The sequence below is a fragment of the Asaia sp. W19 genome (assembly GCF_003994335.1).
GTDB lineage: Bacteria > Pseudomonadota > Alphaproteobacteria > Acetobacterales > Acetobacteraceae > Asaia.
On record NZ_PNQZ01000025.1, the window covers coordinates 1 to 57,671 of the forward strand.

Genomic DNA, 57,671 nt, shown 5'->3' on the forward strand with positions numbered 1-57,671 from the left:
TWSTGACGGAGATCGACCGTCATCTTGCCGGACAAGGTGCCGCCATCGCGGCTACCTTGCTCGCTGGCCATGGTGAGGGGATCAGCAAGGTCACGCGTACGGCCTATGCGGCATCGGGACTGGCCCATATCCTTGCGGTAGCCGGGCTGCATCTGGGGCTTGTCATGGGCGTGGCTTTCATTGCCACCCGTCAGGCTCTTGTGCTCTGGCCATGGCTCGGTCTGAGGGTGCCCTGCCGGGAAATCGCGGCTCTGGTCGCCTTGCTTATCGGGATGGCCTATGTTGCGCTTACCGGATTTCATCTGCCAGCTTTGCGCAGCCTCGGCATGGCTGGCCTCGCCAGTCTGGCTTTGCTGGCCGGACGGCGGGTGCTGTCCATGCGCTCCCTCGCCGTTGTGGCGCTGATCCTGCTCATCGCGTCTCCTGTTCTGGTCCTCGATCTGTCGTTCCAGATGTCCTTTGCGGCTGTCATGGCACTTGTTGCAGGATATGAGGCGCTCCGCCCCTGGTTCATCAGTCGTGCCGAGCGAGGGATAAAAGGGGGGATCGGTCATCATCTGATCCTACTCTCCCTGACCAGCGCCCTCGCAGGCGGGGCGACATTGCCGTTGGTCATGGCTGGGTTCGGGAGTTTTCAGCCCTGGTTCATCATCGCCAATCTGGTGGCGGTACCTGTTGCAGCGTTCTGCGTCATGCCAGCCGGGCTGGTGGCGCTTTTGCTCATGCCTTTCGGTCTGGCCGCCATACCACTCTGGGTCATGGGGCAGGGGATCGGCCTGATCTCCTTGATTGCTGACTGGGTGGCGGCCCTGCCTCTGGCCCATGTCGCAGTCCCGGTCATAGGAGGTAAAGGGCTTGCACTCTATGTGCTTGGGCTGACCGGATTGTGTCTATGGCGAGGGAGGGCGCGTTTCGGCTTTCTTGTGCCGGTCGTGGCCGGGCTCGTTTCTCCGTTTCTGAGCCCCTGGCCTCTGGTGCTGATTTCACCCGATGCCGGTCTGATCGCCTTTTCCGAGAATCGTCGCTGGGTGGTCGGTGCCCATGGCGGGCTGGAAAACAGGGTGCTCGACGCCTGGATGCAGGCATGGCCCGGCCCGATGCGCGGGATAAATGACGCAGCCTCGTGCACGGGAGCGCGCTGCACTCTCTCCTATCCTGGTCAGCGACTATGGATCTGGCTTGCGCCCCTGTCGCCTGAAGAATGGGGCGCGGCCTGTCAGCATGACGGGTTCGTCATCACTGCGCAGCCCCTGCCCGCAGGATGTCAGCCGGGTCGGTTCATCGATCGGTTTACCGTCTGGCGGGATGGGGCTGTCCTGATCATTCCCCGCCAGGGGAAACTGGAGATCCGTTCGGACCGCTCATGGCGCGGGGAACGGCTCTGGGTGCCACGAGTAGGGTTTCGGGGCGTACCCAACCTGCCCCAGGCCCTGTCGGAATAGGTCAGGAGTTCTTGGGATAGAAGCGCAACGCGACACGCTCCATTGTCAGGCCCTGCACCAAAATAGTGAACACCACGATTCCATAGCAGATTGGCGCGAGGATATCCTTCATCGGCCCCGGCGGCAGGGTGAGAGCGAGGGAGAGCGAAATTCCCCCGCGCAGGCCGCCCCAGGTCAGTACCGCCAGCATGCGCCCGCGATCCTCGCCATAGAGATGGATCGGCAGGATGGCCAGAAACACGCTGAGCGCGCGCGCCGCGATGGAAAGCGGAATCCCGAGAAGAAGCGCCCAGAAGGCGCGCAGGCTGGGAATGGCGGCCAGAACCTCGAAACCGATCATCAGGAACAAAAGCGCATTCAGGATCTCGTCGACGAGTGTCCAGAAGCTGTTGAGCTCCTCACGTGCATGGTCGTCCATGCTGCTCTTGGCGCGTTCGCTCCCGAGGCACAGCCCGGCCACCACCACGGCAATTGGACCGGACATTCCAAGTGCATGAGCAAGGCTGAACGTGCCTGCGGCCAGACTGAGCGAGACGAGCAATTGCAGATGGCTGTCCCTTGCTGCACGGAAACACAGCAAGCCGATCAGCCCTGCCACAAAGCCCAGCCCCGCTCCGCCCACCGCTTCGACCCCGAAGGCTTCGGCGGCGTCCATGAGGGTAAGGTGATGCGCTTCGCCCGTGACCAGTGTCATGGCGAGACCGAAGATGACGATGCTCACCCCGTCATTGAACAGGCTCTCTCCGGCAAAGATCGCCTGGATGGGGCCGGGCAGTCCGAGGCGGCGCAGCATGCCCACCACCGAAACCGGATCGGTTGGCGCGAGGATCGCGCCGAGCACCACGCACCACAGGAAAGGCACCGGCAGCCCCACCTGCGCCATCACCCAGTACATGGCCCCACCCAGCATGAAGACGGCAAGAATGGTGCCGACGATGGCGAGAAAGAAGACCGAGAATTTCCGCTCCATCAGATGACGCGTATCGACCTGAAGCGCCCCGGCGAAAAGCAGAAATGACAGCGCCCCATCCAGCAGATTGCCTGGCAGATCGGCCGAAGCGAGGATCGTCATGGGCAAGGTGTGCAGATCCACGCTCGGCAGGGCGATATCCAGCCCCTTGACGATCAGAGACATCACCAGCGCGATTAGAAGAATGCCGATCGTCATGGGCAGTTTGAGCAGCTTGTAGTTCAGGATGCCGCAAATCGTGCAGAGCGTCAGCAGGATCGCGAAAAGGCTGAGTGATGACATGGAATCTCTTCGTCGCTGGTGCCGGGGAGGGTCGTTTTACCGCAAGGAAACGTGAACGCACGCCCTTCGTCCAGCTTCTCACATTATGTCATCCGAGCGACCAGGCTTTGCCCTGCTGAGCATCCTCTCCCATTCCGTCCATTGCGATGACCTGTCCTATGGGCCTAGCCTCGAAACAGGACACAAAGTGTCGGTTGGTTTCGCATCAACGGAGGACATCTGTATGGGCAAGACGGGAAAGATCGCAAAAACAATCTGCATCACCCTCCTTATGACGGCACTACCTCATGCTGTATCGCGTGCTCAGGCCGCACCCTCAGATAAAAGCGCGCTTGCCGCCTATCAGCGGGAATTGCGATCCATGGGTCTGCCGCCGGGACTAGGGGATCTGGCCAAGCCTTCCGATCCGATACGTGAGGTCACGCTCGCCCCTCTTTTCCACGAGCCTTTTGCTTGTGGCGAGCATCCGCTGGGCCAGTTACCGGGAGCAGGCGATGCCTTGGGAACGGATTGCATGATTGTGGGGGGCGCCACGGATGAGACGCACGGCTACAACAGGTTCTACCGGGGACTGGGTGAGAAAAACGAAGACTGGTATGGCTGGCATAAGGAAGTTCACGCGCCGTTCGACTCAGTCGTGACCTTCGTTCACGTGAATCCGGTCACCAATCTGCCCGGCAGCATGGGCAAGCCACCCGCAAGTATCATCCTGTTCCAACGCGCTGACGGCCTGAACGTCGTCTACGCTCATATCACCGATATCCGCGTCAAACCGGGCGATCATGTTAGAGCCGGGGATGTCGTAGCCCTCGACGGTAACAATGGATTTGCGCGCAACCCACATGTGCATGTCGGTGCCTATAAGGGCACGGAGCCGTTCCAGATCCGCTGGGACCTCAAGGCCATGGGGGCCGTCCCGGCACTTCGCGCCAATTAGGCTTGTTTGAGCCGCCCCCGGACGGCTCAAACAACGATCCCAACCGGATTATACGCCTTCGACGATTGTCGCGCGATATTTCGCACCGGCAAAGCGATGCTCGCGCACCTTGCGATAGGCCTCACCGTCATACCAGGCCAGAGCCGACTCACGATCGGGGAACTCGACAATCACCACGCCATCGGGACCGGTGCCTTCAAGGGTCTCCTGGTCGCCATAGGCAGCCAGAATCTTGACCGGGTGGCCCTTGAACGTTTCGCCGACGAGACGCGAATAGGTCGCCATCTCCTCAGGATCGAGAATTTCTTCACGCGTAAAGACGATATAGGTGCTCATCCAGCTTCTCCTTTGCTGCTGCTGATCTGGGCCTTGAGCGGGAAAAGGCAAGGCGTGAAGGCAACGCAGCGTCCGCATTCAGGACTGCGTGCCTTGCACACGTAACGGCCATGCAGGATCAGCCAGTGATGTGAGGGGCGGAGCATGTCAGGCGGGATACGCTTGATCAGCCCCTCTTCGACAGCGCGCGTCGTCTTGCCCGGCGCCAGCCCGGTGCGGTTTCCAAGCCGGAAAATATGCGTGTCCACCGCCATGGCACTCTCGCCGAACATCACGTTCAGCACGACGCTCGCCGTCTTGCGTCCAACCCCGGCCAGAGCCTCCAGCGCGGCGCGGTCTGAGGGAACCTCGCCACCATGCAGGGCCAGAAGCTGCTCCGAGAGCCTGAGTACGTTTTTCGCCTTTGCGCGCCACAGTCCGATCGTCCGGATATGCGCGGCAATACCCTCTTCCCCCAGAGCCACCATGGCACGGGCATCGGGCGCGTCGCGAAAGAGCCCGATCGTGACCTTGTTGACCGATTTATCCGTTGCCTGCGCCGAGAGGACAACGGCCACCAGAAGCGAAAAGGCGTCGGTGTAAACCAGCTCGCTCTCGGCATCGGGCATGGACTCGGCAAGGGCGGTGATGAACTGGCGGGCCTGCGCGCGGGTCATGGCCCGCCTGGCCGAAGGAAGAGACATCAGAACCATTTCATCATGTTGCATAAGGGCGTTCGACACCCCACAATAAGCGCTTCCCGCCCGAGACTTCCAGTATGCCCGCCCGGTCGATCGTCAGGCGGAGGAGCTTTCTTTCGTGTCCGACATTGACCAGACTACCCGCCACAAGCGCGACATCGCGTTTGTCGATATCGTGCGCTTCGTCATGCGTCGCTGGCTGGAGCATCCGGCTTTTCTGACACGTACCGTGCTCGGGATCGGGCTCGCGACCATTGCCGATGTCGCGACACCTGTGCTGTCGGGTCGCCTCGTTACCGATATTTCCAGTCATGCGGGCGGCGTGCCGCATGATGCGGCTCAGACCGCGCTCCGCAACGACGCGCTTCTGATGGTGGGCGGGCTGATTGCGCTCGGGCTGGTCGGACTGCTCGGGCGGCGCTCCTCCTATCTGGGGATCACTCATCTCAGCCTTGCCATCATGCAGCGCGCCCTGTCGCAGGGCTTTGCACGCGTTCAGCGCTTCTCGACCGACTGGCATGCCAATAATTTCGCCGGCTCCACCGTGCGCAAGCTCACACGCGGCATGTGGGCCATCGACACCCTGGATGACACGCTGCTCCTGCTGATCGCACCGGAAGTGCTGGTCCTGACCGGCACCACGCTCGTTCTGGCCTGGCATTCCCCTTTCATGGGGGCGGTGCTTGCGCTCTCGGTAGTGCTCTTTACCTGGCTCTCCGTGGTGCTGACGCTGCGCTATGTCGCGCCCTCCGCCCGCTCGGCCAATCGTTGGGACACGAAAGTAGGGGCAGCCATTGCCGATGCCGTAACCTGCAACGCCGTGGTCAAGGCATTCGGTGCCGAGCATCGCGAGGAGCGCCGTCTCGGGCGTGTTCTGCGTGCATGGAGCGCGCGCACCGCACGTACCTGGATCAGGGGAACGAACAGCGCCAATCTGCAGGGCTTTGCCTCGCTGGTCATGCGCATGTCACTCGTCGCGCTTATCGTCTGGCAGTGGTGGCAGGGCAAGGCGGGGCCGGGCGATGTGGCCTATGTGCTGACCATGGTGTTTCTCGTGCAGGGCTATCTGCGCGATCTCGGCCAGCAGGTGAGCCAGGTGCAGCGCTCGGTCAATGAGATGGAAGAGCTTGTTGCGATTTTCGACGAGGCGCCCGGTGTCCAGGACCGTAAAGGCGCCTGCAAGGCCGCCTTTACCGAGGGGCGCGTCCGCTTCGAGAACGTGACCTTCCAGTATCCCGGACAGGACACGCCGCTATACGAACATCTTGATGTCTCGATCGAGCCGGGTTCACGTGTGGCGCTGGTCGGGCCGAGCGGTTCGGGCAAGACCACCTTCACCAAGCTCATCCAGCGCCTGTACGATACGAGCGACGGGCGCGTGCTGATCGATGATGTGAATATCCGCGACGTCACGCAGGAATCGCTGCGCGCACGTATCGCCATCGTGCCGCAGGAGCCCATGCTCTTTCACCGTTCCCTCGCCGAGAACATCGCTTATGCGCGCCCCGGTGCGACCCAGGCCGAAATCGAGCGGGCGGCGCGTCTGGCCAATGCCAGCACGTTCATCGAGCGCCTGCCGGAAGGCTATGCCACGCTCGTCGGGGAGCGCGGCGTCAAGCTGTCGGGCGGCGAGCGCCAGCGCGTGGCCATCGCCCGTGCCTTTCTGGCCGATGCGCCTTTGCTCATCTTCGACGAGGCGACGTCCAGTCTCGACTCCGAGTCCGAAGCTCTGGTGCAGGACGCCATGCACCGCCTGATGGCCGGACGTACCGTCATCGTAGTGGCCCATCGTCTTTCCACGGTCATGGAACTCGATCGTATTCTGGTCTTCAGCAAGGGCAAGCTGATGGAAGACGGAACCCATGGCGCGCTCGTGCAGCGCGAGGGCGGGATCTATCGCCGTCTGTTCGAACTCCAGTCTCTCGAGGGCTAGGCCGTAACATGCATCCTGCACTGCCCTGCGGGGCGAGCAGACACTCCTGTCAGAGCATGATCAGGAGGGGGCGATCAGGGCGCGTCCGCTACGGCCCTGAGGCCGAGTGAGACGATTGGGTTCGCACGGGCGCTTCATCGTCCGGATCTTCATCGAGGGGACTTCGAAAGCCTCCGCGCATTTTATGGGCTTTCAGGCGCGGTGGGCTGTGGCAGGGTTCGTGTGCACATTTTTCCCTCCTGCAAGACTAAGGGACGTCAATCATGACCCTGCAAACCTGGTGGCTCTTTGTCGTCACCGTGTTCTTCATCTCGGCTACACCGGGGCCGAACATGATGCACGTGCTGAGCCGAAGCGTTCAGGTGGGGTTCAGGCGCAGTATCGCTGCCATGGCGGGCTGTATCAGCGCGTTGCTCCTGGCTCTCGTGCTTTCGGTGGTCGGGATCGGGGCGGTGCTGGTGGCCATGCCGCATCTATTCGCGATCATCCGGTACGCAGGGGCAGGATATCTGGTCTATCTGGGTATCAAGGCCTGGCGGGCAAGCGATGATCCCGAGCAGCCCGAGGCGCTGGTGGAAGGGCGTGCGGTCATGACCCCTTTCATGCTGTATCGCACCGGATTTCTGGTCGGGATCAGCAATCCGAAATTGCTGCTTTTCGCGGCGGCGTTTTTTCCGCAGTTCATCGATCATCATCAGCCTGTCCTGCCGCAATTCGGCATTCTGGTCGTGACCTATCTGTTTTCGGATGGGTTGTGGCTGACGGTTTACGGGTTGGGTGGCCGTTCGCTCTCGCGCTTTCTGGCGCGCCGACCGGTCAGACGGGCATTCAACCGTCTGACCGCCATCGTGTTCGTGGCGTTCGGGATCGTGATCTTACGAGCGAAGGCGTGATGAGGCGACACCGTGGCGGGCGCTCAGCCCGGTGAGCGTGACCACCACCTGGTCGGGCGTCGTGCCGATGTCATCCACGACGTGAGCCCCGGTGCGGAACATGACCGGAATGGCGAGCGCCTTGGGCGCAAGGTGGAACTGGCTCTGCGTCCCGTTGATCTCGGTGCCTACCAACCCGTCCGGACGGGTCTGGAGCACGATATGCGCGCTATGGGTCGAGTCCAGTGTGCCGAGCGTCATGCCATTGGCAGTCGCCTCGTTGATCTGACCGTGCAGGACGATGCGATCGCCATCAACCAGAATGCGCATGACGGGCGCGTTATCGTCATCAGGCCCAAGCTCTGCCAGAATGACCGAGCCGCGCTTGGGAAAGCGGTCGATATGGATCGTGGTATCGAGCGACGCGCTTGCATCCTGTACCCGCCAGGGGCGGATTTCTGACAATTCGGTGCGCGGCTGGCGGGCATGATAGGCTGTTGGCTTGCGTGCCTCGCTGCTCAGCACGATGCCGCCCGGCACCAGACGATACGGAGCCGTCCCCTGAGCGAGGTTCTGCTTCTCGCCGAGTGAGGCGGCAGGCTCCACGGCAATGCTGAACGCCTTGGTCTCGCGCAGCTCGAAGCCGGCAGGGTCGAACGAGGGAACTGCAGGGGCAGCAAAAGCGACCATCTGCGACGCCGCCATGAAGGGAGCGAGCGCACAGGCAGCGAGAAGGAAGGGGCTCTTCATGGGGATGACTCCTGCAGGGGCTTCAGCATGTCTATGGCGCGACACAGCTTTCCAGAAACCGCGCCAACGCGCGACCCCGATGGCTGGTCGCATTCTTCTCATCCGCCGAGAGTTCGGCAAAACTGCGGCGCTCGCCCTCCGGGACGAAAATCGGGTCATATCCGTGACCCTTGTCGCCCCGCGGGGGCCAGCAGACCTGACCCGAGCAGCGTCCTTCGACAAAGCGCGTCACGCCATCGGGCCATGCCAGACAGAGCACAGCCACGAAAGCCGCCGAGCGGTCTTCATGTGCGCCCATTTCGTCATGAACACGCTGCATGGCATGCATCATGTCCCCGTCCGGACCGGCCCAGCGTGCGGAATACACGCCAGGTCGGCCATTCAGAGCCGAAACGCAGAAACCGGAATCATCCGAGAGCGCAGGCAGGCCTGTGGCTTCTGACGCGGCAAGCGCCTTGATGGCGGCGTTGCCCTCAAAGCTGTCAGCCGTTTCCTCAGGCTCAGGCAAAGCGAGTTCGGCAGCAGAGACGATTTCGATACCGCTCCCGGCCAGAAGGGCCTGGAATTCGACCAGCTTGCCCTTGTTATGACTGGCCAGCACAATGCGCTGGCCAGGATGCAGGCGACGGGGCGCTTCTGCCTCGCTCATGCAACGCCCTTAAGTGCAGCGCGCTGCGCGTCGAACAGACGTGCCGTGCCGGTCTTGGCGAGCGCCATGAGGGCATTGAACTCAGTCTCGGAGAAGGGGGCGTCTTCGGCCGTGCCCTGAATCTCGACGATGCCGCCCTCACTGGTCAGGACGAAATTCGTATCGGCCTGGGCAGAGCTGTCCTCGATATAATCGAGATCGAGCACCGCGCCGGCTTCGGTCAGACCGCAAGAGACGGCGGCCACCTGAGCACGCAAAGGCGAACGCTTGAGCACACCCGCCTTCACCTGCTTGTCCAGCGCAATGGCCAGAGCCACCCAGGCACCGGTAATGGCAGCACAACGCGTGCCGCCATCGGCGTTCAGCACGTCGCAATCAAGCGTGATGGTCATTTCACCCAAAGCGCGCAGATCGACACAGGCGCGCAGGGCACGGCCAATAAGGCGCTGAATTTCCTGCGTGCGGCCCGATTGCTTGCCCTTAGCGGCCTCGCGGTTGCCACGCGTATGGGTGGCGCGCGGCAGCATGCCGTATTCTGCGGTGATCCAGCCCTGGCCCTGCCCACGCAGGAAGGGCGGCACGCGATTTTCGATGGAGGCCGCGCAGAGCACCTCCGTACCGCCCACGCGGATCAGAACCGAGCCCTCGGCATGGCGGGCGAAGCCCGGCTCGATCGAGACAGGACGGTTTTCATCGGCCTTGCGGCCTGAAGGGCGGGGGCTGGACATCGGATTTTTCCTCACTCAGTGGCGCAGGCGCGCATGCTCGGTGCAGCCTTAGCGCGTCAGACCCGGATTGACAAAGCCGACGGCCCTGGGCGCGTCTCTGCTCAGCCCAGGATTTCCACGACATCGCCCAGCCCGATCGACCCGCTCCGGCCGATCACGGCATTCTCCCCGAACATCACACCACCAGGGCGGAAGCGAAACCCGGTCAGGGTCTTGAGCGGCTCTCTCGGTACGGGGATCACGCCGGTTTCCTGATCGATGGTCGTCACGATGCAGCGGCTGCAAGGCTTGACGAGTTCCAGCTCGACCGCTCCGATACGCAGCCGGGTCCAGTCATCTTCCCCCCAGGGCGTTTCGCTCTCGATCACGATATTGGGCCGAAAGCGTTCCATCGGAACAGGCTCCCCAAGTCGCGTATTCAGATCGTCCAGCGAGGCCGTATTGGTGACGAGCAGGGGAAAGCCATCGGCAAAACTCACACTGCCGAAATCCGTCGGTCGGGCTCGGTCCGGCTCAGCCATATGCACCAGACGGCACGGGGTATCGAGCTGCGCACTCAGCCAGTCTGCCGCCTCATCTCCGGCATCACGTGCCGCAATGGCGTGATCCTTCCAGACGCTGACAGTGCGCGCGTGGGCGTCGGGGGCAGGGGGCGCTACGCTGAGGGTAAGGCCAGGGTCCTGTGCCGCGCTCAGGGTCAGGATCTCGCCATCGAGCCGCGTCAGGATCAGCGCCATCGCCGGAAACTGACGCTGCGTCATGAACCGCCCGTCGGGTGTGATGACCAGCCAGCGCCTGTCCCCTCTGGGGCCCCAGGGGTCGAGATCCATCCGCTCGACATCGATCCGATGCAGGCTTTTGACAGGATGAATATATAAGGCTGCAATACGGGTCACGGTCACGACTCCAGATCCGGAATTTGAGGCAGGCAGACCATGGCCTTTCTCGTCGGGCGGGTCACGCGAAAGGGCAGGGCATGATCGATCTCTCCAACCTGCCGGGCGGCATGGATGCGCGGTCAGCCAGCGTGCTGCGCGAGATTGTCGAACAGTATATGGAAACGGGTGATCCTGTCGCCAGCAAGACCCTGGCCCAACGCCTTACACCTTCTCTTTCCCCGGCGACCATACGCAATGTGATGGCAGAGCTGACCCAGGCAGGGCTCTTGTTCAGCCCGCATGTTTCGGCAGGGCGCCTCCCGACCGAGAAGGGGGTAAGGCTGTTTGTCGATGGCCTCCTGCAATTCGGCGCGCTGGACGAAACGGAAAGGGCCCAGATTGCGGGGCGTCTCGCATTGAGGGGGCGCTCGATGCAGGAGACCCTTGCCGAGGCCTCAACCATGCTGTCAGGCCTCTCGGCAGCCGCCGGTCTGGTGCTGGCACCAAAGGGTGATGGTGCGCTCAAGCATATTGAATTCGTGGCCCTTGGGCCGGGCAAGGCGCTGGTCATTCTGGTGGCGGCCGATGGCCAGGTCGAGAATCGGGTGATCGAAACGCCGCCTGGATTACCGCCTTCGGCTCTGGTCGAGGCTGGGAATTACCTGAATTCCCTTTTGGGCGATGTGACGCTCACGGCGCTACGCCAACGTGTGTCGGAGCATCTGCAGCAGAATCGCTCCGATCTCGATGCGCTTGCCACGAGTGTGATCGAGAGCGGTCTGGCCATGTGGGACGAGCAGCATGGCACGCTCTATCTGCGCGGTCAGGGCAACCTCCTGACCGATATCACCGAGATCGAAAAGCTCACCACGATACAAATGCTGTTCGAGCGTCTCGAGGCGCAGGAAACGATGTTGCGTTTGCTGCAACTCGCGCAGGAATCCGATGGTGTGCGGATCTATATCGGGGCGGAAAGCGGTTTTTTCGGCATGTCGGGCGTGTCGATGGTGGTGGCTCCGGCGCGTAACGAACAGAATCGTATTGTCGGTGCGATCGGGGTGATCGGGCCGACGCGCCTCAATTACGGGCGTATCGTACCCGTCGTGGATTACACGGCGCGCGTGATCGGACGCTTGCTGAGCTGATTTCGGATGCTCCGGTCCAGAAAAGGGGTTTCCTGACGACGGGCTCTGCCATCAGGGGCGCCATACGGGTAATAGCTCCAGCGCGAATGCCGATCCCGTGCGTGAGAGCTGGATGAGCAAGGTCCTGCCCCGCGATTCACAGGCGGTGGATGGATAGGGAGAAGAGGGCCGTAGATCGACGAGCAGCTGAACTCCGTCTGCCGCTCTTCCTCAGAGAGGTGAGGGCGGGCTGACATGTTTTTTAAGAATCGCTCGCAATTTATATATTGAGAATTATTCTCATATGCTGTTAGGGTCGTGCCGTTCTGGAGTGGAATGGCTGATGATCGTCTGTTCGTGTAACGCCCTGACCAATCATGATATCGCCGACGCCGTTCGTCGGGGCGCCTCACGACCCAAGGAGGTTTATGCCTCCAAGGGCTGCAAGGCGCAGTGCGGCAATTGCGTACCGGGCGTCGTGTGCGCTTTGCGCAGCCTCATTCGTGAACGCAAGGAGGCCGCAATGGCCTTCGCCCCTGTTGATCAGGGTGTGGGTAGTGTCGCCTACGCCTGAATGGGGGCGGACCTAAAAGAAAACCCGCCAGCCTCTCGGCTGACGGGTTCTCCATCTCATCTTCGCAACCTGGATCCTCGAGGGACACAGCTGACCCAGCGTTGAGTGCCGAAACGCTTACTCTGCCGTCTGTTCGGGAGCCGGCGAGGAGTTCAGCGTGATGTAGCGCTGGATACCGACCTGCTTGATCAGGTCGAACTGGCGATCAATGAAGTCCTCATGCTCTTCCTCGTTGGCGAGGATGCGGATCAGCAGATCACGCGACACGTAGTCACGCACGCTTTCGCAATAAGCGATGCCTTCGCGCAGATCAGCCAGAGCCTTCTCTTCAAGCTTGAGATCGCAGGCCAGGATTTCCTCGACGCTCTCGCCGATCAGGATCTGGTTCAGGCGCTGCACGTTCGGCAGGCCGCCCAGATACAGGATGCGCTCGATCAGCCAGTCGGCATGACGCATCTCTTCGATGGACTCGTCATATTCCTTCTTGCCGAGCTTGGTCACGCCCCAGTGGTTCAGCGTGCGCGCATGCAGGAAGTACTGGTTGATGGCGGTCAGTTCGTTCGTCAGCTGAATGTTCAGATGCTCGACGACTTTCGGGTCCTTCAGCATGGAATGCTCCTTTCTCTGTCCTGTGGCGATGGGGCAGCACAAGGCTGTCCCTGACAGGCTGTGTGCAGTCCTTCAAGCATGGAAAAGATATCGGTGCAACAGAAATAACTTTGATGATAATAAAAGTATCGGTGTTGAGAATGACTCTCTTTATTTCTACAGAATCAATAAACGAAGTTGATTTTCAGTCGCAACAACATCCCATATTCTGACTCTGCCTCTCAAACGCAAAACGCCCCGCACGAGGCGGGGCGTTTTAAGGAGCACATGCGAGGCGCGCCCACTATTGGGCCTGACAGGGCAGGCTTGTATCAAGGGGAGGGCGGAAAGATCAGTAGCGCTTGCGCGAAGAGCCCTTGCCGTTGCCGACATTGCTGCCCTTGCGGAAGGACGGACGATCCCCGCCCCGGTCACCACCGCGCTCGCCGCGATCCCCGCCACGGTCGCCACCGCGATCCCCACGGAAACCCCCCTTGCCACGGGGCGCAAAGCCCCCTTCACGCGGGCGGCGCGGTCCACGCGGCGGAGCGGACGGGCCGGTCGGTGCCGAAGCGGGTTCGATCTTTGCTTCGTCAGCATCCGCACCTGCCACGCAGGACCGGAAACGCTCGGCGCTATCGGGAGCGATTTCGAACAGGGTGTGCTCCACATCGATATGGATCGCCCCGATCTCGCTCTTGGTCACGCCGCCCAGACGGCAGATCAGAGGCACGAGCCATTTCGGGTCGGCACGTTCGTTACGTCCGATGGCGAGGCTGAACCACTCACCCCCGAGACGGTCCACGCGGCCGGTGAATTCACGCGGAGCGCGATCGTCACGGGTGCCACGCGCCGAGGCATCAACGCTGACAGGGCGAATGGACTCGACGCTTGGCAGACGACTCTTGTAGAGGCGGACCAGAGCGGTCGCGAGCTGATGAGCGTCATGGACATCGGCAAGCTGCGACGCCAGCGCGTCTTCATTCGCCTGTGAAGGCGCGAAGAGCGTCTCGTCTTCCATGAGGCGCTTCGCATCCTGCTCCAGAATTGCGTCAGCCGAGGGAACGCTCTCCCACTCGGCATTGCTGATCTTGGCGTAGGAGAGCAGACGCTCTGCCTTGCGACGCTGATTGACCGGTACCATCACCACGCAGGTGCCCTTGCGTCCGGCGCGGCCCGTACGGCCCGAACGGTGCAGCAGGGTTGCGGCCTCGCTCGGCATATTGGCGTGGATGACCAGAGAAAGAGCCGGAATATCGATGCCGCGAGCGGCTACGTCGGTCGCCACGCATACGCGGGCAACACCCGAACGCAGGGCCTCGATGGCGCGCGAGCGTTCGTTCTGACCCATCTCGCCCGAAATTGCGACCGAGGCAAAGCCGCGCTCGACCAGGGCTGCCTGCACCTGCGCGACCATGGCGCGCGTGTTGCAGAACAGCATGGCCGTGGGGCTCTCGTAGTAACGCAGTACGTTCACGATCCCGCGGCCGATATCATTGGGCGACGTCAGTACACATTTATAAGTGATGTCGTCATGCTGTTTGCTGGTTGATACCGTGTTGATCCGCTCAGCGTTCTTTTGAAAACGACGTGCCAGATTGGCGATTTCCTTGGCAATGGTCGCCGAGAAAAGCAGCGTGCGACGCTCTTTGGGAGCGGCGTCCAGAAGCTGCTCCAGCTCTTCGCGGAAGCCAAGATCGAGCATCTCGTCGGCTTCGTCGAGAACCACGACGCGCAGATCCGACAGGTTCAGGGCGCCGCGCGACAGATGGTCGCACAGACGGCCCGGTGTCCCCACCACGATATGCGCACCGTTGGACAGGTTGCGTGCTTCGCGGCGCGCATCCGTACCACCGATGCAGCTCACGATCCGCGCGCCTGTCTCGGCATAAAGCCACTGCAATTCGCTCTGCACCTGAAGCGCGAGTTCACGCGTCGGGGCGATCACCAGAGCCAGAGGGCTGTTCGCGGGGGGGAGGCGCTCACTACCCTCGGGAATGAGGGTCGGGGCGAAGGCAAGACCAAAAGCGACCGTCTTGCCCGATCCCGTCTGCGCTGAAACGAGCAGATCGCGTGTCTCCAGCCCCGGCTGCAACACAGCTTCCTGCACGGCGGTCGGTGTTTCATATCCGCGTGCCGCCAGAGCGCGACTGAGAGACGGGACGGTATCGGGAAAGGGCATGCGGTTCGGACTCGATCAGGACTATGCGAAGGGGGAACGCCGTAACAGGAATGCGCTGTCCGAGCGTGGCTCGCGGCGTAAGGAAGGCGGTCAATAAAGAATATGCGAGCCGAAATCTAGGATTAAACGGCAGAGCTGCCGAAAAGGCTTCTCTCCTGGATGTGACTCGTGTCTGCCCCAATATATGGGATTGTCGACATGATTTGAAGCGATCACGGCCATGCCTTGCCTAAATTTCGGGTAAGACGCGGGGCATGATTGCAGCTTATCTTGCCCGACAGAACGCGGCGCTCGCGCGTTGGCGGGGGCGTCCCCGGCCTTTTTCGTGGCTCTTCGCCCCAAGCATGAATGCGGTCGAGTTTGCTCTGCGCAACACCATCGCATCGCTCGTCGCCCTCGGTATTGCTTTCTGGATGGAACTGGGCGAGCCGCAATGGGCGGCCATGACCGTCTGGATCACCGCCCAGGGCTCACGCGGGGAGAGTCTGTCCAAGGGGCGGTGGCGCCTCGTCGGAACGGTACTGGGGATGGTGGGCGCGGTCACGCTCGTCTCAGCCTTCCCGCAGGCACCCTGGCTGTTCATTCCGGCCCTTGGGCTCTGGGCGGGGCTCTGTACCGGTCTCGCGACATTATTCCAAAATTTCCGAGCCTATGCGTTTGTGCTGGCGGCTTATACCTGCGCCATCATTGCGACCGGAGCGCTGAACGTCCCCGATCATGTGTTCGAAATCGCCATGGCGCGCGGAACCTACATCTTTCTCGGTGTAGTGTGCGAGATGGTGGCCGGGTTGGTATTTTCGGCCTCGCTCGCGGTCAAGGCGCGCCGCACCATGAAAGCCTGGCTGAACGAGGCAATAGGCGCCGCCTCTCATCTTATCGGCGATGTGCTCGATGGCGCCGCCCCGCCGGAGGCAGCCATACGAGCCGTTTTCAGCAGGACGCTGAAACTCAACGAGCAGCTTGAATTTACGGTGGTCGAGGTGGGGCGCAGTGATCATGCGATCGCCTGCGCCTATGCCACGATCGGCATTCTCTCGAAGATTGTCTCACGCGGCCTCGGTATGCAGGCGCGTCTTTCGACAGCGTCCGCGATCTCGCCCGCCACCCTGACCGATCTGCATGAGGCGGCGTCATTCATCCGGTCCCTGCCGACGAGGCTGAAAGACAAGACGATGAGAGCCGCGTTGCGAGCAGAGCTCACGCAACTAAGAGCGCGTTTCGATGGCGCTTCTCGTCTGGCCAATGAGTCTTCCGAAACCCGGCTTCGCCCGGAGGAGATCCAGCGCCGCTCGGCAGAGGACAGGATCATCCTGCATGGCATCAGGCTCATTCTGGAGGAATACACGACTCTGTTGCTTTATCTCGAGGCAGATCCGCGTGAGGCGCTGGCTCCCGCGCGGTTTCGCCTGCGCCGGGTGGTCCATCTTCACGCAGCCTTTCACAACGCCATACGCTCTGCGATTGCGATCTGTCTGGCAGGATTGATCTGGGAGGTGACAGCCTGGCCCCAGGGGGCGTCCTTCATTTCTTTTATCGCGGTTGTGGTCGGTCGCTTCGCCACGACCGATAATACGGTCCTTGTCAGCAACAGGTTTTTCTATGGTGCTTGTCTGGCCGCGCTCGCCTCGATCATTCCCGTATTTTTCGTCATCCCCACAGGGACCGGATTCGAGGCCCTGATTGTCGCGCTTGCGCCCCTCATGTTCATCGGTGGTCTGGCAGCGCGCAATCCCGCCACCGCCACAGCGGCGGGCGCCTATAATACGTTTCTGCCTGCCCTCATCGGTCTCGATAACCACGCGCGCATCGACGAGCTAACCTGGTTCAATGCAACGATCGCGCTTGTTTTGGGCCTTGGCGCCGGAGTGCTGGTCTTTCGTTGTATTCTGCCCTTCAACATTCATCAGCTTTGTGTGCTGCTCCGTCGCCGCGCCCTACACGGGCTGATGCGTATCTGCGCGCCCAGACGCCGAATACCTGCGGAGAATCGCTGGATCGGCCTGATCACCCAGGGGATGGAACGGGTCATCCGCTATGCGGGCGCGCGGCTCACGCCTTTCATGGAGCTCAATCTCCACGGCCTGCTTTCGGTCATGACGTTGGGCCGCAACCTGCTTTTCCTGAGGATGATGGCGCGCCGTCCCGCCCTTCCTTCCGAGCTGGCGGAACTCATCGCCGGGTTCTTTACGGGGCTCGGACCCCATCTTCTGCGCAGCGCGGCGCGCGAGGAGGCGGGCTTCACCCGAAAGATAGAGCAAAGCATCGCGATCTTACGCGATCGCCTGGATACGGTCGGGGAGGAGACGCGCCCCGCCTATTGCGAGGTACTGGGCAGCCTGATGGTGGTCGATCATGAATGGCGCAACAATCAGACCTGGCTGGATGACCGGAGCTTCAGGCGTGCCTTGCAACAGGCGCGGCTGGAGGGCGTCTGACACCTCAACGCTGCCGCACTGATCGAGTTAACACCGAAGTCACAGTGATATGATGCTTTCATAACGAATTAATGTTCCGATTCTTTTGCTTAAAGAGAATATAAATTCCCGGACCGGCAGCATCTTCGCGATGCGGCCCGATTTCACTGGGAGTGGTGAGCGCATCATGAAGATCGGATTTGTTTCTGACAGTCTCGGGAGCTTCTCGCTCGAGGCGGTGCTGGATCAGGCTGTGGCCCTTGGCGTCTCTGGGGTCGAGGTGAACACGGGAGGCTGGTCGCATGCGCCGCATCTCGATCTCGCCCAGCTGCGTCAAAGCCCGGCGGCACGGCGTGAGTTCACGCAGGCATTCGAGCGCAGAGGGCTCGAGATCATCGCTCTCAACGTGAATGGCAATCCGCTTCATCCCGTAGACCATCGTCAGAGCCATGATCTGCACGAGACCATCCGTCTGGCCGGAGATCTCGGAATCACCAAGATCTGCACCATGTCCGGCCTGCCAGAGGGGCGCGAGGGAGATCTGTTGCCCAACTGGGTGGTGAGTTCCTGGCCGCCTGAAGGGCAGGTGGCCAAGGAATGGCAGTTCAGGGAGCGCCTAGTGCCCTACTGGGAAAAGATCTGTGCCATGGCCCCTGATCATGGGGTGACCCAGTTTGCGCTGGAACTTCATGGCGGACAATGGGCCTATAACGTGCCCAATTTCCTGCGTCTGCGCGAGGCGCTTGGTTCGATGATCGGCGCCAATCTCGACCCGTCGCACATGTTCTGGATGGGTGCCGATCCGCTGGCGGCGATCGATGCGCTGGGCGACGCGATCTGCCATGTCCATGCCAAGGATGCGGGCTTCAACGAGGCGAAGCGCAGCGTCACATCCAATCTTGAAAACGGGCCTCTGGGTCTCCCCTCCGACCGGGCATGGTCCTATCTGACGCTGGGTTACGGTCATGACCCGCTCTGGTGGCGTCAGTTCTGCTATCGCCTTCGGATGGTCGGTTATGATGGGTGGCTATCGATCGAGCACGAGGATCCGCTTCTCGATCCGGTGGAAGGGCTTTCCAAATCCGTGGCCCTGCTGCGTGAGATTGCACCCGTCGCGATCGGGGGCTTCACCCAGCAGGAGATCTGAGAGCGTTTCCCCTGGGTGACGGGATCGGCACGCCAGGCTTTGTTCCGCACAGGACATGGCGCGCGGCTCCGTTGCCCGGAGCCGCCGACAGGCTCACGCTGTCAGTTTCTTGCGCCCGATCACGGCATGGACCGTGTCGTTCCACGCGGTCAGGTCTTCGGGCGGGACGACCTCGCCTGTATCGAGATCGGTGAGCCCGGCACGATCGAGAAGCAGCGTGATCAGGCGGGTGCGGTCTGCGGGCTCGAGCGCCTGCCAGAGTGCCACTGCCTTCTGCGGGATGAAATTGTCAGAGAAGGTGACGATGAGCGGGGCACCGGGGCGGAGCAGTCGATTGATCTCCGTGAGAATCGCGACCGGGTCGGTCAAGTAGGCGAAACCATCACAAAGGCAGACCGCATCCAGCGCGGAGTCCGGCAGATCAATACAGGGCTTCTCGTTGATGTCCTGCACCACACGCTGCGTGAGGGATTTGTTTGCGTCCAGCGCGGCCCCGTTCACGTCGAGTCCGATCACCGTGTCATGCGCGGATTCTTCGGGCAGGTGGCTCAGCGTTCCGGCCATCAGATCGAGGATCACCCCCGAAGCGGGCAAGGCGGTCTGGTAGAGCGCTGTCACGGCAGTGCGTGCGCCTGCATCCATCTGGGTCGAGTCGCTACGCCCGGCGTAGAATTCGGGATCGGGGTCATTATTGGCACGGGTGAATGCCGCAGGATGCAGCCCCGACGGGGTATCAGTCATTGGCTCTGTCCTGTCTGGTTCAAAGGAGAATCAGGCAGGGATGCAGGGGCTGCGCCGTGGCGTCAAGGCAGGGCGGGTCAGAGTGCCGCGCCATGCCATTCGAAGGGACCGTTCGATATTCCTGCAATACGCGCATGGCCATCGAGCGGAATCGATTGCTGGCGCAGCAGGGGCATCAGCGTTTCGCAGACGGCGCGATAAGGTGCACGAGCGCAGGGCGCCATGAGTATGACGTCGAAAATGCCGAGCTTTCGATAATCGTTCAGGCGCTGCGCGATCTCTTGCGGGGTCCCGATCAGGGCGGAGGCTGCAATCTGGGTAGGTAGACCCTCATGGATGAGGGTCTCGGCGTCTTCCCAGGCCTCCTCCGTGTTTTCACGCAGGACAATGTCCAGCGCGACGACCGAGCGAGCAGGGTGGTCTGCAATCTGCGAGGGCAGGCAGTGAAGATAAAGCGCCATCGTCTCCGCCAGGGTGCCATCGAAGCGCAGGCGCTCTATCCCGGCATCGGTCCGACGCAGCAGATTATGGCGCGGCGCCTGCTGGCGGAGCCAGTCAATATCTTCATCAGCAACGAGAAGGCTCGACCCTGTCGGCAATTGCGACAGACACGATTTCATGTCCTCCCGGCTCATATCAAGGCACGACCAGATCAGGCGCAGGTGACGTGCGATGGCAGGCGTATCGTGGGAGGTAATGAACATGGGTCAGTTTTCCTGCATCGCGGAAGGCGATGCGTCGGCATGAAAAAAATACGAGATGAAACCGGAGGTTTCCCGTGCCGGACAGGCCCGGACCCTCTATAACTGCGCAAATGATGATCCGGTTTCATAAGATGCAGGGCCTCGGGAATGACTTCGTCATCATCGACAGGCGCCACAAGCATTTCGACGTCCCATTACATACTATGTCCCTGCTGTGCGACCGACGTTTCGGCGTCGGATGTGATCAACTCGTGCTGCTCGATCCCCCTGACCGTGACGGGGCGACTGTCCAGGTGAGGTTCTTCAACCCGGACGGGTCCGAGGCCGGGGCATGCGGGAATGCCTCGCGCTGCGTTGCCGCCCTGCTGGGCGATGCACCGGTGCTTCAGACCCGCGCCGGGTTGCTGCCCAGCTTCATCACGCCCGAGGGGGAAATTGGTGTGGATATGGGGCCACCCGCTCTGGACTGGCAGGATGTGCCCCTGGCCCGCCCCATGGAAACGCTCGAATTACCTCTCTCCGGCAGCCCCGCAGCCTGCTCGATGGGCAATCCGCACGCGACTTTTTTCGACGGAATGGAGCGCGCCGAACGCGATGGCGCGGCGCTCGAACGCGACCCTCTCTTTCCGGAGCGCGCCAATATCGGCTGTGCCGAGATCGTGGCACGCGATCATATCAGGTTGCGTGTCTGGGAGCGCGGGGCGGGACTGACCCTCGCTTGCGGCTCGGGCGCCTGCGCAGCTGTGGTCAACGGGGTGCGTCGCAGCCTCCTGGACCGCGAATGCCGGGTGGAAATGGATGGCGGGTCCCTGCGTATCCATTGGCGCGAGGCGGATAATCATGTGCTGATGATCGGCCCTGCCACCCACGTGTTCGAAGGGCTTTGGCCGACTGTCTCGATAGAGGGGGCGAAGCCAGGCGTATGAGCGGCGCGCGGCTTCTGACCTTTGGCTGTCGCCTCAATTTGCATGAGAGCGAACGCATGCAAGCCCTGACAGCTCACCTGGATGATGTGGTGGTGGTCAATACCTGCGCCGTAACCACCAGTGCGGAGCGTCAGGCGCGGCAGGCCATACGCAAATCCCACAGGGAAAACCCGGACAAACGCATTGTGGTGACCGGTTGCGCTGCCCAGATTGCGCCGGAGAACTGGCGTGGCCTTCCGGGTGTGGCGCAGGTCATGGGCAATACGGAGAAGCTCAAGGCGGCGAGCTGGACCCGGGACGCGCTGCGCCGTGAGAGCGTCATTGCCGACATCATGGATACTGCTCCCGTGCCAGCCTCTTCCGTGGTCGAGACAGGCGGCCATGTGCGGGCGCTGTTGCAGGTTCAGCAAGGCTGCGATCACCGCTGCACCTTCTGCATCATCCCCTATGGGCGCGGTCGATCCCGCTCCGTACCCGTCAGCGAGGTTATCGAGCGCGCGCGTGGGCTCGTGGAGGCCGGACACCATGAAATCGTTCTGACCGGTGTCGATATTGCATCATGGGGGCGTGATCTCGATGGAACACCCGCGCTCGGGACCTTGTGCCGGGCGGTGTTGCAGGCAGTGCCGGAGCTTCCGCGCTTGCGGCTTTCCTCGCTCGACCCGGCCTCTGTCGACCACGATTTGTGGCATCTTCTGGCAGAGGAGCCCCGCTTCCTGCCGCATCTGCATCTCTCACTCCAGGCTGCGAGCGATCTCGTGCTCAAACGCATGAAGCGACGTCATTCCGTACGGGATGCGGCGGATCTCATCAGGCGCGCCCGCTCCCTGCGCCCCGATATCGCCATCGGTGCGGACCTGATTGCCGGTTTTCCGACCGAGACGGACGAGCAGGCTCAGGAGACGCTGGATTTCGTCACGGCCCATCGCCTGCCTTATCTGCATGTCTTTCCCTATAGCGAGCGTCCCGGTACTCCGGCGGCACGCATGCCCAGTGTGCCGAATGCCAGGCGTCAGGCCCGTGCGGCGGCCTTGCGGGCGGTCGGAGAGACCAATCGGCAGGCCTATTGGCTGGGAATGATCGGTCAGCCTCTCGACGTTCTGATGGAGGGGGCGGAGCGCGGCCACTCCGCGCATTTCATCCCTGTGCGCCTGAAGGGCGGCCAGGCACAGCGAGGGCAACGCCTGACCCTGAAAGCGCGTACTCTTGACGAAGCAGGGCTGGTAGCAGAGATCAACTGACATGGCCGGATTTTTCTCACGTCTGAAACAGGGGCTGACGCGCTCGACGCAGAAGCTGAATGCTGCTCTCACCCATCGCTATCTCGATGAGACGGCGCTGGAGGAGCTCGAAGACGAGCTGATCGCTGCCGATCTGGGTCCATCGGTGGCTGGACGTGTGATCGAGGAGTTCCGCAGCTCTCGCTTCGGGCGCAACGTGACGACCGAGGAAATCCAGGAAGCCCTTGCGACGGAAATCGCGCGTGTGCTCGAGCCCGTGGCCCAGCCCTTCGAACTCAAGACCGAGCACAAGCCTCATGTGGTGCTGGTTGTGGGCGTCAATGGCGTAGGCAAGACCACCACCATCGGCAAAATGGCCAAGTGGTTCCGTGATCAGGGTCGCTCTGTCATGATGGTGGCGGGCGATACCTTTCGCGCGGCGGCCGTCGAGCAGTTGCAGGTCTGGGGCGAACGCACGGGCGCACCTGTCATCGCAGGCAAGCCGGGTGGCGATGCGGCAGGGCTGGCCTATGAGGGCATCAAACAGGCGCGCGAATCCGGCACGGATCTGCTTTTCGTCGATACGGCCGGGCGTCTGCATAACAAGGGCGCGCTCATGGAAGAGCTCGCCAAGATCATCCGCGTGATGAAGAAATTCGACGAGACGGCGCCGCATTCGGTCCTGCTGGTTCTTGATGCGACGACCGGGCAGAATGCGATGGAGCAGGTGCGTGTGTTCCGTGAACTGGTCAATGTGACCGGTCTGATCGTCACCAAGCTCGACGGTTCGGCGCGTGGCGGGATCGTGGTCGCGCTGGCTGACGCGTTCAAGCTGCCCGTGCATCTTGTGGGTGTGGGTGAGCAGGTGGAAGACCTGCGCCCCTTCTCGGCGCGGGATTACGCTCGTGGTCTTGTGGGTGGGACCGGCGGCGATCTGACGCGGCATCTTGTCGATGAGCCGCAAGACCCGCCCGAACTGGGCTGACCAGCCGGGCTTGCCTGCCTTGTAACGGTGAGACGGGACATATTTATGGCCTTCATGGACGCGGTCGCCCAGGTGGCGGCTCTCGCGAGCCCGACAGGAGCGCGGCACAGGGCCTTTTTCATTAATCGTTAAAAGAGCCGGAGGAGCCGGAAGAAGCATTGCGTGCGCTTGCTTCACTGCTTTGGCGGCACATTTGGGGCAGACGGCCCGAGAATTGTGTCTTTTACGCAACGACTATCTGGATAGAAATGTCAGAATTGACGTTAATTTGACGAATTAACGCTAATTCAAATTATTTTTAAAGTTCGACACAAAGCAGCAATATTAAGTCGCACTCATCTTTTTCTCGTTATGCCAGCGTTACGTTTCGATTAAATGTCGTTACGTATGGAGCGTGTGAACGATGGCGTTGAGCCTGCGCAGATCTTTTCTTTTGACGTTTACGGCCGTTGCCGGCCTGTCCGCCTCTGGTTTCCTTTCCGCCTCGGCTGCAAGCGTTCCCATGGACGCCACCGCCACCAAGAAGAAGACCGTGGTCAAGACCAAGGACGCCTCGCCCAAATCCGAGACCATCATGGTCACGGGGTCTTATCTGCGCAGTTCCAACAACAGTTCTGCCAACCCGGTCCAGGTCATCACGGCCAAACAGATCCAGCAGACCTCGGCCATTTCGCTCGGCGATTATCTTCAGCGACTGCCGTCGATCGGCTCTTCAGGTACGCCGAACCAGCAGACCAATGGCGGCGGTGGCGTGAGCTGCACCGATATCCGTAATTTCGGCTCCAAGCGTGTACTGATCCTGATCGACGGCAAGCGTACGGCGATCAACGCGGCCACGTCCTGCGTCGATCTGAACACGATCCCTGTTGAGGAGATCGCGAGCGTCGAAATGCTCAAGGATGGCGGCTCGGAGCTCTACGGCGCCGATGCCGTCTCGGGCGTGATCAATATCAAGCTGCGCCATGATGTGACCAAGGCCACCATCACCATGCGCGGCGGTATCTCGCAATATGGCGACGCCAAGACCGGTTTGCTCTCGGCCATGAAAGGCTTCAATTTCGATCATGGCCGCGGCAATGTCACGCTATTCGGCCAGTACAATACCTCCGGCGGAATCATGAGCCAGGATCGCGCCTGGGCGGCTAACCCACAGCAGACCAATCCGGTCACCGGTACGCCGGTCTATGGCTCATCCATCATCCCGGCTGGCCGCGTGACCAACCCGATCACGGGCGCCAATCTGGTATCGAATGGCGACGGCACTTTCCATCGCTACAGCAATGCTGATCGCTATAATTTCGCCAAAGATACAATGGTGCAGAATTATAATCAGAACTCGGCGCTGTCTGGCGATGCGCATTATGATGTCGACAGCCATTTCAAGCCCTACGCCAATGTGCGTTACAGCCATACCACCACGGCGCGCCAGATGGCTGCGGCCCCTGTCTCGGGTGGCATCAAGCCGTCTCCGCTTCTGTCGTCCTGGACGATTCCGGCGGGTAGCCCCTATAATATCTGGGGACGTGACGCGATCATGTCGCGCCGCATGAACGATCTCGGCCCGCGCAAGATGGATTATGCGACCGATACCTGGACCGTGATTGGTGGCGCCAAGGGCAAGATCTGGCGTGGCTGGGACTACGACGCCTCCATGACCTACGGTCAAAGCCAGTACACGGCCAATACCCAGAACATGGGCAATTACCGTCATCTGCTTCAAATGACAGGCGTCCGCCAGCTCGATCCGACCAACCCTGCGAGCAAGATCGTCTATGATCCGACGGTCTGTACCAGTCAGCCGGGCTGCGTTCTTTCCAACCCGCTCGCGCCGCTTTCCCCTGCAGCTGCTGAGTACGGCAAGTTCACACAGCACGATCACGCCATGTATCAGCTGCGCGACTTCAATCTGCGCATCAATAACAGCAATGTGGCGAAGATGCCTTGGCAGCATGGCGGCGATCTGGGCATTGCCTTCGGCATGGAGCATCGCAGCGAGCAGCTGAGCAGCAAGCCTGATCCAATCGTCATTGCTGGCGACTCCACGGGAAATGCCACCAGCTATACGGGTGGCGGCTTCAACGTGAATGAGGTCTACGCAGAAGGGCAGATTCCCCTGCTGCAGAATGCGTTTCTGGCCAAGGATCTGACGATCGACGGCCAGGGGCGGTGGTCCGATTACAATACCTTTGGTTCGACCAAGAACTGGAAAGTATCGATCAATTGGGCCCCGGTGCGCGATATCCGCTTCCGGGCCACGCTCGGTACGTCCTATCGCCAGCCGAACGTCTATGAGCTTTATGGCGGCCAGCAACTGGGTTATCCGTCTGCTGTCGATCCCTGTGCATCGCTCTCGAATTACGGAGGCGCACAGGCGGCTGCCGTTCTCGCGCGCTGCAACGCGCAGGGCATCAACCCCGCTACATTCGTGTCCCAGAACACGAGCCAGGTTCCCACCGTCTCCGGCGGTAACGTGAAGCTGCAGCCGGAAAGCGGACGGACCTACACGATTGGCACTGTCGTGACGCCGCGTTGGGTTCCGGGGCTGTCAGCATCGGTGACCTACTGGCATTACTCGCTCAATAATACCATCGGCACTCTGACCACCCAGTATATTCTTGATCAGTGCTATACAGGTGCGGATACGAGCCAGTGTGGTGCCATCGCGGCGCGCTCGGTTTCCCAGCAGTTGACTTCGGTCAGCGCCATCTATCAGAATCTGGGCGGTATCCGGACCAGCGGTATCGATTTCGATCTGGACTATCATGTACGTCTGACGCCGCATGACGGGCTTACCATCTCGAACAACATGCAGCAGCTCGTCAGCTATCTGCAACAGAACGTGCCGAATGGGCAGTGGTACAACTATACTGGCCGCCTGTTCTATCAAGGTGGGAGCGGTCAGCCGCGTGTCAGTGACTACGCTCAGGCGACGTGGCAGCATGACGATTTCAGCTTCACCTATATGATGCGTTATATTGGTGGCATGGTCTGGAACAACGGTGTGACTGACGTGACCCCCAAGACGGGTGGTCAGTACAAGACGCCGGGTATCTTCACCCATGATATCACACTCGGATACCGCCTCAATCGCTGGAATTTTGAGGCCGGTGTGAGCAATCTGTTCGACAAGAAGCCACCTTTTGTCATGGATACCTCGACCAATACGAATATCTACCAGTACGGCAGCCTGATCGTCGGCCGCTACGCGTTCCTTCAGGCCGGGATCAGCTTCTGATCACAGAGGGAGACGCGGGTCAGGGCACTTTTTGCGCAGTGCCTTGATCCGCTCGCTCAGCGTTGGTGTCGAAGCCAGCGCGAGGCGAAACATCTGTCACTTCTTCCTGGAGAAGAGACATTCGACGAAGGCCGCGATTGCCGTTTTCAGTCGTCTCGGTTTGCCGACCCGTTCGGTCATTTCCGTAAAATCACGCACATACGCTGATACCTGGAGATAGGCGGGTGAAACGCTGGGTAGCCGAACTCCTGCATCCGGCAACCAGCGGGGCTCTGGACTGAGGCTTCGCCTCTGAGGGCACGCCTTGGACAGACCTCAGGATTCAGGCGCGTGATCCCCTTGCAACACAACAGCTTCCGCCTTCGGGTGAGTAGGGAACGGCCCGCTTTCATCACGGTTAGGTGATATAAGCCCGTATCTCCTCTTTCCTTGCTTGCGGATTGTCTGTTGCGCCGTCTTCGCCTCCCTGTGTTTCATCCGGAGAGCATAGCCGTTCTCACGCTGCTTGCTCCGATATTCCTCAGCATCCCCTGCATGGCGCAGCGTACTGAGGGCGCACAATCGGCGGGTGGGTTTGCTCCCGGCGCGCGCGCCTCGGCTTCGGCCAATGCAACACTGGATAGCGTGGTGGGTAATCGCCCTTCACCGGTGAAAAACGAGGTTTCTCTCGGCGGCATCACCTACCGGGTTTCGCCTCAGGGTGTGGTCAGCGGTCCTGACGGAAAGGCCGTGGCGGGGGGATGCCCGTCTCCCGTTTCCGTGGCTTCGGGTCAGTTCGTAGCGGGCGGAGCACCCGCCGAGCCAGCATTGCTCGGCTCTCATGGTGCGGGGATCGGAGCGGGGAAGAGCGAGGCGGTCATGATCGGGGTGACGAAACAGGCCCCTCGAATCGCTTCATCGAACGCACCGCCCGCATCAGGGGATATGCGGAATTATGCCACGATGAACGCGTCTTTCGGCCCCTCTGGCGTCTATGTGCTGCCCCATCCCTGCCGTATCAGCGGTGCGGGTAAGCAGGCCATGATCGCAGACGCTGCAGCGTCTCTCGCCTCGGCGGGGGGGAATGCCTTTGCTCTGGCCGGTAATCGCGAGGGTGTCCAACAGGTGGATCGTGCCACGCTTCTGCCTGGTGGCGACGTGATGCTCAGCTCCGATCAGGCCGCAAAGGCGGCGCCACAACTGACAACAAATGCCTCTGAGCGGCAGGGTGCGCCCGCCATACCCGCAGGCGAGCAGCCATGAGGCGCCGTCGCACTTTAGCGGGCCTGATCATTCTGGTCGCCGGGGCGTTTCTCCTGCCGCATGAAAGCGCAGCGCGTTCGATACTCAGGCCGGGTGGGGCTGCCTCTGCCTTGCCAGAACTCTCCTCATCCGCCCCCCGAAAACCGGCGCTCGTTCCCCAGGCGCTTAGCTCCTCCCGTCCGGCTTTACCACTTTTACGGGCGCTGGTTATCGCCCCGATGGGGATGAGCGCGCAACAGGAGCGGGACAGAGCGCTCACTACCGTCAATCTACCCTTGCTTGAAACCGCTGCGTTCTCCAAGCGGATCATGCCCTTCATCGGGCATTCCCTCAGCTTCGGTCAGATGCAGGGACTGGTGGATATTGTCGTCGGGTATTATCGCGAAAAAGCCCATGCCTTCGTGACCGTCAGCGTACCCCCCCAACGCGTTCATGCGGGCGTCCTGCGTCTCGACGTGCTGGAATATCGCATCGGCGCCCTGCGCGTGATCGGCAATCAGTGGTTCTCTGACCGTGTCATCCGCCAGCAAAGCGGTCTCTCCAGCGGTCAGGTGTCGACGCTCGATGCATTGCAGACGGATCTGCGCTGGCTCAACACCAACCCGTTTCGCACTGTCGATATGGTGTATCGGCCAGGCACCAAACCCGGCGTGACCGATGTTGATCTGCGCGTGGCCGATCGCCTGCCGCTTTACGTGTATGGTGCTTATGACAACCAGCTCGACCCTACTTTGGGGCGGCTGAACTGGGATTTGGGCGTCTCCTGGGGAGACGCATTCCACCTTGGCCAGACACTGACCTATCAATTGCAGCGCAGCGTATCAGGGCGGTTCACCGGTCATAACGCAAGTTGGGAAATTCCCCTTACATCCCGTGATGCCCTGCTGGTTTTCGGCAATTATTCGGTCTCTTACCCGGTGGCTGACCAGCCTTTGAGCAATAAGGGTATTTCGGGGCAGGCCTCGTTACGCTGGCTGCACATGCTGCCCCATCTGGCCCTTGGGGCGCGGTTTGGTGTGGACGGCACGGTTCAAGCGGGGTTCGACTGGAAATCCACGATTTCAGACCAGTTCAGCGCCGCCGTGCCCCTCATTCTGGCCAATGCCGAGACCAATCAGTTCGTTCTCGGCTTTATCGGCTCCGTGCAGGACCCTTGGGGCAAGACCGAAATCAATAATCAGATTGTCTATGGCCCGCCGGGTATCTCCGCCTATAACAAAAGGGGATGGTACGAGACCATTTTTCCTAACGCCAAGCCGAATTACGCCTATGACCGGCTGCTCCTGAAACGCGCCCTTTCTCTGCCTTTCGGTCTCACGGCCAATACGAAATTCGGCTGGCAGGGCGCCACGCATAATCTGCTCTACAGTGAGCAGCTCATGATTGGCGGCATGGGTACCGTGCGCGGGTATTACGTGAATACCTCCTTTGGCAGTCGCGGTCTGATGGCGAGCGAGGAAATCGACACACTTGGCTTTTCTCTGGGTAAATGGATCGGGCTGAATGCGCTTGATGACAAGAACACGTTGGGTGCCTTCTGGGACTGGGGCGATAATTCCCAGGTTCACCCTGCGGGGATAGGGCCGCGTGTCGTGACATTATCGAGCCTTGGCACCGCGCTGAGCAGCAAGATCAACCGTCATCTGAATGTGAGCGTCGATGCTGGCTGGAGGCTCCGGCGGGCTGCCAGCCGAGGAAGTCGAGGTGTGTTCTGCGACTTCAATCTCGTCGCTGGATTCTGATGGGGATAAAGTATCGTCCGTCGTAACCTCCAGTAAGTATTGCCTGGGATACGAGACCTATACTTTGGTATAGAGAGATCATACCAAAGAGGGCATTTGATCAGAAGCGTATTGTCATTAGGGAATCCCCGAACAGGGAAGATCTCGACATGAGCCATGATAAGCATCTCCGGAAAATCGCCTTTTCCTGTGGGAATCAGACCATTTTCGCGCGTCAGGCGGCCTGCATGGCAGGCCTGATGCTACCGCTCCTCCTGCCCTGTGAAGCTGCGCTGGCCGCGGAGCGTATCGCGACGGCAAAAGCCACTTCTGAGGGGAAAAATCATGCCGGAAACGCGGCCAGATCCGCAGATCGGAAAAACGGCCGAACTGTCAGCCGGGCGAAAGGAGGGGACCGTCAGATTTCGGGAAAAACTGCTGCGTCCCAGACCGAGACCATCAGGGTCGCCAGAGATGCCCATCGCGCAGTCCAGCCCAATATGACCGTGCTGACCCCGGCCGACTGGCGCAATACGCTGAGTGGTTCCAATCCACTCGCACTCCTCGCCCAGACGCCCGGTGTTTCCTATACGGCCTCGGATTCCTACGGTCTCGATGAGTCCGATGCGAGCCTGTTCCTGCGCGGGTTTCATATGAACGAACTCGGCATTCTCTTTGAGGGCATTCCGCTGAATGATTCGAGTTTCGGAACGCTGAGCGGAACAAATGTGCTCAATATCAGCGTCCCCGATACAATCGGTTCCATTGTCGTGTCGCCTGGCACCTCACGTGAGAGCACCTATTCGAGCAGCAATAATGGCGGCGAAATTCGCTACGCGCTCATGGCGCCCACGGAAACGCGCAGCCTTGCCGTCAATCAGGCCGTAGGCAGCAACAACACCCTTGTCACGACGCTCATAGGGCAATCTGGTACGCTTGGCACGTCGGGACCGCGTGTGCTCGCCGGTTTCCAGCGCATCAGTAAGGATAAATATCAGGGGCAGGGCTCGCAGAACATGCTGCGCGGCAATATCAAGGCGGTGCAGGATGTCGCCTGGGGCGATCTGACCGCCTTTTTCTCGGCCTCGCAAGCGCAGGTCTGGGGCTATAACAACGTGTCTCACGATATGCTGGACAAGCTAGGCTGGCGCGGCGCAGATTTCACCTATCCGAATTATGGGGCGGCTTACGACATGGCGCGTCCCGAAAATGCCGAGGCGCAATGCGGTCCCTATAGCTGTGCGGAGCGTGCGGCCCTGACCCCGTATGACAGCGGACAGGTCTCGCAGGATTTCATAGGGTCCCTGGCTCATCGCTTCAGGATCGGGAACCGCCTTTACGGCAAGGCGCTTTTCTACGGGGCGGGCACTTATACCGACGCCAGTGTTTCAGACCCGACAACCCCTTCCGAAACTGGCGCCCCGTTTTCAGAGCAGGTCTGGCATTCTGCGGTCCGGCGCTTCGGCGGCAGCCTTACCCTCGACTACCGGATCGGCCATCATCTTCTTTCTGCAGGACTCTGGCAGGAGACATCGCGTTCGGTGGCCGATCAGTCCTGGTATAACGAACCGCTCCTGGGGACTGGGGCACCACTCAGGGCTATCGGACCGTTTGATCGCTACGGACCCGCTTTTCAGACACAAAATCTCTCCCATTGGCACACATCTTCGCGCCAGATCTTCTTGCATGACGACTGGAAGCTCACGCCCTCCCTGCTCCTGGGGTTGGGGTTCAAGGCAATAGATGTGCATTCCTCGGGGGGCGGTGTTGGGGATGATGGCGCCCCCCGCGGGAATCTGCGCTCGCAAAACGGCTTCCTGCCGCATCTCTCCCTGCTCTGGACACTGTCGCCCCGTCAGGATCTGTTCATTGATGCCGCCCAGACCCAGAGCGGCTACCGCATGTCGCCTCGCGGCAATATCGGCTACTCCGCCTCGATCTGGTCCGCTTCGGATCAGGCAAGTTTCGATGAGGCCCTGTCGCGTATCGCCCCCGAAAAGGACATGACAGTCACGATCGGCGGACACCGAAAAGAGGGGCGCTTCAGATTGTCATGGGACGGGTACTTCTCGCTTGTCGAGAACCGGCTTGTTTCCGCATCGATCGGCACGTTGCACAGCCCGGTCAACACCGTCGGGATCGTGCGGGCATCGCATATCTGGGGGGGAGATGTCGCGGCCAGCCTGCCTCTGGGACCGTATCTGACACTCAGCCAGTCACTTTCGGTCAGTCGCTTCCGTTACGGTGGCGATCTGGTCGCCGGAGGTGAGATCTTCCCGATCAGGGGAAAGGCCCAGCCGGGTTACCCGGCGCTGTCTCTGCAAAGCTCGGCCTTTGTGCATGTCGGACAGGTCGAGGCCGGTGCGACGAGCGTCGTGTATCTTGACCGTCCTTTCTCGTACACCAACGACATCATGGGGCCGAATTACTGGAACACTACGGCCTATATTGCGTGGAAACGCCCTGGCCATGCAGGCTTGCCACCGCTCGACATGCGTCTTGATGTCTATAATCTGCTCAACAGCAAGATGATCGGCAACCTCAATGTGGACGGCGCCCCGTTCTCCGGAGATTATCAGACCATGCAGCGCTCGGCGCCGAGACAACTCGTTTTCAGCCTGGGTACGAGGTTCTGATCATGAGAAGAGGGAGCGGCACGCCCGAGACCGCCCGCATGGTCGCCCGCATGGCCCGGCAGGGAAAACGGCAGGGTCCCGAGCCACGTTATCCCGGTTCACTCGGCTCGGGCTCGGGCTCTGGCTCTGGCTCTGGCTCCGGGAAGGGGGGGCATGGTGCACGACCCGTTGCCAGTGCGACCCGTCCCATCCTGCTTGGCCTAGCCATGGCCGCCATTTTTGCTGCCGATACGATCACCCATTACGAGATCGCGATACCGGTACTCTATACGGTGGTGCTGCTGGGTGCCGCCTTCTCTTTTCGGCCCGGAAGTCTGATCTGGCTTGGCTGCCTGTGTCTTGGCCTGACCGGGGTGAGTTTCGCCTTCACCCTGCATGGCAACGCGGCCACCGGATTGATCAATCTGCTGATCAGCTCGGCGGCGATCGTCATCACCGCCTGGCTTGCCATCCGGCTTCAGCATGCCAAGGAACTGGCCCTGCAGGGACAGTCCCAGCTGGCACGCATCGCTCATGCGCAGATGGTCAGTGGTCTGACCTCGTCCATCGTGCACGAACTCAACCAGCCCCTCGCAGCCATCGCCACCAGCGGGCAGGCGTGTCAGCGCTGGCTCTCCGCAACACCGCCAAATGTCGACCGCGCGAATGCCGCGCTCGAGCGTATCATACGCGACACGACGCGCGCCGCTGATATCCTGACACGCATGAAGGATCTGACACGTGGCAAGGTGACCGAATGTCGGCGTTTCAACCTGGTCGATGCTGTGATGGATGTGGTGGCCATGGCTCAGCATCGTCTTGAGCGCCACGACATCGCGGCACGTATCCGCTGCAAGGCGGGCACTCTGTCTGCCTGGGGAGATCCGGTTCAGATTCAGCAGGTTGTGAGCAATCTCCTGCTCAACGCGATCGAAGCAATCGCGGTGCAGGGTACGGGTGGCGGCCATATAGAGATCGCCCTATGGGAGGAGGATGATTCCTGCCTGTGCCGGGTGAGCGACGACGGTTCCGGGATCGCCCCCACCCTCACGGATCACCTTTTCGAGCCCTTTTGGAGCACGAAGCAGGAAGGGACAGGTATTGGCCTCGCGATCAGCCGCACACTGATCGAAGCCAACAAGGGCCGGATCTGGCTGGCTCAGGATCGTCGCGAAGGGGCAGCGTTCTGCTTCAGTATCCCTGCGGCGCGCGAGGAGGAATCGTGATGGATGCTCGAAATGGGCTTACCGGAGAAACGATCGTCTACGTGGTCGATGACGATGCCTCGATCCGTCAGGCACTTGATGATCTGTTGAGCGCGGTTGGGCAAAAAGTTCGCTGCTTCGCCGATGCGGAGAGCTTCATTGTTGCGCCGAAAGAGAACTGCCCTGCGTGCCTGATCCTCGATATCCGGATGCCGGGCCTGTCCGGCATGGATTTTCACAGGCGCATGGCCGGGCTCGGTCTGGATTATCCGGTGGTCTTCATCACCGGCCATGGCGATATTGCCATGGGGGTCGAGGCCATGAAGAACGGGGCGATCGAATTCCTCACCAAGCCGTTTCGCGATCTTGATCTGCTTGATGCCATCCAGCGCGGCCTAGCAATCAATGAGGCATCACGGCGAGAGAGGGCGGAAGGCGAGGCGCTTCTGGGACGCTGGCGCAGCCTGAATGCGGGTGAAAAGCAGGTCGCCCGTCTCGTGGTGACGGGGCTGCTCAATAAACAGACGGCGGGAATACTGGGTGTCAGTGAGATCACTGTGAAAGTGCGCCGCGCGCAAATCATGCGCAAGATGGAGGCGGGCTCGCTGCCCGATCTCGTGCGTGAGATGGATCGTCTGAGAGGGCTCTCGCCAGCCGAACTCGAAAGCTGAAGGAAGGCCGATCCGCATGCTTCAGTTGAGCGGGATGGCAACCGCTACACCGGCGGCCATCGAGCCATGGCCCCGTCTCTGGTCATTGGCAGCGGCCCCGCCAGAAAGCGCATCACCTACCTGATGATGGTTGCGCTGGAAAAAATCGGCCTTCAGCGTAGCGTCGTCATTGCCGCCGTGTTCCTTCGGCGCATCCATGTCCTCATCGGGGAGAGGGGCTTCGCTGAAACCATTGGCCGCTGACGTAATGGGCGCCTTTACCGTCAGGGAAGCCTGCCGGATCAGTGGCTCGGTGGTCGTGACCGGGTCGAGGGAGAACGAGGAGACAGCGCCAAGCCCGGTCCCAGAGACCGACCGATGAATGCTGTGATGAGAGGCAGACGGCGCTGGCTGCGACACGGTATCGTCCGCCCAGACAGGCCTAGGCAAGGCACAGGCAACCAGGCCGAGCAACAGAACAGGATAGAGACGCACCGACGCGTTCCTTCTTGCGGATAACAGTATCGATTTACCGGGGGCCGGTGTGATGGCCAGCGACGAATACTGTAATCAGGCAGGAAAAGCGGATGCAACAGGAATGGACCGATTGTATCACGTCGACATCAAACGTGATGCAACCGGTCCGGGCAGGATACTCAGATCGGGAAGGCGTTATGTGCTGCGTCGGTCAGCACCGCAATTCCCGGGAGGAGCTTGCCCTCGAGCCATTCAAGGAAGGCACCGCCAGCTGTCGATACATAGCTCATCTTGTCGGCTGCATCGGCATGGCGCAGGGCCGATACCGTGTCACCGCCACCGGCAATGGTCTTGAGCTGCCCAGCCTTTGTCAGCGCGGCGGCCTTTTGAGCCACCGAGACGGTTGCCGCGTCGAAAGGCTTGATCTCGAACGCGCCAAGTGGACCGTTCCAGACCAGAGTCTTCAGGGCTTCGAGCTTCGCATTGATCAGCGCGACGGTTTTCGGACCGGCATCGAGGATCATGGCATCCGCCGGTACCGCATTGATGTCGCACACTTCCGAAGGGGCTCCTTCGCGGAATTCGCGTGCGATCACGGCATCAACCGGCAGGATGATCTCGCACTGGCCGTCCTGGGCCTGCGCCATGATCTTGCGCGCCGTCTCGTGCATGTCGGCTTCCTGAAGCGACTTGCCGACAGAAACGCCCTGCGCCGCAAGGAAGGTATTGGCCATTGCGCCGCCAATGAACAGCACATCGACCTTGCCCAGCACGTTCCCGATCAGATCGAGCTTGGTCGAGATCTTGGCGCCACCAATCAGGGCCCCCACCGGGCGTTCCGGCAGTTCGAGCGCTGCAGTCAGTGCGTTCAGCTCCGCTTCCATCAGGCGTCCGGCATAGGCCGGCAGATGATGGGCCAGACCCTCGGTCGAGGCATGGGCACGATGTGCGGCCGAGAAGGCGTCATTCACATAGACGTCGCCCAGACGGGCGAGCATGTCGGTGAAAGCCGGGTCGTTCTTTTCCTCACCCGCATGGAAACGGGTGTTTTCGAGAACGCAAACTTCGCCATCCTTGAGCTTTGCAACGGCTTCTTCCGCCTTCGGTCCAACGCAGTCGGACACGAAATGCACCTTGTGCTGGATCTTGGATTCCAGCATTTCGGCCACGGGAGCAAGCGACATGCTGGGCACGACCTGACCTTTGGGACGGTCGAAATGGCTCAGAATGATGACGCGCGCGCCCTTGTCGGCCAGCTCGCAGATGGTCGGAATGACGCGGTCGATACGCGTCGTGTCCGTGATGGCGCCTTCACGCACCGGCACGTTGAGGTCGGCGCGCAGAAGAACGCGCTTTCCCTCAGGAGACAGGTCATCGAGCGTGTGGAAACTGGCCATGCGCTATACTCCCGTTTTTCTTGGTTTTTAGAGGGTGCCGAAAAGCGCTGCCGTGTCGGACATGCGGTTCGAGAAGCCCCACTCATTGTCGTACCAAGAGCAGATGCGCACCATCTTGCCGCCATCGATCAGCGCCGTCTGGGTGGAATCGAAGGTCGAGGAAGCATAGGAGTGGTTGAAGTCGCTGCTCACCAGCGGGGCATCATTATAGTCGAGCACCCCCTTCAGCGGGCCCTCGGCAGCGGCGCGCAGGGCGTCGTTGATGGCCTGAACCGATGCCGGAGCGCGGCTCGGAATGAAATCGAGCGAGACGACGGAGACATTCGGCGTGGGAACGCGGATCGAGGTGCCATCCAGACGGCCCTTGAGGTGCGGCAGAACCAGACCGATGGCCTTGGCAGCCCCCGTCGAGGTCGGGATCATGTTCAGCGCGGCGGCACGAGCGCGGCGCGGGTCGCGATGATGCGTGTCCACCGTGCGCTGGTCACCCGTATAGGAGTGGATGGTCACCATGTAGCCGCATTCGATGCCGAAGGCCTCATCCAGCACCTTGGCGACAGGAGCCAGACAGTTGGTCGTGCAGGATGCGTTGGAGATGACCGTCATGTCCTTCGTCAGCATGGCATTGTTCACGCCATAGACGATGGTGGCATCGACATCGGTGCCCGGAGCGGAAATCAGGACCTTGCGAGCGCCAGCCGTGATGAGGGCGGAAGCCTTCTCCTTGGTGGTGAACAGGCCCGTACATTCCATGGCCACGTCAACACCCTGGAACGGAACCTTGGTGGGATCGCGCTCGGCGGAAACGCGGATCGGACCATAGGTGCGACCATTGGCTTCGATGATCAGGTTGTTGCCGTCGACGCGAATGGTACCGGGGAAGCGGCCATGCACGCTGTCATAGGCCAGCAGATGGGCGTTTTCTTCCACCGAGCCGAGGTCATTGATGGCGACAGGCACGACATCCGTACGTCCGCTTTCAATGATACCACGCAGCACCAGACGTCCGATACGTCCAAAACCGTTGATCGCGATTTTCACAGCCATTGTAGTCTCCCGGCCAGTAGGCGGTTTCGTTATAAGAGGCGAAACCATAGCACCCTTGGAAGACGAGACGAGAGGGGGCTACCAAGAATCTTATCGATATTTTCGTGAAAACTGGTCTTTCTGTTCCCGCTCTCTTGCTTGTGTCCGGTCTTCCTGCAAGTTCTCTAGGTCATGACGATGACGAATGCTTCCAATTGTGGTTTTCTGAAATTTCGCGCTTTGGCAGGCATCGCCATTTGCCTGTTTTCAGGCGTATTGACCGCCTGTACGCCACCCGACCAGCGCCTGTTCAACGCTAATGCGGGCAAGCCCCCCAAGCCCTATATTCCACCGCCGCCGCCCTCCAAGCCGCCACCGGCACCGTTCCTGCAGATCGTGGCAGGCACCCCGAAAGAGGAATGGGCTCCCGCCGTCGAACGCAGCACGAAACTGGCCCTGTCGCGCAGGCCGACCATCGTTTTCGTCGTCAATGTGCTGTCTCCGGAGGCTGGAAGTCCGGTCGCACAGGTCAAGTCGATCGAGGCCTTGACCCAGCAGGACGGCCAGGCAGTGGCTGATCAGATCGTGGCCGCGGGAGCCCCCATCAATCAGGTGCAGATCGAGGCCAGAACCGACACGTCCAGCCCCAAGGGCCGTATCCGTATCGATTTGCGCTAGGCGGATACTCTCTTGCGCCGCTCCCTCGCTGACCTCATCGCGGCCAAGGTATGACATCCGGCTTTGGGCCATTCCGTAAACCGGGCGGGGGTGTTAACCACCCTCGATATTGGCCCAAGGAGGAATGATCATGGGTTTGCGCAAGGATATCTGGCGGACGGGCATTCTCGAAGCCCCGCTCGCCACGCTGATCGAGACGTCCGACTGGTCCCGAATTCCCTGCCATTTCCTGCCTGACATGCCTCGCGCCTTTCAGTTCCGCGCTGACCCGTTCGGCGTGTGGCATGACGACATGCTGCACATCTTTCTCGAGATCTATGATTATCGTGATCGCATCGGCGCCATAGAAGTCTTTGTCTATGACCGGGCTTACACACTGCTCCGGAACGAGGTCGTCCTGCGTGAGCCATGGCATCTGTCCTATCCGCAGGTGATCGAGGCCGAAGGGAGTTATTGGATGCTCCCTGAAGCGCACCGCTCCGGCACGCAGACCCTCTATCGTGCCGAACGCTTTCCGGATCGCTGGGTCCCGGAAGCGACGATCGACCTCGGAGGCGAGATTGCGGTCGATGCGACCCTGCATTTTCAGGAGGGTCTCTGGTGGCTGATCTACACGCCGGTGGAAGCCGCCAAGAAGGCGCCGAGCCGCCTGCATGTAGCCTATGCCCGAACCCTGCATGGGCCCTGGACGCGTCATCACCAGAATCCTGTCCGCATCGACCCCTCAAGCGCCCGAGCGGGGGGAACCCCCGTGATGATCGATGGGCGGCTCATGCTTCCCGTGCAGGATTGCGCCCGGACCTATGGCGGGGCGATCCGGCCGCTCTGGTTCGATGAGCTCACGACAAAGCGTATCAAGACTCGCGCGGGCGCGGCTTTGCCCATTACCGCGACCTATGCCCCCTACAATGAGGGCATGCACACACTTTCTGCCGTGGGAGAGGTCACACTGTTCGATATCAAGCGCACTGAACTCTCCCCTCATGGCCTGGTGATCGAGGCCGGACGCGAGATACGCAAGCTGCGCAGGCGTCTCGGCCTGTCATGACACGCCCGCGCTCTGTCGACGCAGCCGATCCTGCTTGACGATTGCAGGCAACGACATCGGCACAACCCGCCATCGGGCGTATCTGTCGCCATCACACAGCATGCCGGTAGCGACAGACCTCGGACTTTTCTAACTTCTGCGGCCCGAGCGATGCCCGCTCATCCAGGGTGGAGGCATGTCCCCCGCCATGATGCAGCCAACGGGGTCGATATAATCCTCGATATCGGCGAGGCCGTATCGCCCGATCTGCTCCACGACGCTCGACGCCCGCTTGTAGCTCGACGGGAGTTCCGACACATCGATCCTGCCGCCCGAGAACCGGATATCCAGTCCGGGTGTCTCGGCAGCGAGCAGGGCCTCGGGAGTGGCATCGCCCATGCGCCGACGATGCTCGGTACGTGACATGTTGCGCCCTGCACCATGGGGCGCAAAGCCCAGCGCATGAGCGGCATTGCGTCCCCGCGCGACCAGAACTGGCTCGGCCATGTTCAGCGGGATCAGCACCTTGCCCGTCGCGTCATCGGCATAGCTTCCCCAGGCGGGGGTAGCGCCTTTGCCATGATGGTACAGACCGTCGCGCTCGAAAACGAAATTATGCTCATTCCAGAAACGCTCCACCGGGGTGAGGCGCAGGGTCTCCGTTACCGCCTGATGAATGGCATTGTGGTTCGCCTTGGTCCAGCGACGGATGATCTGCAATGCCCGCCAGTAATCGCGCCCCTCATCACTATCGGCCGGAATCCAGGCGTTCTGGCGCAGCGTCTCGGGTGAGAGACGTCGCCTCCAGCGTTCTGCCACCTCCACTCCGGCGCGATAGAGCTGAGCCCCTGGCCCGCGTGATCCATGATGCGTCACAAGAGCGGTATGACCTGTCGCGCGAGACCGACCGACGAACAGGAAGTGATTGCCATCGCCCTGCGTGCCCATATGGGCCTGCGCCGTATGCAGCATCTTCTGATGACCCAGAAACGGATTGGCACGAAATGCATCGAGCAGATCGAGTGACAAGGTGAAGCGCCGCCCCTGATCGCGCCCGCCTGCGCCGAAATGCGTGATGCCCGCAGCCGCATCGAGCACGGTGCCCGGATCTACCGGCCCAAGATCCGTCATCATGACCGAGCAGCAGATATCGGGCGAATGCATGCCAGGATGAATCGCATTGCGCGTGCTCACAATGCCGCCGACGGGGATTGTGCCGAGCGGTCCCGCCGGGCAGGCATCCGGCATGATCGCTGCTGCAACCACGGTCGGGGTGCGTACAAGGGTACGCATCGTGTCGATCACGCGCTCACGGTTTTCCGCCTCGTCCTGTGTGTCCGCGTCGAGCGAGATATGTAGCGGAATGGTAGCCGCTTCCTGCAAGGAGAGCTTCTCGGGCAGCGGCGGAGGGGGCACCGCAGCGCGAATGGCGGCCTCGTCGTCGCCCTGCGCTGCGAGTGCGCGCGCCCTGTCGAGCACGGCTCCAAAGCCAGGGCCGGGCATATGGCCCCAGCCAATAAGAACTTTCCCGTCGATCTCCATGGGCGCGGTCATGTTCATGTCCTTTCTCTTCGATTGATGCTTCTGGTCTCAGCATGGAGCGGGAAAGGTTTTGCCGATAGGAAATCCTGGAATCCTTCTAGGGAATTGATTTATATGATTTATTTCGAGTTTTCAATTTGCGGATTTTCTGGAAACGATCTTTCCGTATCGTGATTTATCTGAAATGATCAGATCATGAGAAACGTTGTCATCGGCCTGCTTGGTACCAAAATCGATCGGATGCGCGGAGTCGGTTCGTGGCAGCCCAGTATCAAGCTGTGCGGCCACGACTCCCTTCCGGTAGATCGCTTCGAGCTGCTTCATCCCGGTTATGCCGAGGCTCTGGCCCATCATGTCGCGCGTTGCATTGCCGCGCTCTCGCCGGACACAGAGGTGCGTCTCACTCCGCTCGATTTCGACAATGCATGGGACCTCGAGGAGGTCTATGCCAAGCTCTACGACTTCGCGCAGGCCTATGGGTTCGATGAGGACCGTGAGCGTTATTTCGTTCACCTGACCACTGGCACCCATGTCGCCCAGATCTGCTGGTACCTGTTGACGGAGAGCCGCTACGTTCCGGCCCGGCTGATCCAGATGGAGCCGGAGCGACCAGGCACCGGGCCGAACGGGCGCCTGAACGTCATCGATCTCGATCTTGCGCAATATGATGCGATCCAGCAGCGTTTCGATCTGGCTTCTGCCCAGCATTCGACATTGCTTCGGGGTGGTATTGGCGGCACCGATCCGGTGATCGAGCGCCTTATCGATCGGCTCGAGCAGATAGCCCTGCGCTCGGACGCGCCTATCCTGATCACAGGCGGAGTCGGGAGTGGCAGGAGCACACTTGGCGCGCGCGTCCATGAACTGCGACTTCAGCGCCGGCAGCTGCGCGGGAAACTGGTGCGCGTTAGCGGCACAGCCCTTGCGACACCGGATGGGGCCGCGATGCTGATGGGTCAGAAGCGCGGCCTCGGCAGCGCCACAGGAGCTGAACGGGCTGGATTACTGGCGCAGGCGCATCGCGGCACATTGCTTATCGAGGGGATGGAGCACGTCCCCCCGGCCCTGCGCGACAATCTCGTCCGCGCCGTGGAGTGCGGGCAGTACCGTCCGGTTGGCGGGGAGACAGATCTCGATATACAGATCCGCCTGATTGCTACTGCCCGAGATGGCGCAGGGCTGGAAACGCTTTTCCAATGGATCCTGCGCCTTCCTCCTCTGCGGGAGCGCCTGACAGATCTCGAATTGGAATTCGATCACGCGCTGGATGTCGCTGAGCGACGACTGGGTGCCAAAACCGGTTTCGCCCCAGGTGCCCGTGCACGGTATCTGCGTTTTGCGCGGTCTGCCGAGGCACGCTGGGCGGGAAATTTCCGCGATCTCACGCAATCGGTGCTCAGGCTATGTACCCTAGCGGATCGTGGAAGAATCACACTCCCCATGATCGAGGACGAGATCGGGGAACTGACCGAACGATGGCGAAACTGCGAGGCTGACACAACCAGCCTGGCTCGGCCCGATGACCGGGCGTTGCTGGCAGAGATCCTGCCTGATCCCGCAGAGATCGATGTTTTTGATAGCGTCCAGCTTGCCGCGGTAGTGCGTGTTTGCCGTCTGTCGGCCAGTCTCTCCGATGCAGGCCGCGCCTTGTTTGCGGTCTCGCGCACGCAGCGCGCAAGCCGTAACGATGCCGATCGCCTGCGCAAATATCTCGCCCGCTTCGGCCTCGACTGGGATGGCGTGAGATCAAGGGGCGGCCCTGGATTGCCCGTCTGAGGCCGTGCAGTCAGGGTTCGATGAGGGCGCGTATGTTCACGGCCATGGGCAGGCAGATCGGAGGAACAGAGTATGCGCGCAGGATCTGCACGCATCCGAAGGTTGTAAGCCAGTCAATGCGGGGGAGATGTCCGGTTTAGCGCGTAACGCGCTCGAAATCCTCGATCTGTGCAGCCAGATCGGCCCGCGTGCCATCGAGTATCTTCGCCAGATGTCCGTCCTTGGTGATCAGGGCAATTGCCGGGATCTGACGCACACCAAAGCGTGTAAAGGCAAGATTGTCGCTGTCCAGCAATACCCGGAATCCTGGGCCGAATAGCGTGCCGAATCCAGCCATATCTCCCTGTTCGGTCCAGAGCCGGGCACCGATGACCGTCCAGTCGATCCCGGAATGGGGCATGAGCTTTTGAGCAAGCTCTCTTGCGCGGGCGCAGTGGCGCGCGGTCGGTGGATCCATAGTCGCGAGGTAGCTCTCGCACCAGGGTGCGGTGAACAGCAGGATCTGAGCCCGCGTCGATCCTTCCGGGCGGAGGGAAGCGCTGGCGCCCTGCGTATCCGTGAGGCTCATCGCCGGTAGCTTTGCCCCGACGTCCAGGCTTGCCGTTTGGGTAACATCCGCAAAATGAAGGTCGTTCGTCGTCCGAGGCGTGGCCAGGACGCGTTCCAGGGCTGCGCTGAGCGCCGGGCCATCCTGATGGCCGAGATAGGCGAGGCGCCCGTTACGATCAATCAGCACGTGCAGCGGCGTCGCGCGGATCTGAAGCCAGTCGCTCAGTTTCCCGTCATCCATCACGACCGGCATGGTCAGTCCGGTCTTGCGCACGAAAGCGGCGATTTTTTCGCGGTTCTCGCCAAAGCCGATATCGACCGCAACGACGCTCATACGGGATTTGTAGCGCTGATAAAGCGCCTCGAAGCCCGGCATCTGGGCACGGCAGGGAATGCAATAGGTCGCCCAGAGTTTGAGATAGACGGGGCCCTTGCGGGTGAGCGCCGCCATGTCGAGCGTCTGTCCATCCAGTGTCTGCCAGCGCATGGCGGGGGCGGGGCGGCCGACCCTCTGCGCAAGTGCGGGGTCTTCCGCAATGAAACCTGCCGGGTCGGGCGCAGGTGCTGTCTCGGCCCGGGAGGATGAGGGGAGTGAGCACAAGGCAAGCAGGGCGATGGCTGCAAGGCCATGGTGAAAACCGGGCATGGAATTGCTCCGTAGCGTCAGAAGGGGAGAGGAATGAAGGCACTGCGTCGATCAGCGCAGAATGCCGGAAGCCCGGCGCTAGAGGGCGGAGCGCATCAGGGCGAGGAGCTGGCGGCAGTCGCCCTCGACCCGCTCGGGGCGGCTATTCGCGATGCCCAGAATGACGCCCGATCGCGCTCGCGATCCCTTGGCGAACCACGCCGAGAGAGGGGAGACACCCAGCGACGCCGCACGTGCCTGCAGGGCAAGGCGGGCATCGTCAAACCCCGAGGGCAGGGGGACCATGACGGACAGGCCTGCGCTCTGAGCCGCGGGAGCACCGCATCGTTGCAGCGTGTCGCATAGCAGTGATCGGCGTTCGGCATAGATCTGGCGCGACCTGCGGAGATGCCGGAAATAATGTCCTTCGCGCATAAAACGTGTCAGGGCAATCTGCACGGCATTATTAGGTGGGGTGGCGAGCCACCAGGCCATCTCGGTCAGGCGTTTCACGAGGCCCGGGGGCGCTACGACAAAACCCAGCCCTATCATGGGGGCAAGTGTCTTGCTGAAAGTGCCGATATGGATCACGCGATCCGCACCCTCGCCTGAGGCGAGAGCGGGCGGCGCACGTCCCTCGAGATGCAATTCGGCCAGATAATCATCCTCGATGATCCATCCATGGCTCTCTCTCGCCCAGTCCAGCAGGGCTTTGCGCCGTGCGGGGCTGAGGGAAACTCCCATGGGGGCCTGCTGTCCCGGTGTCACGAGGGCGAAAGATGCCGAGGGCGCCATGAAACGCCCCTGCGCGACATCGAGCCCCTCAGGGTCCACCCTGATCGGAACAGGATGTACCCCGGCGCTTTCCAATGCCATGCGCGTAACGGGAAAGCCCGGGTCTTCCACCCAGGCCTGTCTTCCGGGACTATCGATGGCGCGAAGCACCATAGCGAGCCCGCTGCGAAATCCCGTGGTGATCAGGATCTGATCGGGCGTGCAGCTCAGCCCGCGCGCAAGGGCGAGATGCGATGCCAGAGCCGCCCGTAATTCCGGCAGGCCGCGTGGGTCCATCACCCCGGCATGCAGTGCCGATATCTGGACGCCGTGGCGGTGCAGCCGCGCCCAGAGTGTGGCGGGAAAGGCATCCTGCGCCGGGATACCCATCTGAAAAGCAAGCGGCTGCTCGTTTCTATGCCGGAACAGGGCCAGCGCGCCATAATCGTCGGATACGGAAATCTCCCCTCTGACAGAAGCGTGCGGCACTTTGGGGGGCTCAGCCACCCGCGTCCCTGCAGCCCCGGCGGCCCGCAGCAGATGGCGATCGATCAGCCGGTCATAAGCGGTACGCACTGTGCCGCGTGCGACCCCAAGCTGCGTCGCAAGGTCACGCCAGGAAGGAAGGCGCGTGCCTTCAGGAAGCGCGCCTGAAAGAATGGCGCCTTCGATATGCTTCGCGATCTGCTCGCTCAGGCTAAGCGGATTGTCCCTGTCGAGCGAAAGGCTTGCGAAGGGCGGTCGTGAGTCTTTCATATGTGCGACCGGGACAGATGGGCCGTGCGCGCTCGGGCGTCAGGCCCTGACGAGGTGCCTGTCCCGATAGGAGAAATCGTGGTCAGGAGAACTGGGTCGAGCGCCAGGAGAGCCTGATCGAGAGCGGACTGGCAGGCTTTGCTATCGTGGAAGGCAGTCCCTTGTACCGGGATGAAATGCACATTGAACAACCCGATACATCCGAGAACCGCCCGAAGATACGGGGTAAAGAAATCCGGCTGTTGCGCCTCTCCGCCCAGAATGAATCCGCCCGCTGCGACACCGATCAGAACGAGCCGATCGGCAACGAGCCCCTGTTTTCCATTGGCGCCCAAGGCGAATGTGCGGTTCATCCGCACCACATGATCGAGCCAGGATTTGAGTGCGGCCGGTACCGTGAAATTATGCACGGGCGCTCCCAACACCATGACGGACGCAGCCTCGACTTCGTGGATCAGGATATCCGACAGTTCCGTCGACCCTTCGGTTCCCTCGTCGTTCGCGTCGGCAGGACTTGCGAGCAAGGCAGCGTAAGATGCATCCGGCGGGGTGAGCGTACTGATGTCACGTTTGACGATGGTCGCCTCAGGAATCAGCGTGCAGATCCGCGCAACGATCTCCGCAGAGATGCGCCTGCTCTGCCCATCCTGTCTGGGGCTGCAATCGATATGGAGGATCTGCATCGCCGGGCACCGTGCGGTTCTCGAAAAGGGGCTTGTGTCATCAATCCACCGGACGCGTGATGACAGGCCCATGAAACCGATATCGGAGTATACCAAGAATCTTGGTCCTCTCGGAATCTGCGTTCTTCCACCTGTCATGCGCCCCGGCATGACGGGAGAAGAGGTGAAGCGCCTTGGCGTTCCACCGAAGGAGATACCCGCTGATGACACAGCGTCTCGACTACGAAGCTCTCGCCCCGGAAGCTGTGAGCACCCTGGGGGAAGTCTATCGCTATGTGGCGCGGTCAGGGTTGGATGCTGGGCTGGTCGAACTGGTCTATCTGCGCATCTCCCAGATCAATGGCTGCGCCTACTGTCTCGATCTGCATAGTCAGGCTCTGCTGACCAGAAGAGTGCCCTCTCGTAAGCTTGCTGTGCTTCAGGTCTGGCGTGAGGCCGAGGGATTTTTCAGCGCGCGTGAAACCGCCGCTCTCGCCTGGGCTGAGACGGTTACCTGCGTGCGTGAGAGTGGTATTCCGGATGGCGAATTCCAAGGGCTCATCGGGATCTTTACGGAAAAGGAGATCGTCGATCTGACGGTCGCCGTGGGGATGATGAACCTGTTCAATCGTCTGGCGATCGGATTCCGACGCGCACCCGCCCCCTGATAACGCAAGAAGCAAGCTGACCCGCTCACGCATCCGCTTCCATCAAACGACGCTTCGGGCGCGAATCACGTCCTCGGCCGGGTTTCACTGCCCGGCCCTTGTCCCTGCAGCGCCTAGGCGGCTTGCTGATCCTGAGGCCTGATCCGGTTCGTGGGTGACGTGGATCCGTCGCCTGGATCGGGCGTTCACTTCCCTGATCAGCACAATGGTCCGGCTGTCTGAACGCACCCGACTGCGCCGTTTCATCTGTTGGGACGGAAACGTCGTTCGTCAAAAACGACCGTTATAGAGCCCTTCCGCAGCGCTGCATGAAGCGAGGAGTCTGGCGCCGGCATCCGGTATCACTCCGTAAAATCGCGTCACAGAATTGTACGTCTCCTGACCGTATGTTGCGATTAAGCAACAAAGATCACGAGAGTTCGTTAATCACCCATTATATTGTTTCGATATCGAAAAGCAGACTTACTATGACACATGTTGAAATAACGACAGCTATGACGAAAGGGCCCAGGAATGGCATCCGGAGTGATCTTGCCGCAGCGCATTAAGGGGTTGAGGCATAACGCCCTTATGGTCTCTCTGCTTTGCACGGTTTTCGCCTGCCCGACGATGGCGCAGGCCCAGACCCAGACTGGACCGACGGCAACGCCCCATAAGAAGGTCTCGACGCACAAGGCCTCGAAGGCAAGGCGCGGGACGGCAGCGCGTGCGTCAAAAGTCGTGCCAGCCGGGACGACTGCCCAGGCGAATGCGCCTGCTTCGGCAACGCCCCCGGGCACGAATACGCCTCAGCCCGTTCTCGCCAGCAGTGCCGCATCGATGCCAGACGCTGCTCCTCAGAAAGAGATGATCATCGTCACGGGCACACGTCTTTCACAGTCGCGTCTGACCAATGTCATGGCCGGCTCGACGCTGACCGCCGAGCAGATCCATCGACGCGGGTATTACGATCTGGGAACGGCGCTGCTGCGTGAAAACCCGGCCATCAGCCAGGGCGGCAATTCGACGATAGGCAATCAGGGGAGTTTTGGTGCCGGTCAGTCCTTTATAGGCCTGCTCAACCTGGGCGCCGAACGTACCCTGACGCTCATCGATGGCATGCGCATGGCGGGCGGTGCGACTGCCTCGATCTATGGCGCAGGGTCAGGCTCGCAGGTGGATGTCAGCACCATTCCGACATCGCTGATTAAGGGCATCGATACGCGTCTTGGTGGTGCCGGCGCGGCCTATGGTGCCGATGCCGTTGCGGGTGTGATGAACTACACGCTCGATGATCATTTCACAGGTGTCGATTTCAACGCACAGGGCAACTGGTCGCAGAAGCTCGATGCTCCTGGCGAAAAGCTGACATTCAAGGCAGGCCGCAATTTCGATCATGACCGGGGTGGTATCGTCTTCGACGTCGAATATCGTAACCAGGGCGGCATGGTCGCCAATGACAGGCCGGATGTGTTCGGGCGCGATGCGGTGCTCTATCATCGCGTACCTCTGGGACAGAGCGCACCGTACACGTATGTTCTCGGAGCGGGATCGCGCTTCATCCAGAACTCGGTCACGGGTATTCCCATGATCACAGGCGATTATGGGAATCTCCCCGTATATGCAGGCTCGGCAGGTGCTGCTCTGGCGGGGCAAGCCAATAATGCGGTAGCCAATGCAGCCAATCAGCCGCTCATGTTCAGTCAGAACGGGCAGTCGCTCATTCCGCTCACTGCTGGCACGTTGCTCAAGGGCGATACGACGCATGGTATTGGTGGCAATGGCATCGCGCTTCAGGACTACAACCAGCTGATTGCGCCCAATGACAAGCTCAATCTTACCCTGTTGGGCCATTACGACATTACTCGCCATATCCATGCGACATGGCAGGGATGGTATGCGCGCGGCAGCGCGGAGAGCCAGGTCGGTCAGGGAACATGGAGCACAACCCAGTTTGACAATCCGCTGACGCTCAATACCGCTGGCCCCATGAGCAGCAGCTACTACACCAATGATGTGGTCAATGGTGCCTATGCGCTCAGCACCAGCAATCCTTATCTGACCAGCGCAGAACAGCAGACCATCAAGAATGCCCTGGCAGCCAACGGCCAGCCCACCGACACGTTTTATCTCAACAGGCTGAACCAGGATCTCGACGCCGGGCTCTATCGCACCACGGTGCAGATGTACCGCTTTCAGGGGGGGCTTGCGGGTGATTTCAATGCGGTCGGGCGCAAGTTCGACTGGAAGGTACGTGGTGAATACACGCGCTACATGAACAATACCTGGACGCCCTCGATCGTCACAGCCAATCTCGTGAACGCGCTGAACGCGGTGCAGGATTCCAGCGGCAATATCGTCTGCGCGCCTGGTTACCAGAATGCGCCCATCGCCACCCGCAGCGCGACCTGCGCACCGCTCAATCCGTTCGGCTATAATCAGATGACGCCGGGTGCGCGTGATTACGTTATTTCCGACGCGCATTCGACCAACAAGAATACGCAGCGCGATATTCAGGCCGAACTGAGCTCCACCGTTTTCCGCCTGCCTGCCGGCGATATTCGCTGGGATCTCGGGTATGAGCATCGCCGCGAAGGCTACCACTTCGATCCGGGTGCGTTTTTCCGCGGCTGGCCGCAGGGCGATGGCACCTATCAGCAATACGGCAACAGCACGGCCATTCCCCCAACGGGCGGCGCCTATCATACCCATGAGGCGTTCGGCGAACTCGACGTTCCCTTCGTGTCGCCCGCCATGCATGTGCCTGGCATCTACAATCTTTCAGCGACGGCAAATGGCCGCTTCATCAATAACAGCATGACCGGCAATTACTGGACGTACATGTTTGGTGGGGCCTGGTGGCCGACCGAGGATTTCGGCCTGAGTGGCAATTACGCCCAATCTGTGCGTAACCCTTCCGTGACTGAACTCTTCTCGCCGCGTTCGACCGATTATGAATCGGGCACCGATCCCTGCTCTGATGCCGGTATCGGCTCGGGTCCCAATCCGGCCATTCGTGCAGCAAACTGCGCCAAGGCAGGCATCACCCAGCCCTTCACCTCGAACTTCAATTTCTACACCATTCCGGGTACGACTGGCGGCAACCCCAATCTGAAGAACGAGACGTCAAAGAGCTATACGGGATCGCTCGAGTTTCGTCCGCATTTCGTCCGTGGTCTCGACATGAAGGCCTCCTTCGTCGACGTGAAGGTCAAGAACGCCATCACCTCGCTCGGGCCGCAGGATCTGATGAATGCCTGCTATGACTCCAGCAGCTACCCGTCGAACGCCTTTTGCAACAGCTTCATCCGTGACTCTTCGGGCCAGCTTTCGACCTTCAATGCTGGCTATTACAATATCGCCAAGTATGAGACCCAGGCGCTGCAGGCGACCATGGACTATTTCACCCCGCTCACCCGTTTCGGCTTCGGCGCTGGTGCTGGCGAAATCGACCTGAGCGGCAACTACGTCCATTATCTCAAGAGCCAGGACACCTATCTGGGAAGCACCTATCTGCTCTCGGGCACGACGGATGCGCCCAATGACAACTTCACGCTCAACCTGAATTACATGAATGGTCCGTTCTCGGCCCAGTGGCAGACACTCTGGTATGGCCCGACGCAGTATAAGGTTCAGGTGCCTGCCACACGCTATCAGGATAACAAGCGTCCGTCATTTGCCTATTTCAACCTCTCACTGGCCTATGACATCACCAAAAATCTCTCGGCCAATTTCGTGATCAACAACATCACGAACGCCCTGCCTAAGGATCCTGGGATCTATGACACCAATCGCTACTACGAAGCGCTCATCGGACGGAATTTCCAGCTGAATATCGGCGTTCATTTCTGATCCGAGACCGATAGGAGAGTTCAATCGGAAGGGATGCCGCAGTTCGGCATCCCTTTTTTTCGTCCAGGTGATGCCAACACCGACGACGAAAGGCAGGCTCTCGACCGCAGGCTTGAGGTCTCAGGTGCCGCAGAATGTAGCCTGCACCACCTCCTCGGGGAGGGGCGGTGTCTCATAATCGGCGTCATCCTCGAACGGGCGCACGAGACGCGCGAGCAGACGCTGGAAAACCTCGAAATCTCCATGCTCGGCGGCGTCGATGGCCTCGGCGATCCGATGGTTGCGGGCGATCACTGCGGGGTTGCTTTGCGCCATCAGGCGGTCCTGCTCTGCTGGCAGGGCCTTTTCCCGGGCGCGGCGTGTCTTCCAGTCTGCCAGCCAGCCACCGAGCGCGTCAGAGACAGGTTTTTCGCTGAGGGGCTCGTTCCGTGAGAGACGTCTGAAACTCAGCGTCCAATCCAGTTTTTCCTCTTCAAGGATCTCCAGAAACCGCACGATCAGCGTCTTGTCCTCAGCCTCGCTCTGCATAAGGCCCAGCTTCGGCCGCATGCGCTCCAGCCAGGCCGTATCATAAAGCGTGCCGAACTGGCCAAGCGCCTCCTGTGCCCGGGCCAATGCGCGCTCCTCGTCAGGGTCAACAAACGGCAAAATTGTCTCGGCCAGACGAGCCAGGTTCCATCCTGCCAGGCGGGGCTGATTGCCATAGGCATAGCGCCCGTTCCGGTCGATCGAACTGAACACCTTGTCATGGCGGTATGCGTCCAGAAAGGCGCAGGGGCCATAATCGATTGTCTCTCCCGAAATGGCCATATTATCTGTATTCATCACCCCATGCACGAAGCCCAGGCTCATCCAGTGCGCGATCAGCCGAGCCTGCGCGGCGACGACATTTTCGAAGAGTGCGCGCACCGGGTTTTCCGCTGAGGCAGCGCCCGGATAATGGCGTGCAATCGCGAGATCACACAAAAAGCGCAGGGCCTCGCTGTCCTGGCGCGCGGCAAAATATTGAAACGTGCCCACGCGCAGATGGCTTGCGGCGACGCGGGTCAGAATGGCCCCGGGCAGGGGCCGGTCACGCCACACAGTCTCGCCTGTGAGCACGGCGGCGAGGGCGCGCGTTGTCGGAACACCCAGAGCGGCCATGGACTCGCTGACGAGGTATTCGCGCAGTACAGGGCCAAGTGCGGCGAGCCCGTCGCCGCGTCGGGAAAAGGGTGTCGGCCCTGAGCCTTTGAGTTGCACATCGAACGTGCTGCCCTGGGCCGTACTTACCACCCCGAGCAGATGCGCCCTTCCGTCGCCCAGTTGTGGCACGAACTGCCCGAATTGATGGCCGGCATAAGCCTGCGCCACAGGCGGCACAGCCTCATCGCGCCATTGTCCGCTGAAAAGCGCCACGGCCTCTGGCGATCCGAGCCATTCCGGTGAGAAGCCGAGTGTCTGTGCAAGCGCCGAGTTGACGGCAATCAGACGCGGTGCCCTGAGCGGCGCGGGAGCGGCCTGAACGGCCATGCTGGTAGGAAAAGGAGCGCGACGGAGGGGAAGCGACATGAAACCTCATGGGCGTAACCCGAATGACACCTGTCATCCCGGCAGGAACGAGCCTGATATTTGCTCAGAGATGGCGTTATCCCCGGCCGGTGCAAGCGCAAGGATCGAGGGGGCCGAAGTTTTTTCAATCCCTCTCTTCCCATTTCAGGGCGGCACGTTCACAACCCGTTCATGCCGAAGCATCCGACAGCCGCAAAGAGGATCATCCATAATGTCAGCTTTCTGACCTTGGGGCGCATTGCCACGGCCATTTGCAGCTTCGCCTATATAGCGTTTGCCGTACGTGCCCTTGGGCTTGCCCAGTTCGGCCTGCTGATCCTGATCCATTCTCTGGGGATCATGGCGTCCACCTTCTCGCGTATGCAATCCTGGCAAACATTCATCCGCTACGGCAATGAGCCCTACGCGCGGCGTGACCTCGCGCTTTTGCGACAAATCCTCGGCTTCTGTATCCGGCTGGACATGCTCTCGGCGGTGGTGGCCATCGCGATCGGGGTCATCAGCGTCGCGTTTTATAGTCATGTTGCTCACTGGACCCCCTGGGTCACGACGCTCGCCTATGGCTACGCTCTCATCTGTCCGTTCATGTATACCGGCTGGAGCAACGGGGTTCTGCGCCTGACGGACCGTTTCCATCTCGTGCCGATCAGCGATACCTGCACCGCCATTTTCCGTACGGCGGGAACGGCGCTGGGCTTCGTGCTGCATCTCAAGCTCGGCTTCTTCGTGCTCGTCTGGGCCGGAGCCGTGTTGATGGATTACGGGCTGTTCCTGTATTTTGCGCTTACCACCCTGCACCAGAAAATCGGTTTGCGCCTGCATCCGCGTGATGTGTTCGGTCAGTGGCGCTGGCAATTGCCGGGAATGTGGGCCTTCACGCGTTCGACCAGCATCAATCAGACTCTTGGTGCCGTGTCCGGGCATATCAGCACGCTTGTCGTCGGGTCGCTTCTGGGTTCGGCCGAGGCCGCCGTGTTCCGTATCTGCCGACAGATTGCTGACGGGATCGTGACCCCGGCCCAGATGCTCTCTCCCGTGCTCTATCCCGAACTGGTCAAGATGCGCGATCGTCAGGACTGGTCGGGACTCAAGCGGATCACCTGGAAGATCTTCTTCATGCTCTGCGCCGTCTCGGTGGCGCTGCTGCTGGTGGCGGCGTTCTTCGGGGGGCGCATCTTCTCGCTGATGCTGCATATCCATCTGCACGGCACGACCTATTACATCTCGATCATGCTTGTCTCGGCGGTCCTGACCCTGCTCGTCGTGCCGCTCGAACCGCTGCTTACCGTCATGGGGCAGATCGGCTATCTGATGGCCAACCGCACCTGGATCACCCTGGCCTATTTTCCGGTGCTCTATGGTCTGACTTCAGTATGGTCGCTCAAAGGCGCCTGCTATGCGACGGTGTTCAGCAGTCTGGCCATGTTTATCACGCGGCTCTGGCGCGCCATCATCTGCTCGCTGCGTCCCACGCAGCATGCAGGTGTGACCGGGGGAGGCGGGGTGGCCAAGGACACAGCCAGGGAAGCCTCTTCCGTCTCGCCGCCCGATACGGCTCCCGACAGGATCCTGAAGCAGCCCGTCGACGAAGAGGTGCCGATCAAGGCCTTAACCTGAAGCCATGCTATTGTTCCGCCCCGCCCGGATCATAGCCAAGCGAGGCCAGAACGAGGCGATCTTCCCAGCTGCCGCGCATCAGCGAGGGGAGGACCGACAGGGTTGCAAGGGCCGGGTCGCGCAGCATGAAGCCATCCAGGCAGGAATCGCGCAGTCTCACCCAGCACCAGATTTCGCCGTGCGGCCCTTCCACCGCGCCAATGCCCTCGCCGCTACCCGTCGCGATCGGCTCAGCCTGGGGAAGTGGCGCGCCAAACGCCGCAGCAACGCGCTCCAGCCGACGCAGGGAGTCGCGTATCTCGTCGAGGCGAAGGCATTGTCGTGCCCAGCCATCGCCCCCCAAACGCGATCCGGCGCGACCGGGAACGTGGCGCATGTCGTCTTCGAGTTGACGCAGATCGAAGGAGCGCCCTGAAGCGCGAGCGACCAACCCGCCGAGACAATGCGCCTCGGCCCGCCCCGGCGTGATGACGCCAAGTCCCTCGAGGGATTCTGCCATGCGGGCGTGCAGCCCCTCGATCACGGCAAGGCGTGGCATGAGGGCGTCATGGATCCCATGAGCCAGCGCGCAGATATCGATCCCGAAGGCAATCCCATCGGGGGTGATCGTATCGGTCAGACGTCTTGTCGCCCCATGGTGAAGGCAAAGCTCAGCGCAGAGATCCTCGGCCAGAGCGGCGTGGCTTGCGAGAAGCGTGAACCCGGTCAGGCGTGCCATGAGCGCCATATCGCGACAATGCACCGTGATGCGCTCGATTTCTGCCAGAATGATCCGGGCATCGCGCAATGCCGCAGAGGGGACGATGCCTAGCGCCTGCTCGATCGCCTGAGTATAGGCAAGGGGGGCCGCGACAAAAGCGGATGAAACACTGCGTCCGATCAGACGCAGGGCTTCCTCTGGCTTTCGGCCAAGGACCCCCTGCAGAAAGCCTCTATGAGCGGCACCAAGTATGACCTGTCCCATCTCCCAGGCGAAGGGCGGCATGTCGGTCTGAAGCGCCGTCCCGAAGGCAGCAGATGGTGGAGCATGATCTGAGGGGACCGAACGGCGCGAGAGCGGTGCGATGCTGGCCCATCCCCCGCGATCGAGAGCGGGCTCCGTTTCAATCGCACCAAGAGGAAGGCATCCCCACAAATCCTGAGCAATACGCTCAGGCCATGACGCGGCGGGGAGCACGGATGAGAGCGCGAAATACCGTCCCTCGATCAGCGGCGTACTGGCCATGACCGGTGTTTCCTGATCGAGAAACAGGACATAGGCCCGGTTGTCATCGCACCAATGGGCGATGAACCAGCCGGCCCTGGCCGCGATCATCGCGCGCCATTGAGTCTCATCAAGCGCATGATGGAAGGGCGCTATACGCTCGCCGGATCGGATGCGCGCGATCATGGTCGTCATGGCGCCATCCAGCCCAGGGAAAAATCCTGTCCTGTGTGCACCGCCGGGAGAAGGAAGGGCGCGACAAGACCCAGCCCAAGGAGCAGAAGCAGGATCAGCCGGTCGCGCCATGCGCAGGGAAGAGCGCCAGCCAGACCGGATCGGCTGGCCATAACTCCCAGCCCAATCACCGTGAGTAGGGCGGCGAGCCCGCCCGAGAGCGGGCTGCTCCGCATCAATCCGGCCAACAAGCCGCAGCTCGCGGCAAATGGCGGCCAGGGGGGCAGGCCGCAGGCGACCCAGCGCCTTGAGCGGCTGTCGAGCGCCGGTTCGGCTGCGAGGGCGAGCCCCGTGCTCAGAAACAGCATCGCCGGAACATGCCCGCCCGGTATGGCGGTAGAGACGATGGCGAGTGCGATAAGAGAGCGTACGCCGTCCTGCCGCGCGAGAATTCCCAGCCACAGGGCAGCCAGCCCGGCCAGGACCAGCACGGTGTGCGTGATGTCGCGTTCGGGCAGCCGGATCATGAGGGCAATGGCGGCGATGCAGAGCAGCATGTCCAGAAGCGCGCTGGCGCGTTCGGTGGGCGGGATCAGGCTTGAATCGAAGGAAGAGGCCAAGCCACCCGGTGCACCCAGTCCCGCAAGCAGGCATAGCCCAATGGACAAGAGGAGATCGCCCAATCTCAGCGTGGCCGGATCAGGGCTGAAACTCGTCAGGCTTGAACCAAGCAGGGTCAGGATCGTCCCGGCCAGACGCAGGCGCATCGACTCCCAGGCCTGCCTTGCCCGTGTGGTGGCAAGGGACTCCCGCAGGGCGAGAAGGAGCGCCCCACAGGCAATCAGGCAGGCAACGGGGAGCACGGCATGAAGGCCGAGAGCGAGCATGGTCACGAAACAGGCGAGAAAATCGAGACAGAGCGTGAGGCGTCGGCTCCCCTCACGCCAGGAAAGAAAGGGAACACTTGCCGCCAGCAGCCAGGTCCAGCGCGTAATCAGATCCTGCCCGGCAACAAGGGGGGTGAGCAATACGGTCAGCGCCAGACCGGTCAGAGCAAAGAGACGTGCCGAGCCCGCTGCCCGCTTTTCCGGCAGCAAGGCGAGCAGACAGGCGGCAAGCAGGGGCCAGGTTGGTATCAGGAAACGGGCGATCTGATGCAGGGTTTCAGCCATGGCTGGTACTATCCGTTCTGAGCCAGGCCAGGCGGGGCATAAGCCAGCGTCCAAGGGCCAGGAGCCCGATCCAGACCAGTGCTGCGCCAAGAACGAGCGCCCAGCTTTGTCGGTGCGCCCCCATGAGGAGAAGGCCGTTCAGCGCACTCAGCAAGCCGGTGAGCTGCATCAGGGGCATCGGCAGGGAGGCCGCGCAAAGCCCAGAGAATACGATCCCGATGCAGATCAGAACCGGCAAGCCCGGTGTTGCCGCAAGCGCCGTCAGAAGGAGCAGGGCGATGGAGGCACAGACAGCGAGGGAGGCAGCCTGCTGCGCAGCACGCCGCGCGCGAAGATCGCCGGCACGCCAGCCGGTATGGCGACGGAGCATCATCCAGCCTGCACCATTCAGCAAGGGAAGGAGGATCAATGCCGTCAGGGCGGGCGCGCCGTAGCCGATCGCGGAGACACAGGCGGCGGCGCAGGTGCCGTGAAAAGGCAGCACGCGGCTGTCGCGTCCTATGGCGGCGAGGGCGATCAGCAGCATCAGGCCAAGCAGAACCGTCACGTACTCAGCCTCCCGGCAAGAACCAGCAGAATGGCCGCACCGCTCAGGACCAGGGCCAGACGCCCCGAGGGCAGCGGGCGTATGGCGCGCCAGGCAGCGGCGAGACAGACCAGCAGAGTGAGCTTAAGCGGAGCCGCGACGCACCAGAGCAGGGCGAGATGCCCGATGGTGGCATTGCTCGTGGCCAGGGAATCCGGCCAGACCAGATCGGCGACCAGAAGATACCAGCAACAGACAGAGAGATCGTGGCGGTAGCGCATCAGGCTGCGATGGCGCCCCTGCGCCCCTGCAATCAGGTCCTCGTTCCAGGATTGGGACAGGAAGCGCCGATTGAGGATGAGCAGGATCGCAGCCGCCATGAAGACGAGACCGCCCATCAGGGCCGGGGCGGGCTGCAGCAGGCGTTGTTGCAGCAGACCCAGAAGCGTCCCCGCGCCGGGAAGCCCGACCGTGATCAATGTTCCTGTGAGTGCGAGCAGAGGCACCAGAAACATAAGATCGTGCCCCAGCCTCCCGAGGGCAGCCCTAAGACGCAGGGCGATCATGGGGGTCGGGGCAGCGTTGACAGTCTGAGCCCAAAGACAGCCCGATGCCAGGATCAGCAGGACACCGCAGGCGAGAGGCTCGGACAAAAAGCCGAAGAGCAGCCTCGTGCTGGCCAGGGGGATGCCTGTCATGGCGAGAAGAACCGAGCACAGGCTCAGTCGGCTCAGGGCTGGAATAGCCCCTCTCTTGCGCCAGCCTGCACGTATCTGTCGCCAGCGCCATCCGGGCAGGACACCGCTGCGGCCAGCCAGAAGATTACCGGTCAGGCATTCCAGATCGGTCAGGAAGGGCGCCAGAAGCGCGATCGTGACCATCTGGGCGACGGTGATGAGCAGAGCCAGAAGAAACGCAGCGATCATGCCGTCCAGCCCAGCCAGGCGAGGGCAACCGCCAGTACTGCCAGCCAGAGCGGGAGTGCTTGCCGGATGAGTGGGGTCTCAAATGCGCGGGTCGATCGCCCGTTCATCTGCCCCATGTCCCTCGCGCCGTGCAAAAACGTCACGAGCGCACCAAAACGCTGCCTCCCGGTTACGATGAAACGCTTGATCGTCCACGGCAGGCGCAGCCGGAATTCCGGAATCGGCCAGGGCGGGATGCCTGTACGAGTGGGCAGGAGGGGCCCGATCAGGAGAGGCGCGACGAGGGCTGGAATCAGGAAAATCAGCGCAGGATACCAGAAGGCGCCATCGCCCCCGGCAAGCGACCAGAGCGGCCAGCCACGCCAGGTATCGCCGCTGCTGCCCGCCATCACGAGCAGGGCCTTGTGCACGAGACCGAGAAACAGACCGGGACAGATCGAGAGGACCAGCCCGAGCGTGACCGGAGCAAGAGATGTCTGGCTCAGAGAGGGTGGAGAGCGCGCAGCCTGCTGCCATGCGGCGAGCCAGCTTCGGATCATGAGCACGCCGATCACGAGGCTCAGCATGACTCCGCCAGCGGTCCAGGCAGGAGAGAGACCACAAAGCGCATCAATAACGTGAAGGGCCAGCCAGAAGGGCAGGAACCCGGCAAGTGGAGGCAGGGGCGTCCGGAAAAGGAAGCCGGTTTTCCCGAGCCCCGTCAGAGCCAGTGCGAGGATCGTTGCTTCTGCGCCCGCCATGGCCGTGTCAGGCAGATTACCGATCCGGGCGCACATGGTCAGCCCGAGCAGGAGCAGCGGAAAGCCTGCGAGTCCCTTGCCGACTGGCATTGTCAGGCAGAGCCCGCCTCCCAAGAGGATCAGGCAGAGTGGCCAGAACAGGGAGGTCGTGTCGAGAAGGGTAGGCACGAGAAGCGCATAGGCCAGAAGCGGGAGCTCGGCGAAAGCCGGCAGCAAGCCGAGTCCAGCCAACGGTGCCAGAAA

Annotated in this window: 47 protein-coding genes (1 of these 47 running past the window's edge); 23 read left to right on the forward strand and 24 right to left on the reverse strand. The window is 61.2% G+C overall.

Annotation, left to right across the window (positions count from 1 at the left end):
- Window positions 1-1,442: ComEC/Rec2 family competence protein (locus C0V97_RS05945; protein WP_158625353.1), on the forward strand; the 1,442-nt coding region annotated here is incomplete at its 5' end.
- Between the two features lies 1 nt (window position 1,443).
- Here C0V97_RS05945 and C0V97_RS05950 read toward each other — a convergent pair.
- Window positions 1,444-2,694, reverse strand: a complete 1,251-nt coding sequence (locus C0V97_RS05950; protein ID WP_127101680.1) for a sodium:proton antiporter — start codon at window positions 2,692-2,694, stop codon at window positions 1,444-1,446.
- A gap of 361 nt (window positions 2,695-3,055) precedes the next feature.
- On the opposite strand from C0V97_RS05950, the gene C0V97_RS05955 reads away from it, so the two are divergent.
- A complete protein-coding gene (locus tag C0V97_RS05955) occupies window positions 3,056-3,631 on the forward strand; it encodes a M23 family metallopeptidase (RefSeq protein ID WP_233582000.1) in 576 nt (191 codons plus the stop codon).
- 48 nt (window positions 3,632-3,679) lie between these two features.
- Here C0V97_RS05955 and C0V97_RS05960 read toward each other — a convergent pair whose 3' ends face one another.
- Entirely contained in the window at window positions 3,680-3,967 is a 288-nt protein-coding gene (locus C0V97_RS05960) for a DUF1330 domain-containing protein (RefSeq protein WP_127101682.1), read from the reverse strand.
- A complete protein-coding gene (nth, locus tag C0V97_RS05965) occupies window positions 3,964-4,650 on the reverse strand; it encodes an endonuclease III (protein WP_233582001.1) in 687 nt (228 codons plus the stop codon). The genes C0V97_RS05960 and nth overlap by 4 nt, the downstream gene beginning before the upstream one ends.
- Window positions 4,651-4,774: 124 nt before the next feature.
- On the opposite strand from nth, the gene C0V97_RS05970 reads away from it, so the two are divergent.
- Both C0V97_RS05970 and C0V97_RS05975 read left to right on the forward strand, forming a co-directional pair.
- Complete coding sequence (locus tag C0V97_RS05970; RefSeq protein ID WP_370265151.1) at window positions 4,775-6,580, forward strand: ABC transporter ATP-binding protein; 1,806 nt, start codon at window positions 4,775-4,777, stop codon at window positions 6,578-6,580.
- A 263-nt stretch (window positions 6,581-6,843) separates the two neighbouring features.
- A complete protein-coding gene (locus C0V97_RS05975) occupies window positions 6,844-7,473 on the forward strand; it encodes a LysE family translocator (RefSeq protein WP_127101684.1) in 630 nt (209 codons plus the stop codon).
- Here C0V97_RS05975 and C0V97_RS05980 read toward each other — a convergent pair.
- The 4 genes from C0V97_RS05980 to C0V97_RS05995 all read right to left on the reverse strand — a co-directional run bounded on the left by C0V97_RS05980 (window position 7,456) and on the right by C0V97_RS05995 (window position 10,475).
- Window positions 7,456-8,202, reverse strand: coding sequence for a hypothetical protein (locus C0V97_RS05980; RefSeq protein WP_127101686.1), 747 nt, complete (start codon window positions 8,200-8,202; stop codon window positions 7,456-7,458). The genes C0V97_RS05975 and C0V97_RS05980 overlap by 18 nt on opposite strands.
- A 31-nt stretch (window positions 8,203-8,233) precedes the next feature.
- Window positions 8,234-8,851, reverse strand: a complete 618-nt coding sequence (rdgB, locus tag C0V97_RS05985; RefSeq protein WP_127101689.1) for an RdgB/HAM1 family non-canonical purine NTP pyrophosphatase — start codon at window positions 8,849-8,851, stop codon at window positions 8,234-8,236.
- Window positions 8,848-9,579, reverse strand: coding sequence for a ribonuclease PH (gene rph, locus C0V97_RS05990; protein ID WP_127101691.1), 732 nt, complete (start codon window positions 9,577-9,579; stop codon window positions 8,848-8,850). Before rph ends, rdgB begins: the two co-directional genes overlap by 4 nt.
- A gap of 101 nt (window positions 9,580-9,680) precedes the next feature.
- Complete coding sequence (locus tag C0V97_RS05995) at window positions 9,681-10,475, reverse strand: MOSC domain-containing protein (RefSeq protein ID WP_233582003.1); 795 nt, start codon at window positions 10,473-10,475, stop codon at window positions 9,681-9,683.
- 80 nt (window positions 10,476-10,555) lie between these two features.
- On the opposite strand from C0V97_RS05995, the gene hrcA reads away from it, so the two are divergent.
- The gene (hrcA, locus tag C0V97_RS06000; protein WP_233582004.1) at window positions 10,556-11,602 is read left to right on the forward strand and encodes a heat-inducible transcriptional repressor HrcA; all 1,047 of its coding nucleotides are present in this window, start codon (window positions 10,556-10,558) and stop codon (window positions 11,600-11,602) included.
- Between the two features lie 322 nt (window positions 11,603-11,924).
- The gene (locus tag C0V97_RS06005) at window positions 11,925-12,155 is read left to right on the forward strand and encodes a bacterioferritin-associated ferredoxin (protein ID WP_127101696.1); all 231 of its coding nucleotides are present in this window, start codon (window positions 11,925-11,927) and stop codon (window positions 12,153-12,155) included.
- Window positions 12,156-12,272: 117 nt separating this feature from the next.
- Here the strand turns inward: C0V97_RS06005 and bfr are convergent, their stop codons facing one another.
- Together bfr and C0V97_RS06015 are read right to left on the reverse strand one after the other, a co-directional pair.
- The gene (bfr, locus tag C0V97_RS06010) at window positions 12,273-12,764 is read right to left on the reverse strand and encodes a bacterioferritin (RefSeq protein WP_025885276.1); all 492 of its coding nucleotides are present in this window, start codon (window positions 12,762-12,764) and stop codon (window positions 12,273-12,275) included.
- A 331-nt stretch (window positions 12,765-13,095) separates the two neighbouring features.
- Window positions 13,096-14,925: a DEAD/DEAH box helicase gene (locus tag C0V97_RS06015; RefSeq protein ID WP_127101698.1), complete on the reverse strand. Its 1,830-nt coding sequence runs from the start codon at window positions 14,923-14,925 to the stop codon at window positions 13,096-13,098.
- 254 nt (window positions 14,926-15,179) lie between these two features.
- On the opposite strand from C0V97_RS06015, the gene C0V97_RS06020 reads away from it, so the two are divergent.
- Together C0V97_RS06020 and C0V97_RS06025 are read left to right on the forward strand one after the other, a co-directional pair.
- Window positions 15,180-17,360 (forward strand): FUSC family protein, encoded by a 2,181-nt coding sequence (locus C0V97_RS06020; RefSeq protein ID WP_127101700.1) that lies wholly within the window; start codon window positions 15,180-15,182, stop codon window positions 17,358-17,360.
- Between the two features lie 166 nt (window positions 17,361-17,526).
- Window positions 17,527-18,486, forward strand: a complete 960-nt coding sequence (locus C0V97_RS06025) for a sugar phosphate isomerase/epimerase (RefSeq protein WP_127101702.1) — start codon at window positions 17,527-17,529, stop codon at window positions 18,484-18,486.
- A gap of 93 nt (window positions 18,487-18,579) precedes the next feature.
- On the opposite strand, the gene C0V97_RS06030 is transcribed toward C0V97_RS06025, so the two are convergent.
- Window positions 18,580-19,227, reverse strand: coding sequence for a class I SAM-dependent methyltransferase (locus tag C0V97_RS06030; RefSeq protein WP_127101704.1), 648 nt, complete (start codon window positions 19,225-19,227; stop codon window positions 18,580-18,582).
- A 77-nt stretch (window positions 19,228-19,304) separates the two neighbouring features.
- Complete coding sequence (locus C0V97_RS06035) at window positions 19,305-19,931, reverse strand: hypothetical protein (RefSeq protein ID WP_127101706.1); 627 nt, start codon at window positions 19,929-19,931, stop codon at window positions 19,305-19,307.
- 110 nt (window positions 19,932-20,041) lie between these two features.
- On the opposite strand from C0V97_RS06035, the gene dapF reads away from it, so the two are divergent.
- The 9 genes from dapF (at window position 20,042) to C0V97_RS06085 (ending at window position 33,751) form a co-directional block, all read left to right on the forward strand.
- A complete protein-coding gene (gene dapF, locus C0V97_RS06040; protein WP_127101708.1) occupies window positions 20,042-20,857 on the forward strand; it encodes a diaminopimelate epimerase in 816 nt (271 codons plus the stop codon).
- On the forward strand, window positions 20,854-22,098 hold the full coding sequence (gene mtaB / locus C0V97_RS06045; protein WP_127101710.1) for a tRNA (N(6)-L-threonylcarbamoyladenosine(37)-C(2))-methylthiotransferase MtaB: 1,245 nt from the start codon (window positions 20,854-20,856) through the stop codon (window positions 22,096-22,098). The genes dapF and mtaB overlap by 4 nt, the downstream gene beginning before the upstream one ends.
- A 1-nt stretch (window position 22,099) precedes the next feature.
- Window positions 22,100-23,062, forward strand: coding sequence for a signal recognition particle-docking protein FtsY (gene ftsY / locus C0V97_RS06050; RefSeq protein ID WP_127101712.1), 963 nt, complete (start codon window positions 22,100-22,102; stop codon window positions 23,060-23,062).
- A gap of 502 nt (window positions 23,063-23,564) precedes the next feature.
- Window positions 23,565-26,297, forward strand: coding sequence for a TonB-dependent receptor domain-containing protein (locus C0V97_RS06055; RefSeq protein WP_233582005.1), 2,733 nt, complete (start codon window positions 23,565-23,567; stop codon window positions 26,295-26,297).
- A 534-nt stretch (window positions 26,298-26,831) separates the two neighbouring features.
- Window positions 26,832-27,539, forward strand: coding sequence for a hypothetical protein (locus C0V97_RS06060; RefSeq protein WP_127101716.1), 708 nt, complete (start codon window positions 26,832-26,834; stop codon window positions 27,537-27,539).
- A complete protein-coding gene (locus C0V97_RS06065; protein WP_127101718.1) occupies window positions 27,536-29,281 on the forward strand; it encodes a ShlB/FhaC/HecB family hemolysin secretion/activation protein in 1,746 nt (581 codons plus the stop codon). The genes C0V97_RS06060 and C0V97_RS06065 overlap by 4 nt, the downstream gene beginning before the upstream one ends.
- Window positions 29,282-29,430: 149 nt before the next feature.
- Window positions 29,431-31,896 carry a TonB-dependent receptor gene (locus C0V97_RS06070; protein ID WP_127101720.1) on the forward strand — a complete coding sequence of 822 codons (2,466 nt, stop codon included), beginning with the start codon at window positions 29,431-29,433 and terminating at the stop codon, window positions 31,894-31,896.
- A gap of 2 nt (window positions 31,897-31,898) precedes the next feature.
- Window positions 31,899-33,101, forward strand: a complete 1,203-nt coding sequence (locus C0V97_RS06080; RefSeq protein ID WP_158625354.1) for a sensor histidine kinase — start codon at window positions 31,899-31,901, stop codon at window positions 33,099-33,101.
- Window positions 33,101-33,751 carry a response regulator transcription factor gene (locus tag C0V97_RS06085; protein ID WP_127101887.1) on the forward strand — a complete coding sequence of 217 codons (651 nt, stop codon included), beginning with the start codon at window positions 33,101-33,103 and terminating at the stop codon, window positions 33,749-33,751. Before C0V97_RS06080 ends, C0V97_RS06085 begins: the two co-directional genes overlap by 1 nt.
- A gap of 21 nt (window positions 33,752-33,772) precedes the next feature.
- On the opposite strand, the gene C0V97_RS06090 is transcribed toward C0V97_RS06085, so the two are convergent.
- The 3 genes from C0V97_RS06090 to gap form a co-directional block, all read right to left on the reverse strand.
- Window positions 33,773-34,225, reverse strand: coding sequence for a hypothetical protein (locus C0V97_RS06090; protein ID WP_127101724.1), 453 nt, complete (start codon window positions 34,223-34,225; stop codon window positions 33,773-33,775).
- Window positions 34,226-34,386: 161 nt separating this feature from the next.
- On the reverse strand, window positions 34,387-35,604 hold the full coding sequence (locus tag C0V97_RS06095) for a phosphoglycerate kinase (protein ID WP_127101726.1): 1,218 nt from the start codon (window positions 35,602-35,604) through the stop codon (window positions 34,387-34,389).
- 27 nt (window positions 35,605-35,631) lie between these two features.
- Window positions 35,632-36,651, reverse strand: coding sequence for a type I glyceraldehyde-3-phosphate dehydrogenase (gene gap, locus C0V97_RS06100; protein WP_127101728.1), 1,020 nt, complete (start codon window positions 36,649-36,651; stop codon window positions 35,632-35,634).
- A gap of 171 nt (window positions 36,652-36,822) precedes the next feature.
- On the opposite strand from gap, the gene C0V97_RS06105 reads away from it, so the two are divergent.
- Window positions 36,823-37,308, forward strand: coding sequence for a hypothetical protein (locus tag C0V97_RS06105; RefSeq protein ID WP_127101730.1), 486 nt, complete (start codon window positions 36,823-36,825; stop codon window positions 37,306-37,308).
- Window positions 37,309-37,438: 130 nt separating this feature from the next.
- Window positions 37,439-38,356 carry a formyl transferase gene (locus C0V97_RS06110; RefSeq protein WP_127101732.1) on the forward strand — a complete coding sequence of 306 codons (918 nt, stop codon included), beginning with the start codon at window positions 37,439-37,441 and terminating at the stop codon, window positions 38,354-38,356.
- Window positions 38,357-38,485: 129 nt separating this feature from the next.
- Here the strand turns inward: C0V97_RS06110 and C0V97_RS06115 are convergent, their stop codons facing one another.
- Window positions 38,486-39,889, reverse strand: a complete 1,404-nt coding sequence (locus C0V97_RS06115) for an RtcB family protein (protein WP_199751673.1) — start codon at window positions 39,887-39,889, stop codon at window positions 38,486-38,488.
- 183 nt (window positions 39,890-40,072) lie between these two features.
- Between C0V97_RS06115 and C0V97_RS06120 the strand changes: the two genes are divergently transcribed.
- The gene (locus tag C0V97_RS06120; protein WP_127101734.1) at window positions 40,073-41,653 is read left to right on the forward strand and encodes an RNA repair transcriptional activator RtcR family protein; all 1,581 of its coding nucleotides are present in this window, start codon (window positions 40,073-40,075) and stop codon (window positions 41,651-41,653) included.
- A gap of 136 nt (window positions 41,654-41,789) precedes the next feature.
- Here the strand turns inward: C0V97_RS06120 and C0V97_RS06125 are convergent, their stop codons facing one another.
- The 3 genes from C0V97_RS06125 to C0V97_RS06135 all read right to left on the reverse strand — a co-directional run bounded on the left by C0V97_RS06125 (window position 41,790) and on the right by C0V97_RS06135 (window position 45,040).
- Window positions 41,790-42,848, reverse strand: coding sequence for a thioredoxin family protein (locus tag C0V97_RS06125; RefSeq protein ID WP_127101736.1), 1,059 nt, complete (start codon window positions 42,846-42,848; stop codon window positions 41,790-41,792).
- Window positions 42,849-42,926: 78 nt separating this feature from the next.
- Window positions 42,927-44,357, reverse strand: a complete 1,431-nt coding sequence (locus C0V97_RS06130; protein ID WP_127101738.1) for a PLP-dependent aminotransferase family protein — start codon at window positions 44,355-44,357, stop codon at window positions 42,927-42,929.
- On the reverse strand, window positions 44,354-45,040 hold the full coding sequence (locus tag C0V97_RS06135; RefSeq protein ID WP_127101740.1) for an FMN-dependent NADH-azoreductase: 687 nt from the start codon (window positions 45,038-45,040) through the stop codon (window positions 44,354-44,356). Before C0V97_RS06135 ends, C0V97_RS06130 begins: the two co-directional genes overlap by 4 nt.
- A gap of 203 nt (window positions 45,041-45,243) precedes the next feature.
- Between C0V97_RS06135 and C0V97_RS06140 the strand changes: the two genes are divergently transcribed.
- Window positions 45,244-45,687, forward strand: coding sequence for a carboxymuconolactone decarboxylase family protein (locus tag C0V97_RS06140; protein WP_127101742.1), 444 nt, complete (start codon window positions 45,244-45,246; stop codon window positions 45,685-45,687).
- 531 nt (window positions 45,688-46,218) lie between these two features.
- Window positions 46,219-49,518 carry a TonB-dependent receptor domain-containing protein gene (locus tag C0V97_RS06145; protein ID WP_233582006.1) on the forward strand — a complete coding sequence of 1,100 codons (3,300 nt, stop codon included), beginning with the start codon at window positions 46,219-46,221 and terminating at the stop codon, window positions 49,516-49,518.
- Window positions 49,519-49,638: 120 nt separating this feature from the next.
- Here C0V97_RS06145 and C0V97_RS06150 read toward each other — a convergent pair whose 3' ends face one another.
- The gene (locus C0V97_RS06150) at window positions 49,639-51,069 is read right to left on the reverse strand and encodes a YdiU family protein (protein WP_127101744.1); all 1,431 of its coding nucleotides are present in this window, start codon (window positions 51,067-51,069) and stop codon (window positions 49,639-49,641) included.
- Window positions 51,070-51,240: 171 nt separating this feature from the next.
- Between C0V97_RS06150 and C0V97_RS06155 the strand changes: the two genes are divergently transcribed.
- Window positions 51,241-52,686, forward strand: a complete 1,446-nt coding sequence (locus tag C0V97_RS06155; RefSeq protein WP_233582007.1) for a lipopolysaccharide biosynthesis protein — start codon at window positions 51,241-51,243, stop codon at window positions 52,684-52,686.
- A 7-nt stretch (window positions 52,687-52,693) separates the two neighbouring features.
- Here C0V97_RS06155 and C0V97_RS06160 read toward each other — a convergent pair whose 3' ends face one another.
- The 5 genes in view from C0V97_RS06160 to C0V97_RS06180 are tightly spaced (each overlapping or abutting the next) and all read right to left on the reverse strand, a layout consistent with a single transcriptional unit that may run on beyond the window.
- Complete coding sequence (locus tag C0V97_RS06160; RefSeq protein WP_158625355.1) at window positions 52,694-54,085, reverse strand: hypothetical protein; 1,392 nt, start codon at window positions 54,083-54,085, stop codon at window positions 52,694-52,696.
- Entirely contained in the window at window positions 54,082-55,236 is a 1,155-nt protein-coding gene (locus tag C0V97_RS18315; RefSeq protein ID WP_158625356.1) for a hypothetical protein, read from the reverse strand. The genes C0V97_RS06160 and C0V97_RS18315 overlap by 4 nt, the downstream gene beginning before the upstream one ends.
- On the reverse strand, window positions 55,229-55,783 hold the full coding sequence (locus C0V97_RS06170; RefSeq protein WP_127101750.1) for a hypothetical protein: 555 nt from the start codon (window positions 55,781-55,783) through the stop codon (window positions 55,229-55,231). Before C0V97_RS06170 ends, C0V97_RS18315 begins: the two co-directional genes overlap by 8 nt.
- Window positions 55,780-56,688, reverse strand: coding sequence for a hypothetical protein (locus C0V97_RS06175; RefSeq protein WP_127101752.1), 909 nt, complete (start codon window positions 56,686-56,688; stop codon window positions 55,780-55,782). The genes C0V97_RS06170 and C0V97_RS06175 overlap by 4 nt, the downstream gene beginning before the upstream one ends.
- On the reverse strand, window positions 56,685-57,671 hold the 3' portion of the coding sequence (locus C0V97_RS06180) for a hypothetical protein (protein ID WP_127101754.1). 387 nt of this gene lie beyond the right edge of the window; 987 of the gene's 1,374 nt are visible here — the last part of the coding sequence; the start codon falls outside the window, past its right edge; its stop codon occupies window positions 56,685-56,687. Before C0V97_RS06180 ends, C0V97_RS06175 begins: the two co-directional genes overlap by 4 nt.

Bases quoted from the DNA above. Each gene is read 5' to 3' on its own strand.
- C0V97_RS06070 (WP_127101720.1), top strand. From the start codon at position 29,431: ATGAGCCATGATAAGCATCTCCGGAAAATCGCCTTTTCCTGTGGGAAT.
- rph (WP_127101691.1), bottom strand. From the start codon at position 9,579: ATGTCCAGCCCCCGCCCTTCAGGCCGCAAGGCCGATGAAAACCGTCCT.
- C0V97_RS06055 (WP_233582005.1), top strand. From the start codon at position 23,565: ATGGACGCCACCGCCACCAAGAAGAAGACCGTGGTCAAGACCAAGGAC.
- C0V97_RS05950 (WP_127101680.1), bottom strand. From the start codon at position 2,694: ATGTCATCACTCAGCCTTTTCGCGATCCTGCTGACGCTCTGCACGATT.
- ftsY (WP_127101712.1), top strand. From the start codon at position 22,100: ATGGCCGGATTTTTCTCACGTCTGAAACAGGGGCTGACGCGCTCGACG.
- C0V97_RS06130 (WP_127101738.1), bottom strand. From the start codon at position 44,357: ATGAAAGACTCACGACCGCCCTTCGCAAGCCTTTCGCTCGACAGGGAC.
- C0V97_RS06080 (WP_158625354.1), top strand. From the start codon at position 31,899: ATGAGAAGAGGGAGCGGCACGCCCGAGACCGCCCGCATGGTCGCCCGC.
- C0V97_RS06140 (WP_127101742.1), top strand. From the start codon at position 45,244: ATGACACAGCGTCTCGACTACGAAGCTCTCGCCCCGGAAGCTGTGAGC.
- C0V97_RS06105 (WP_127101730.1), top strand. From the start codon at position 36,823: ATGACGATGACGAATGCTTCCAATTGTGGTTTTCTGAAATTTCGCGCT.
- C0V97_RS06160 (WP_158625355.1), bottom strand. From the start codon at position 54,085: ATGACGACCATGATCGCGCGCATCCGATCCGGCGAGCGTATAGCGCCC.
- C0V97_RS06020 (WP_127101700.1), top strand. From the start codon at position 15,180: ATGATTGCAGCTTATCTTGCCCGACAGAACGCGGCGCTCGCGCGTTGG.
- C0V97_RS06035 (WP_127101706.1), bottom strand. From the start codon at position 19,931: ATGTTCATTACCTCCCACGATACGCCTGCCATCGCACGTCACCTGCGC.
- gap (WP_127101728.1), bottom strand. From the start codon at position 36,651: ATGGCTGTGAAAATCGCGATCAACGGTTTTGGACGTATCGGACGTCTG.
- nth (WP_233582001.1), bottom strand. From the start codon at position 4,650: ATGTCTCTTCCTTCGGCCAGGCGGGCCATGACCCGCGCGCAGGCCCGC.
- C0V97_RS06005 (WP_127101696.1), top strand. From the start codon at position 11,925: ATGATCGTCTGTTCGTGTAACGCCCTGACCAATCATGATATCGCCGAC.
- mtaB (WP_127101710.1), top strand. From the start codon at position 20,854: ATGAGCGGCGCGCGGCTTCTGACCTTTGGCTGTCGCCTCAATTTGCAT.
- C0V97_RS06060 (WP_127101716.1), top strand. From the start codon at position 26,832: ATGGCGCAGCGTACTGAGGGCGCACAATCGGCGGGTGGGTTTGCTCCC.
- rdgB (WP_127101689.1), bottom strand. From the start codon at position 8,851: ATGAGCGAGGCAGAAGCGCCCCGTCGCCTGCATCCTGGCCAGCGCATT.
- bfr (WP_025885276.1), bottom strand. From the start codon at position 12,764: ATGCTGAAGGACCCGAAAGTCGTCGAGCATCTGAACATTCAGCTGACG.
- C0V97_RS05980 (WP_127101686.1), bottom strand. From the start codon at position 8,202: ATGAAGAGCCCCTTCCTTCTCGCTGCCTGTGCGCTCGCTCCCTTCATG.
- C0V97_RS06065 (WP_127101718.1), top strand. From the start codon at position 27,536: ATGAGGCGCCGTCGCACTTTAGCGGGCCTGATCATTCTGGTCGCCGGG.
- C0V97_RS06015 (WP_127101698.1), bottom strand. From the start codon at position 14,925: ATGCCCTTTCCCGATACCGTCCCGTCTCTCAGTCGCGCTCTGGCGGCA.
- C0V97_RS06030 (WP_127101704.1), bottom strand. From the start codon at position 19,227: ATGACTGATACCCCGTCGGGGCTGCATCCTGCGGCATTCACCCGTGCC.
- C0V97_RS06110 (WP_127101732.1), top strand. From the start codon at position 37,439: ATGGGTTTGCGCAAGGATATCTGGCGGACGGGCATTCTCGAAGCCCCG.
- C0V97_RS06085 (WP_127101887.1), top strand. From the start codon at position 33,101: ATGGATGCTCGAAATGGGCTTACCGGAGAAACGATCGTCTACGTGGTC.
- C0V97_RS18315 (WP_158625356.1), bottom strand. From the start codon at position 55,236: ATGGCTGAAACCCTGCATCAGATCGCCCGTTTCCTGATACCAACCTGG.
- C0V97_RS05955 (WP_233582000.1), top strand. From the start codon at position 3,056: ATGGGTCTGCCGCCGGGACTAGGGGATCTGGCCAAGCCTTCCGATCCG.
- C0V97_RS06115 (WP_199751673.1), bottom strand. From the start codon at position 39,889: ATGACCGCGCCCATGGAGATCGACGGGAAAGTTCTTATTGGCTGGGGC.
- dapF (WP_127101708.1), top strand. From the start codon at position 20,042: ATGATGATCCGGTTTCATAAGATGCAGGGCCTCGGGAATGACTTCGTC.
- C0V97_RS06095 (WP_127101726.1), bottom strand. From the start codon at position 35,604: ATGGCCAGTTTCCACACGCTCGATGACCTGTCTCCTGAGGGAAAGCGC.
- C0V97_RS06150 (WP_127101744.1), bottom strand. From the start codon at position 51,069: ATGTCGCTTCCCCTCCGTCGCGCTCCTTTTCCTACCAGCATGGCCGTT.
- C0V97_RS05975 (WP_127101684.1), top strand. From the start codon at position 6,844: ATGACCCTGCAAACCTGGTGGCTCTTTGTCGTCACCGTGTTCTTCATC.
- C0V97_RS06125 (WP_127101736.1), bottom strand. From the start codon at position 42,848: ATGCCCGGTTTTCACCATGGCCTTGCAGCCATCGCCCTGCTTGCCTTG.
- C0V97_RS05960 (WP_127101682.1), bottom strand. From the start codon at position 3,967: ATGAGCACCTATATCGTCTTTACGCGTGAAGAAATTCTCGATCCTGAG.
- hrcA (WP_233582004.1), top strand. From the start codon at position 10,556: ATGATCGATCTCTCCAACCTGCCGGGCGGCATGGATGCGCGGTCAGCC.
- C0V97_RS06025 (WP_127101702.1), top strand. From the start codon at position 17,527: ATGAAGATCGGATTTGTTTCTGACAGTCTCGGGAGCTTCTCGCTCGAG.
- C0V97_RS06120 (WP_127101734.1), top strand. From the start codon at position 40,073: ATGAGAAACGTTGTCATCGGCCTGCTTGGTACCAAAATCGATCGGATG.
- C0V97_RS06135 (WP_127101740.1), bottom strand. From the start codon at position 45,040: ATGCAGATCCTCCATATCGATTGCAGCCCCAGACAGGATGGGCAGAGC.
- C0V97_RS06155 (WP_233582007.1), top strand. From the start codon at position 51,241: ATGCCGAAGCATCCGACAGCCGCAAAGAGGATCATCCATAATGTCAGC.
- C0V97_RS06175 (WP_127101752.1), bottom strand. From the start codon at position 56,688: ATGATCGCTGCGTTTCTTCTGGCTCTGCTCATCACCGTCGCCCAGATG.